Source organism: Agrococcus sp. AC640b (assembly GCF_979255995.1).
The window spans coordinates 1-54,920 of the sequence record NZ_CEEDMM010000044.1; the positions used below are offsets into that span (position 1 = coordinate 1).

The window sequence follows — 54,920 nt, forward strand, 5'->3', positions numbered from 1 at the left end:
CTGCTGCGGTGCGTGCGACGGCACGGTGGGAGGGGCGACGCCGTGCGGGCGTCCGAGCCACCGCGTCGTCAGGGCGATGAGCACCCCGGCGAGCACGAGCAGCACGGCGCGCACGGCGGCGATCGCGATCGTCGCTGGCAGCCCCCACGGCAGCAGCACGGTCTCGAGCAGCACGACCCAGACGGCGGCTGCGATGGCGATGGCCGCTGCCGCCCATCGCGCCCCGACGGCGCGCACGCCTGCGACGCCGACGAGCACGAGCAGGCCGACGACGACGATCGTGTCCGACAGCACCAGGCGCAGCGATCCGAGCGTCTCGCTCGCGACGTACGGCGACGCGACGATCAGGGCGCCTGCGATGCCTGCGAGCACGAGCGCCGCCACCCATCCGGCGCCCTCGCGGCGGTCGCCGGCGCGTGCGGCGGCGGTCGAGACGAGGGCGGCGACGACGGCGACGAGCGCGATGCCCATCGCGAGCGCGTCGCCGAGCGTCGCGAGCACGACGAGGCCGGGCCCGCCGGATGCGCCGACGACGACCGCGACGACGACGAGCGCGAGCCCGTGGATCGCGAGCGCTGGGATCGCGACGACGAGCAGCCAGACGATCCGCGTCGCGACCGCACCGAGGGCGAGCACGATGGAGGCGGGCACGGCGCTGGAGATCGCGAGCTGCACGAAGGTGCCGGCGTCGAGGGAGCCGAGCACGAGCCCGAAGGTCGTGAGGCCTTGCGGCACGAGGAGCCACGTGGATGCGACGACCGCGAGGATCGCGAGCCCGAGCACGCCCGTACGCTGCCGTGGCGGTCGGGTCCAGGTGGAGGCCGGGAACGCGGTCATGGGGTGCTCCTCGCGTCGGGGTGCGGGCTCCCACGCTACGCCGCACCGCTGGACGCGGCCTGCGTCGAGCGACGGGCGGCATGGGCGGTCGCCAGGCGCCCGGTGACGCGGCCGAGCCGCGGACGGTGGGCCCCGTGGGGCTCGAACCCACGACCAGCGGATTAAAAGTCCGACGCTCTACCGACTGAGCTAGAGGCCCGTGCCCTCCGATCCTGCCATCCGCTGCGCCTCCCGCTCCGACGTCGATCGGGCAGCACATGCAGATCCGAGGGCCGCTCGGCTGCATGTGCTGCCCGATCAGGCGTCAGAGGCGACCACGCACTCGGCGGGGGTGCACCTCGAGGGGCGGGGATGGGATGGGGAGTGCGGGGCCGCCGATCAGGTGCCCGGCGCGTACGCGTGCGTCGGTGCGTGCAGCGATGCGAGCGGGCTCGCGACGGGCGCGGACGCCGTCTGGAACGGCACGACGTCCTGCGCGCACGTGGCGCCGTCGGTCGCCGCCAGCGTCGTGAGATACGTCGCGATCGCGGCATTCGCGCAGGTGCTCACGCCGATCGTCGCGTGGCCGTAGCCCTCGACAGTCAGCACGCTCGCGTTCGCGAAGCGGTCGGCGTAGGGCTGCGTCTGGTCGTACGGCGTCGCCGGGTCGTGGCGCGTGCCGATCACGAGCACCGGCGCCTGCGTCGTCTGGTCCCACGGACCCATGTACGCGTCGTCGTCGGCGTACTGCACGAACTCGCACTGGATGCCGACCCACGAGCGGAAGCGCCCGAAGTGCGGCGCCTCGGCGTCGGCCGCATCGGCCTGCGCCGGGTAGTCCCACGGCTGCAGCGGATGCTGACCGTCGACGCACATCGACGCGATCGCGCTGCCTGCGCCGGAGTAGTCCTCGATGAGGCCCAGCCTGCGCAGCAGGTCGCCGATCTCGCCGAGCGATCCGGAGCGCTGCTGCTGCATCGCAGCCTGCTGCGGCTCGGTGAGGGCGTGCAGCTGCACGAAGGCGTCCGCGAGCGGTGCGAAGCCCGCAGGCGAGTACATCGACGAGAACGCGGTCGCGACGGCGGCGCCGTAGTCGAGCGTCACCGTGGTGCCGTCGGGCATCGGGATCTCGACCGGCTGCTGCTGCAGGCGGTCGAGCACGGTCTCGACGATCTCGCCGGGGTCGCCGAGCGCCGCGAGCGAGCACGCCTCGGGGCCAGCCTGCGAGCACAGCGCGAGGAACTCGTCGAAGACCTCGCTCGCCGCGACGCCCTGGCCGGTGCGCACGCCGATCGATCCCTCGCCGCCCGACCAGCCCGACGGCTCGAGCGTGCCGTCGATCGCGAGCGCGCGCACGCGATCGGGGAAGAGCATGCCGTAGGTGGCGCCGAGGATGGAGCCGTACGAGTAGCCCAGGTAGCTCAGCTGCTCGTCGCCGACGGCCTGCCGCAGCAGATCCATGTCGCGGGCGACGTTCGCCGTCGAGGCGCCCTCGATGCGCGTGCCCGAGAGGGTCTCGCAGCTCAGCGACGTCGCGGCGGTCATCGCGATCGTGCGCGCCTCCTCCTCCGCGGTGACGGGGACCGAGGGGGCGTCGGCGAAGAACGCCGCCTCGGAGGCCGCGTCGGGGAAGCACGTCACGGGGTCGGACTCGCCGACGCCGCGCGGGTCGAAGCCGATGACGTCGAAGGCGGCGTGCACCTGCGGGTCGAGGAACGCGCCCAGCTGGTGCAGGGTCGAGACGCCGGGGCCGCCGGGGCCGCCGAAGTTCACGAAGAGGCTGCCGATGCGCTGCTCGGGATCGGTGGCAGGCAGCCGGGTGAGCGCGATGGTCGTCGTCGCGCCTGCCGGCTCGTCGTAGTCGCTCGGCACCTGCGCCGATGCGCACTCGAACGCCTCGAGGCCCGCGCCGTCGCATGCGGCCCAGGCGAGCTCCGGCACGGGAGCGACGACCTGCGGTGCGCTCGCCGCCTCCTGCTGGCTCGCGCTCGCGGCCTGCTGGCCGCCGCTCTCCGCCGTCGGCGACGCGGTGGCGATGGCCGGCGACGCGACGACGAGCATCGCGGCCGCGGCGATCGCCGTCGTGATCCTGATGGGTGGTCCCAGGTGTCTGCTGCTTCGCATGCCCTCCTTCCTATCGACGCTCGCACGGCTGCCGAATCCCCCGAACGGTGGATGCGGGGGACATCCCGTGGGTGGAGGGGCGCCTCCGCTCGATGCGAACACGCGAGGTCCCGGTGGTGGCGATCGGTAGCCTGGATGCCGACATCCGACCATCGCGGCGGCAGGGGAGCGCATGGCAGAGCACGCACGTCCCGCGCGGTACGCGTCGGGCTGGTTCGAGCGGTTCGTGGGCGACGTCGACCCCGTCGCCCGAGTCCAGCTCGCCCACGAGACGGCTGCAGCGCTCGTCGCCCGCGTCCGCTCGGACGCGGACCCCGAGGTCGTGGAGCGGCTGCTCGCGCTCGCGCAGACCGACGGCATCGACTCGGTCGCCGAGCTCTGGGCCGACGCGAGGCCGCACACGCTGCCCGGCGCCCTGTGGCGCCTGCACCTGCTGCGCGCGATGGTCGAGCAGCAGCCCGTCGCCGTCGCCGCGCACTTCGCGTCGGGCGTCGAGCGACTCGACACGGCCGACCCGGTCGTCGCGGGTGCTGCGACGCCGACGGGTCCGGAGGAGATCGCGGCGCTCGCCGACGAGATCCTGCGCGGCGCGTTCGCAGGCGACCTGGCGCTCGCGCTCGACCGGGCGGCGGCCTTCAGCCGCGTCGGCGCCGCCGGGGTGCTCGTCGAGGCCGACACGCGCGATGCGTACGACGCGGATGCCGCGACGCGGCTCACCGCCAGGGCGTCGCGGCTCGCGACCCTCGCGGACGACCTCGCCGCCTCCGCAGCGCTGCAGCGGCGCGACGCGCTGCACTGAGGCCAGGCGCGTCCCAGACGTCATCCAGCGGCACCGGGCTACGCTGCTCGCAACCGAGGAGGTCCCGATGACGTCAGCCGTCACCCGCATGCGCAGGATCGCCATCGCGATCGGCGCCTCGCTCATGCTCGCCGGCTGCGTCATGCAGCCGCCGCAGGGCGGCCCGACGCAGTCCGACCCCGCCACGAACGAGCCTGCGACGTCCGACCCGGCGTCGACCGACTCGCCTGCGGAGGGGTCGTACCGCTACACGACCGACACCACGGGCGCCGATGCCTGGTCGTTCGAGCCGACGGGCGTGCAGGTCATCGAGGCCGACAGCTACGGCAACACCGCGCGCGAGGGCTCGCGACTGGTGATCCTCACCCTCGACGGCGAGATGCTGCAGGGCGACGAGCCCGACTTCTACTTCCAGTTCCGCGTCGCGGCGTACGACGACGAGACGGGCGACTACTGGGGTCTGTCGAGCGGCGGCTCCTTCCTCGCGGAGCGCGACCTGTTCACCCTCGGCAAGGAGCCCTCGTTCGAGGGCGCCGAGGCGATCTTCGAGCTGCCGAACGACTACCCGATCACCGACTGGTACTTCCTGCACCACTCCACCGGCGAGCAGTGGTTCATCGTCGTGCCCGAGGTCTGACACGCCCGACCCTTCGCCGCACGCGAACGGACTCGAACCCGGAACGCGGGTTCGCTACAGTGGTCGACGCCGGGCCGCGAACCCCGGGCTCCAATATTCGCCGCTTCGAGCGGCCTTCCGCCGTGAGGCGTTCCGCGGCCCGGCATCATCGTCTCCGCACCTGAGCGTGCGCTGAGGCGCGGCGGAGGATGCGCGAGACGTTCCGTGCGCGTTCACCTCCCGTTCACCCGCGTCGCCTGAGCGGGCCATGCCGGTTCCCTACCGTGATCGAGGCGCAGGACTGCGCCACCGCATGCGGGAATCCCCCCGCTGCCCCATTCCGAAAGGGATCACAGCGTGAAGATCACGAAGCTCGGCCGCGTGGCGATCGTCGCCGCCGCAGGCAGCATCCTCCTCGCCTCCTGCGCCTCGAACGAGGGCGGCTCCGGCTCGTCCGCAGAGCCCGCCGAGGGCGCCGTCGCAGGCACGATCGAGGCAACGGGCGCATCGTCGCAGACGGCAGCTCAGGAGGCGTGGGTCGCCGCGTTCCTCGACGCCAACCCCGACGCCGACGTCATCTACGAGCCCACCGGCTCGGGCGTCGGCCGCGACAACTTCCTCGCCGGTGCGTCGAACTTCGTCGGCTCCGACCGCGCGTTCGACGCCGACGAGCTCGCCGAGGGCGGCTTCGGCGCGTGCGTCTCGGACGACATCGTCGAGATCCCCGTCTACATCTCGCCCGTCGCCGTCGTGTTCAACATCGACGGCGTCGACGAGCTGAACCTCGACGCAGCGACGATCGCAGGCCTCTTCGCAGGCACGATCACGAACTGGAACGACCCGGCGATCGCCGAGCAGAACCCCGACGCGACCCTGCCCGACCTCGCGGTCTCGCCGGTCCACCGCTCCGACGCCTCCGGCACGCAGGAGACCTTCACCGCGTACCTCGAGGCCACGGCGGCCGACGTGTGGACGTACGAGGCGTCCGACGAGTGGCCCATCCAGGGCGGCGAGGCAGCCCAGGGCACCTCTGGCGTCATCGACCGCGTCGGTGGCGGCCAGGGCACGATCGGCTTCGCCGACGCGTCGCAGGCAGGCGACCTCGGCACGGTCGCGGTCGAGGTCGGCGACGAGTACGTGCCGTTCTCGCCCGAGGCGGCTGCCGAGCTCGTCGCAGGCGCGACGCAGGAGGAGGGCCGCGGCGACGCCGACCTCGTCTTCGACGTCGACCCCGCTGCCGCACCCGCCGGCTCCTACCCGATCGCGCTCGTGTCGTACCTCATCGGCTGCACCGAGTACGAGGACCCCGAGGTCGCCGCGACCGTCCAGGCATACTTCTCGTACGTCGTCTCCGCCGAGGGCCAGGACGCCGCAGCCGAGAACGCCGGCTCGGCACCGATCTCGGACGACCTGCGCACGCAGGTCGAGGCAGCGATCGACCTCATCCAGGTCGAGGGCTGATCCTCTGATCGACTCGGGGCTGGTGACCGGGATGCACGGCATCCTGGTCACCAGCCCCACACGACTGCCACCCCACTCGACTCGAAGGGCCGACGCGGCATGACGACCAGCTCCACGGCGCAGCAGCAGCAGCAGGAGCCTGCGCCGCCGCCGAAGGCGACGACGCAGGCGAAGCCCGCCGTGCGTCGACTCGGCGACACGATCTTCTCGGGTACCGCGCTGGGCGCGGGCATCATCATCCTGCTCGTCCTGGCAGCCGTCGCGATCTTCCTCATCGCGCAGAGCATCCCGGGCATCTCCAACGACGACAACTCGATCCTGCGCGATCGCACGTTCCTCGAGTACGTCGTGCCGCTCGCGTTCGGCACCGTGTGGGCGTCGCTCATCGCGCTCGTCATCGCCGCCCCGATCGCGATCGGCATCGCGCTGTTCATCTCGCACTACGCGCCGCGCCGCTTCGCCGCGGTGCTCGGCTACGTCATCGACCTGCTCGCTGCCGTGCCCTCGGTCGTGTTCGGCCTCTGGGGCGCGCTGACGCTCGCCGGGTTCGTGCAGCCGTTCTACGCGTGGCTCAGCGACAACTTCGGATGGTTCCCGCTGTTCAGCGGCCAGGCCTCGGCGACCGGCAACACGATCATGACCGCCTCGCTCGTGCTGTCGGTCATGATCCTGCCGATCATGACGGCCATCTGCCGCGAGGTCTTCCTGCAGGCGCCGCGCCTGCACGAGGAGGCGGCGCTCGCGCTCGGCGCGACCCGCTGGGAGATGATCCGCATGGCCGTGCTGCCCTTCGCGCGCGGCGGCATGGTCTCCGCCGCGATGCTCGCCCTCGGTCGCGCGCTCGGCGAGACGATGGCGGTGACGATGGTGCTGTCGGCCTCCGGCGTCATCTCGTTCGAGCTGCTGACGTCGACGAACCCCACGCCGATCCCCGCGAACATCGCGCTCGCATTCCCCGAGGCGCACGGCAACGGCGTGAACACGCTCATCGCCACAGGCCTCGTGCTGTTCGTCGTCACGTTCCTCGTGAACGCCATCGCCCGCGCGATCGTCAACCGTCGCGCCGAGTTCTCCGGAGCGAACTGATGAGCGCCGTCGTCGCCCGCGAGCAGGCGAGCTCGCTCTCCGCCGGCCGCCTGCCCACGTGGAGCACGTGGGTCACCCTCGTCGCAGCGATGGTCGTCTCGGCGATCGTGTTCGTGCTCATCAACATGGGCTCGGAGGCGTCGGACTTCAACGTCGCAGGCATGCTCGTCGTCGGCGCGCTGCTCTACATCGTGACGATCTACGTGCTGTCGCGGCTCAGCGAGAGCCCGCGCCACGCGATCGACCGCTTCGTGACCGCGCTCGTCACGAGCGCCTTCATCATCGCGATCATCCCGCTCGTCTCGCTCCTCTACACCGTGGTGTCGTCGGGGATCGAGCGATTCGACCTCGAGTACTTCTCGTCGTCGATGCGCGGCATCGTCGGCACCGGCGGCGGCGCGATCCACGCCATCTGGGGCACGATCCTCATCACGCTCGCCGCGACGATCATCTCGGTGCCCATCGGCCTCATGACGTCGATCTACCTCGTCGAGTACGGCGGGCGCGGCCGCATCGCCCAGGCGATCACGTTCTTCGTCGACGTCATGACCGGCATCCCCTCGATCGTCGCCGGCCTGTTCATCTTCGCCGTGTTCTCGATCTTCCTCGGCCCCGGCGCCTCCATCGGCATCATGGGTGCGCTGTCGCTCGCGGTGCTCATGATCCCCGTCGTCGTGCGCTCGAGCGAGGAGCTGCTGCGCATCGTGCCCAACGAGCTGCGCGAGGCGTCGTACGCGCTCGGCGTGCCCAAGTGGCGCACGATCGTGAAGGTCGTGCTGCCCACGACGATCGCGGGCATCATGACGGGCATCATGCTGTCGATCTCGCGCGTCATCGGCGAGACGGCCCCGCTGCTGCTCACGGCCGGCTTCACGACGAGCCTCAACATGAACCTGTTCGACGGTCGCATGATGACGCTGCCGGTGTTCGTCTACAACCAGTACCAGAACCAGGGCACGAACCCCGACGAGGCCGTGGCACGCGCATGGGCGGGTGCCTTGACGCTCATCCTCATCGTGATGGTGCTGAATCTCGCCGCACGTCTCATCGCCAAGATCTTCGCCCCCAAGCTGCGCGGCTGAGCCCGCGCCGAACCAGGAGAGCACTTCCGTGTCCAAGCGCATCGAGGTCGAGGACCTCAACGTCTACTACGGCGACTTCCTTGCGGTCGAGGGCGTGTCGCTCGAGATCGCACCCCGTTCGGTCACCGCGTTCATCGGTCCCTCCGGCTGCGGCAAGTCGACCTTCCTCCGCACGCTCAACCGCATGCACGAGGTCATCGCGGGCGCCCGCGTCGAGGGCAGCGTGCTGCTCGACGGCGAGGACCTGTACGGCCAGGGTGTCGACCCCGTGCTCGTGCGTCGCCAGATCGGCATGGTCTTCCAGCGTCCGAACCCGTTCCCCACGATGTCGATCCGCGAGAACGTGCTCGCAGGCGTGCTGCTGAACAACACCCGCATGTCGAGGTCCGACCAGGACGGCCTCGTCGAGCAGAGCCTCCGCGGCGCGAACCTGTGGAACGAGGTCAAGGATCGCCTGAACCTGCCCGGCTCCGGCCTCTCGGGTGGTCAGCAGCAGCGCCTGTGCATCGCACGCGCCATCGCGGTGTCGCCCGACGTCGTCCTCATGGACGAGCCCTGCTCGGCGCTCGACCCCATCTCGACGCTCGCGATCGAGGACCTCATCGAGGAGCTCAAGCAGGAGTACACGATCGTCATCGTCACCCACAACATGCAGCAGGCTGCGCGCGTGAGCGACAAGACGGCGTTCTTCAACATCGCGGGGACCGGCAAGCCCGGCAGGCTCATCGAGTACGACGAGACGACGCAGATCTTCTCGAACCCGTCGGTGCAGGCCACGGAGGACTACGTCTCGGGCCGCTTCGGGTAGACCCGTCGCATCGGCGCTGCGAGCCCGGCGTGCAGAGCCTCAGCGCTCGAGCACGGCGGGCTCGCCGCCGTTCGGCACGAGCGCGATCGTCGCGAAGTCGACGTCGGCAGGCACCACGAAGATCGGGCACACCCGTTCGTACGGCTCGCCGAGCGGGTTGCCAGACGCCTCGTAGACGTCGAGCGAGCCGTCGGCCGTCTCGTAGTCGAAGCCCGTGAGGTCGTCGAATCGCGGCCCGCTCGTGCCGTCCCACACCTCGATGCGGACGGCGTCGGACATCCAGGCGCCTGCGTCGCCGTCGACCTGCGTCGCCGACACGCACACCCAGCCCACCTGGCTGCCGTCGGCGGGAGCCTCGGCGACGGACGCGCCGTCGAACATCTCGAGGTCGTCGAGGGCGACGGGGCCGGCCTCGAGCAGCTCGATGCGCCAGGTCGCGTCGGCGGTCGTGACGGTCGCGAGAGCGCCATCGACCTCGACCGTCGGCTCGGTGGCGACCGGCATGCGAGGCGTCTCGGCGACGGGGTCGTCGAGACGGCCGTCGCTCGTCGACGTCGGGGGGACTCCCGTGCACGCGGTGAGCAGCAGCGCGGAGGCAGCGAGGAACGTGGTCGCGCGTGCGAGTCGCATGCGTGCATCACCCCCTGGCCTCATGCCAGACGGTACCGAGTCAACCTTCGCGGAACCCGAGCGGCAGGTGCACGTGGTGCCGCGCGGGGCCGTCGCGATCGTCGCTCAGTGCGGTGCGCCGTGCGTCTCGACGGCGACGATGCGGCCGTCGGGTCCTCCGACGTGCAGCACGGTGAAGTCGGCGGTGTGCAGCATCGAGCCTCTGTGCAGCGCGGGGCTGTCCGGCGAGCCCGTCGCCGTCGCCACGGCGTCGACGATCGCGGGGATCACGGGCAGGTGGCTGCACAGCACCGTCGCGCGGCGATGCCGCACGGCCTTCTCGACGCGGCGCAGCAGTCGGTCGCCGCGGCTCGCGTACGTGTCCTGCGCGAGCGCCCGCGACGTGCGAGGTGCGACGCCGAGGACCTCGGCGAGCGGCTCGACGGTCTGCTGGCAGCGCGTGGCGGTGGAGGCGAGGATGCGCTCCACCCCGTAGGCGGCGAGCGCCGGCGCGATCTCGCGAGCCTGCCGCTGGCCGCGGGAGGTGAGGGTGCGTGCCGCGTCCGGACCGTCCCACGCGTACGGGTCGGCTGCCTTCGCATGCCGCAGCGCGACGATCGCGAACGTGTCGGCCTCGTCGGCTGCGATGCGCGCTGCGAGCGTGCGCACGAGCACGGCGTCGTGCTCGTACGTGCAGCGCTCGATGGCCTCGTCGAGCGGCAGCCAGTGCAGCGCCATGATCTCGTCGTTCGGCGCGAACGGCCGCTCGGGCTCGTCGCCGCGCAGCTCGGACTGCCAGTAGTAGACGACCTTGTCCTGCCCCGTCGGCAGCCGGTACTCGCTCGTGCCCAGCGGCGCCTGCAGCGTCGCGCGGTAGCCGGTCTCCTCCTCGAGCTCGCGCACCGCGCAGCCGGGCAGCGCCTCGCCGGGGTCGAGCTTGCCCTTCGGCAGCGACAGGTCGCGGTGCTTCGTGCGCTCGACGAGCAGCACCTCGACGCCGCCCGCAGCACGTCGCCAGAGGCCGACGCCCGCGGCGAGCTGCGGCGTCACCTGCGACGCCTCCGCTGGATCTCGATCATGCGCTCGCGCTGCAGGTCGAGCAGCGGCTTGCCAGCGTCGTCGAACGCGTGCCTGGTCCACGTGCCGTCGGGCTCGGCCCACCACGACGACGTCGCATCCGACATCGCGCGATCGAAGTGCGCCGAGATGTCGTCCATGTGCTCGGTCGACGTCAGGCGGATGAGCGTCTCGACGCGACGGTCGAGGTTGCGGTGCATCATGTCGGCCGAGCCGATCCAGATCTCCTCGTCGCCGTCGTTCAGGAAGCAGAACACACGCGAGTGCTCGAGGTAGCGGCCCAGCACGGAGCGCACTGTGATGTGCTCGGACAGGCCGGGCACGCCCGCCTTGATCGACGAGATGCCGCGCACCCACACCTGCACCTGCACGCCTGCGCGGCTCGCACGGTACAGCGCGTCGATGATCTGCTCGTCGACGATGGAGTTCGCCTTGATGCGGATGCGCGCCGGGCGACCGGCGAGCGCGTTGCGCGTCTCGCGGCGGATGCGCTTCAGCAGTCCCTTGCGCAGATGCAGCGGCGCGACGAGCAGTCGCTTGAACTTGCGCTCGATCGCGAAGCCGGAGAGCTGGTTGAAGAGCCGCGTGATCTCGAGGCCCACCTGGTCGTTGTCGGTGAACAGGCCGAAGTCCTCGTAGATGCGCGACGTCTTCGGGTTGTAGTTGCCGGTGCCGACGTGGCAGTAGTGGCGCAGCCGGCCGCGCTCGCGACGCACGACGACGAGCAGCTTGCAGTGGGTCTTGAGCCCGACGAGGCCGTAGACCACGTGGACGCCTGCTCGCTCGAGCGTGCGCGCCCACTGGATGTTGTTCGTCTCGTCGAAGCGCGCCTTCACCTCGACGAGCGCGAGCACCTGCTTGCCCTTCGCCGCGGCGCGGATGAGGGCTGCGACGATGGGCGAGTCGCCGCTCGTGCGGTAGAGCGTCTGCTTGATCGCGAGCACGTCGGGGTCGTCGGCGGCCTGCTCGAGCATGGCCTGCACGCTCGTCGCGAACGACTCGTACGGGTGGTGCACGAGCACGTCCTTGCGCGTGATGGCGTCGAAGATCGACTCCTGCTCGTCGGCGTCCGTCGGGCGCAGCGGTGCCGCCGTCACGGGCACGCGCTTCGTGTAGCGCAGCTCGGGCCGCTCGAGGCCCGAGATCTGGAACAGGCCGGTGAGGTCGAGCATCCCAGGCAGGGTGTAGACCTCCTGCTCGGTGATGCCGAGCTCTCGCACGAGCAGGTCGAGCGAGTCGGCGTCGACGTCCTCCGACACCTCGAGGCGGATGGGCGGGCCGAACTTGCGGCGCGACAGCTCCTTCTCGAGCGCCTGGATGAGGTTCTCCGTCTCGTCCTCATCGATCGTGACGTCCTCGTTGCGCGTGACGCGGAAGACGTCGCAGTCGACGACGCGCATGCCGGGGAACAGCTCGTCGAGGTTGTTGGCGATGAGCTCCTCGAGCGGGATGAAGCGAGACCCAGGGCCCTCGACGGCGACGAGGCGCGACAGCACCGGCGGCACCTTGAGGCGCGCGAACTCCTCGGAGTCGGTGAGCGGGTTGAACACGCGCACCGCGAGGTTGAGCGAGAGGCCGGAGATGTACGGGAACGGGTGCGCCGGGTCGACCGCGAGCGGCATGAGCACGGGGAACACGTCGTCGTGGAATCGCGTGCGCAGCACCTGCTGCTCGTCGGCGTCGAGCTCGCCCCAGCGCACGACGCGGATGCCGGCGGTCTCGAGCGCGGGTCGCACGGAGTGGATCCAGCAGTCCGCGTGCCGCAGCTGCAGCGCGTGGGCGCGCTCGACGATCTGGTTGAAGATGTCGACGGGGGAGACGCCCGCGTTCGTCGGCACCGCGAGCCCCGTGACGATGCGGCGCTTGAGCCCTGCGACGCGCACCATGAAGAACTCGTCCATGTTCGACGCGAAGATCGCGAGGAAGTTGGCGCGCTCGAGCAGCGGCACCGTCTCGTCCTCCGCGAGCTCGAGCACGCGCTGGTTGAACGCGAGCCACGACAGCTCGCGGTCGAGGAAGCGATGCGCGGGGAGGCCGTCCTCGGTCTCGCCGCCGTGCAGCTCGAGGTCGTACTCCTCGTCGTCGTCGAAGTCGTCGAGGTCGGCCTCGGTCGCCTGCACGAAGCTCGCACCCTCCGCGAGCTCGGGCGCCATCGTCACGGTCGGCATCGACGTCGTGGGCGTGGGCTCGGACTGCTCTTCCATGCCGTCCATCCTGGCACCGGCAGGTGAACGGAGGGTGCTGTGCGACGTGGACGCGCCGTGCGGTCAGCCCGCGTGGCGCCAGCGCACGTCGCGCGCGTGGTCGACGAAGCCGCGCGAGCGGTAGAGGCCGAGCGCGGGCTCGTTGTCGCCCTCGACGTAGAGGTGCGCCGTGCCGTGTCCGAGCGCGCGCATGCGGGCGAAGGTCGCCCGCAGCAGCACGCCGCCGAGGCCCGTGCCCTGCGCGTGCGGCGCGACGCCGAGCGCGTAGAGCTCGGCGACGTCGTCCTCCGGCTTCACCCACGCGTAGCCGTCGAGCCCGTCGGCGCCGGGCGCGACGAGCAGGTTCGCGTCGTCGTGCCACGGCTCGGCGCGGCGGTCGGCGAGGTCGCGAGCGGTGAGCCTGCCCTGCTCGGGGTGCCCTGCGAAGGCCGCGGCGTTGACGGCGACCCACGCGTCGGCGTCAGCGTCGACGAACGGTCGCAGGCGCGCGTCGACGGCGGCGTCGTCCGGCACCGGCGCACGCAGCTGCAGCAGCGTGCGGATGCGCTGCATGCCCAGTCGGGCGGCGAGCGCACGGGATGCGGGCAGGTCGCCGTGCGCCCACGCCTCGAAGCCGGGGTGCTCGGCGGCGATCCGGGCGCCCAGGCGCGCGCCGAGCCCGCGCCCGCGGTGCTCGGGGTCGACGGCGAGCTCGACCTCGGCGGCGGCGTCGCCCGCCTGCGCCCCGGTCGCGACGACGGCGACCGCCGTGCCTGCGCCGTCGAGGTCGACGATCGTCCGCTCGCCCCGGCGCGCCTCGAGCATGGCCTGGTCGTTCACGGGGCTCACGCCGTCGGCGGCGATGCAGCGCTCGACGAGCGCTGCGAGCGCTGCGACGTCAGTCATGCGCGATCTCGAACCGGTAGCCCACGTTGCGCACGGTGCCGATCGCCGACTCGAGGTCGCCGAGCTTGGCGCGCAGTCGCCGCACGTGCACGTCGACGGTGCGGGTGCCGCCGAAGTAGTCGTAGCCCCACACCTCGCTCAGCAGCTGCTCGCGCGTGAACACGCGCACGGGATGCGAGGCCAGGAACCGCAGCAGCTCGAACTCCTTGTAGGTGAGGTCGAGCGGCTTGCCGTTGATGGATGCCTGGTAGTTGGCCTCGTCGATGCGCAGGCCAGCCGCGACGATCGGCTGATCGCGCGGCGCGGTGCGTGCGAGCGACAGGCGGATGCGCGCGTCGACCTCCGCAGGGCCTGCGCCGTCGAGCACGACGTCGGCGATGCCCCAGTCGAGCTGCACGGCCGCGAGACCCCCCTCGCCGAGCACGAGCAGCACGGGCGCCTTCAGCGTCTGGTCGACGATGCGGCACAGGGTCTTCGCGGCGGCGAGCTCGACGACGCCGTCGACGACGACGAGCTCTGCCTCGTGGGCCTGCGTCAGCGATCCCGTCTCGGCAGGCAGGCGCACCACCCGGTGATCGAGCAGGTCGAGGCTCGGAAGCACGTCGCCGCTGCGCCGGGTGAGGATCAGCACTTGTGCCACGCGGCTCCCTCCCGCCGGACAGTCTAGGGTGGCCTGAGAGCGGCCACGGACGGGGGAGCGATGCGCTGGCACAGCATCTGGCCCATCTGGGCGCTCGCCGCTGCCGGCGCCGTCGTCGTCGCAGCGCTCGTGCCCGTCGACCGCACCGTGTGGCTGCCGATCGTGCTCGGCACGTGCGTCATCGCCGCCTTCGCGGTGCAGCTCGGCTTCCCGAACCAGAAGGGCCTCGTCGATCGGCTCTTCGCCTCCGTCGGGGGTGCCGTGCTCGTGCTCGCCGCAGCGACGGTCGTGTTCAAGGCGCTCGCGATCGCCGCATGACGAGCGTCGATCGGGCGTCCTCGCAGGCTCGCTGCGCGTAGACTGCCGCCATGGACATCCCCGTCGTCGCGCTCGAGATCTTCTTCCTCGGCCTGCTGGGCCTCGCGTCCCTCGCGATCGCCGGCCTGTCGTTCGTCGTCCTGCGCAACCTGTTCCGCGGGCAGCGCTAGCGACGTGCTCGACATCGACCCGACGCTCCCGGCGGAGCTCGGCCCCCTCCAGTGGCTCGTCGGCGACTGGGAGGGCACGGGTCACGTGCAGTTCTCCGTCGGCGACGACGACGTGCGCGAGCACGCGTTCGGCCAGCGCGTGACGTTCGCGCATCACGGCCTGCCGTTCCTGGCCTACTCGGCGTACGCGTGGCTGCTCGACGACGAGCTCGCCCCCCTCGCCGCCGAGTCGGGCTACTGGTCGCTCGCTCGCGTCGCCGACGAGCGCGACAACGGGCCAGGCATGCTGCCGCCGACGGCGCCGCCGCGGACGGTCGACGACGTCGAGGCGCTGCGCTCGGCAGACGGCGGCTTCGAGATCGAGGCGCTCATCGCGCATCCCACGGGCGTCGCGGAGCTCTACCTCGGCCGCATCGACGGCCCCCGCGTCGACCTCGCGACCGATGCCGTCATGCGGTCGCCGAGCGCGAAGGCGCATACGGCATCCACGCGCATGCTGGGGCTCGTCGAGGGTGACCTGCTGTGGGCGTGGGATCTCGCCGCGCTCGGCCAGCCGCTCGCGACGCACGCGTCGGCACGGCTCTCGCGCGTGCGAGGCATCGAGGCTCCCGAGGGCGACGCGTGACGACCGCCGCCTTCTTCGACGCACCCGGTGCCGTCCTCGGCGACGCCGGCGTGCCCATGCACCTCGGCAATCCGATCGCGGAGGGGCGAGCGCTCGACGCAGGCGCCTGGGTGCTGCTGCCGCGCGACGTGCTGCGTCTCACGGGCGCCGACCGGCTCACGTGGCTCGACTCCATCACGACGCAGGCGATCGCGCAGCTGCCGCCCGGCGTCTCGACCGAGACGCTCGTGCTCTCGCCGGAGGGCCGCGTCGAGCACGCCATGCGCCTCGTCGACGACGGCGAGTCGCTGTGGGCGATCGTCGACGCCGGCCGCGCGGAGGCGCTCGAGGCGTGGCTCACGCGCATGCGGTTCTGGGCGAAGGTCGAGATCGATCGCCTCGACGCGCCCGTGATCGGCTGGACCGGTGCCACCGCGCCCGACGGCGTGACGTGGGACGACCCGTGGCCCGCCGTGGCGGAGGGCGGCGTGCGCTACGGCGACGCCGAGGGCCTCGGGCCGTGGGCGTGGCACGAGACGATCGCGACCGGAGCCGTCGCCGCGCCGCCTGCGATCGCGGGCACCCTCGCACTCGACGCGCGACGCATCGCGGCAGGCAGGCCGACGATCGCCGACGTCGACGACCGCACGATCCCCCACGAGCTCGACTGGCTCGCCACGGCCGTGCACCTCGCGAAGGGCTGCTATCGCGGGCAGGAGACGGTCGCGAAGGTGCACAACCTCGGAGCGCCTCCGCGCAGGCTCACGCTGCTGCACCTCGACGGCAGCGACGCCGTGCTGCCGCAGCCGGGCGACGAGGTCGTGCACGGCGAGCAGCAGGCGGGGCACGTGACGCTCGCAGCGCACCACCACGAGCTGGGGCCCGTCGCGCTCGCGATCCTCAAGCGCTCCGTGCCGACCGACGTCGACCTCGTCGTGCGCGCGGGCGACGACGACGTGGCGGTGGCGGCCGCGCAGCAGGTGCTCGTGCCGCCCACCGCGGGGCACGCGAACCGCCCGCCGCGGCTGCCGCGCATCGGCGCCGTGCGCCGCCCGACCGCCTGACGGCTCCGGCCCGTCAGGCTCGGCGAGGCGCCGCCCGGGCGCGCACGGCGACGGCGGCGCACGCGATCACCACGGTGCCGCCGACGATCGTCTGCACCGTGATGGTCTCGCCGAGCACGAGGGCCGCCCACGCGATCGACAACGACGGCTGCACGAGCTGCAGCTGGCTCACGCGCGCCATCGGCCCGATGGCGAGCCCGCGGTACCAGGCGACGAATCCCAGCAGCATGCTCACGACCGACAGGTAGGCGAAGGCGAGCCACGCGGGCGGGCCTGCGACGGCGGGCGCGACGAGCACCGAGGAGGCTGCGAGCACCGCCATGACGGGGCTCGCGAGCACGAGCGCCCACGCGATCGTCTGCCACGCGCCCAGCTCGCGCGCGAGCACGCCGCCCTCCGCGTACCCGATCGCCGCGGCGACGACCGCGAGCAGCAGCAGCACGTCGGCACCGTGCAGCGCCGTCGAGCCGCCATCGGCGACGAGCGCGGTCGCGACGGCGGCGACGCAGCCGGCGGCGGAGGCGATCCAGAAGCGCGTGCTCGGCCGCTCGTGCGCTCGCACCGCGGCGACGACGGCCGTCGCGGCGGGGAGCAGCGCGATGACGACGGCGCCGTGGCTCGCTGGCGTCGTCGTGAGCGCGTACGACGTGAGCAGCGGGAAGCCGGCGACGACGCCGGCGGCGACGACGCCGAGCCGCAGCCACTGCCGGCGTGCGGGGAACGGCTGGCGCCTCCACGCGAGCGCGGCGCCTGCGAGCACCGCGGCCACCACGGCGCGGCCCGTGCCGACGAGCAGCGGATCGAGGTCGACGACGGCGACGCGCGTGGCGATGACGGTGAACGAGAAGGCGAGCACGCCTGCGAGTCCCCACGCGACGCCGGCGAGCGGCGTGCCCGTGGTCGGTCGCGTCTCCATGCGCTCGAGGCTCGCGCACGCGCGGTGCACGTGGCACGGGCCAGGGGCGCGCTCGTGGATCGCGCGGGCCAGCGAGCCGCGCGTGGCTCGGTGCGCTCAGCGGGGCGCGACGGCCGGCCAGGGCAGCGTGAGCTCGCCGAGCCGCGCCCTGCGGAGCGCGGCGCGGTCGATCGGCCACCCCTCGCCCGCCAGCGCGCCCACCGCGGCGACCCACCGCTGCTCGGCTCCGAACGCTCCCACGTGCGCGGCGCGCTCCCATGCGCGGTCGAGCGCGACGAGCAGCTCGTGGATCCGCTCCCCGGGCACGTTGCGATGGATGAGCGCCTTCGGCAGGCGCTCGGCGAGCACGCTCGGCGCGGGCATGGCATCCGTGCCGAGCGATCCCAGCCGCAGCGCGAGCGTCAGCGTGCGCGGACCGGAGGCGTCGAGCGTCACCCAGGTCGCGACGCGCCCCACCTCGTTCGACGTGCCCTCCACGAGCGCCCCGCCGGGTGCGAGCCGCCCCAGCAGCCGTGCCCAGATGCCTGCGACCTCATGCTCGTCGTACTGCCGCAGCACGTTCATGGCCCGGATGACGTGGGGTGCGCGTGCCGTTGGCACTTCGAACCCGCCGAGCGCGAACGACACCAGCACCTCGTCGGCGAGCGCGCGCCCGTGCCGCTGGGGGCCCGCGGCGAGCGCGGCGGCGAGCTCGCGCGTCGCGATGGCGACGCGCTCGGGATCGATCTCGAGGCCGACGACCTCGACGCCGGGCGTGCGGCGCGCGAGGCGCTCGTGCAGCTCGAGCGACGTCGTCGCGCTCGCCCCGTATCCGAGATCGACCACGAGCGCGCCCGGCACGCGCGCAGCAGGCAGCTCGGCGATCCATCGGTCGACGCGGCGGAGGCGGTTCACGCCCGTCGTGCCGCGCGTGATGCGACCGATCGGAGCCATGCGTCCATCGTGGCAGCAGCGGACGCCGCTAGCCTCGCGCCATGGACCGCTGGGCCGCCGCCGCGATCGCGCACGTGCGCGCGACGTCCCGAGGTGGTCCGGCGCCGCGGCACCTCGAGGTCGACGTGCACCTGCATCCCGACCGCATGCTCCACGGTCGCACCGTCCTCGCGGCGCTCGCGGCCGACGGCGTCTACCGGTCGCAGTGGGAGACGGGCACGTCGAACGGGGGCCTCACGGCCGTGCCGGGCGGCGACCGCGAACGGTGGGAGCGGCGCATGTTCGGCGGCGCGTACGACGACGCGCCAGCCAGCGCGCGGCCTCGGTACGGGGCGCTGAACTGGCGCCGGCGTCCGATCGGCGGCGCCGTCCGCTTCGGCTCCTCGCGGCTCGTGCTCGCGGCGTCTGCTCGGGCCCGCGTCACGTACTGCTTCCCCGACAGCGTGCTCGAGCCCGACACGTTCGCGACCGACGACCGCTTCGCGCTGCTGCCGCTCGCAGCGGCCGCGGCGTTCGACCCGCTCGACGACTACGTCGAGGCGCACGTGCACGGCGGGCTCGACGTGCGCCGCGACGTCGACCGCGTCGTGCTCGACCCGTCGTTCCGGGGCACCGAGGTCGAGGACGCGGCGCGCGCGCTGCCCGTGCCGCTCGCATGGCATCCCGGGCTCGTGCTGCGCGTCGAGCGGCTTCGACAGGTGAGCGACTACCGGGGCGAGGAGGTCGTCGACCTCGGCGAACGGGTCGCGGAGGGCGGGGTGCTGGACGCCCGCATCGTCGGCCTCGCCGCGGCGTCCGGCGCGCACGACCCGCAGCGCGTGAAGCAGCTCTGGCACTGCGTGGCACGGCATGGCGCGCCGGTAGGCTGGAAGGCATGAGCGAGCACACGCTGATCCTGCTGCGCCACGGGCAGTCGGACTGGAACGAGAAGAACCTGTTCACCGGCTGGGTCGACGTGGCCCTCACCGACCAGGGCAGGCAGGAGGCCGCTCGCGGCGGCGAGCTGCTCAAGGAGGAGGGCATCCTGCCCGACGTCGTCCACACCTCCCTGCTGAACCGCGCGATCCAGACCGCGAACCTCGCGCTCGACGCCGCGGAGCGCTCCTGGATCCCCGTGCACCGCTCCTGGCGCCTCAACGAGCGCCACTACGGCGACCTGCAGGGCAAGGACAAGGCGCAGACGCTCGAGGAGTACGGCGAGGAGCAGTTCATGCTGTGGCGTCGCTCGTTCGACGTGCCGCCGCCGGCGATCTCCGACGACAACGCCTACTCGCAGGTCGGCGACCCCCGCTACGACGACATCGACGGCGACGTGCCCGCCACCGAGTGCCTCAAGGACGTCATCGACCGATTCCTGCCCTACTGGGAGGGGCCGATCAGCGACGACATCCGCGCGGGTCGCACCGTGCTCATCGCCGCGCACGGCAACTCGCTGCGGGCGCTCGTGAAGCATCTCGAGGGCATCTCCGACGACGACATCGCGAGCCTCAACATCCCCACCGGCATCCCGCTCGTCTACCGCCTCGACGCCGACCTGCAGGCGACGGGCCCCGGCGAGTACCTCGACCCCGAGGCCGCCGCAGCGGGCGCCGCCGCCGTCGCGAGCCAGGGCAAGGGCTGAGCGAGCCCACGCACCGCGGAGACGACGAGACCCCCGGCCGATCGGCCGGGGGTCTCGTCGTGCGCACGGTGCCGCGTCAGTCGCTGATGACCTCGTGCAGCTCGGCCTGCCAGTCGCCCGTGGCGAGGTAGGCCATCTTCTTGCCGATGCCGACCGCGTGGTCGGCGAAGCGCTCGTGGTAGCGGCTCGCGAGCGTCGCGTCGACGGTCGCGTGCGCGGCGCCCTCCCACTCGGAGCCGAGCACCTGCTCGAACACCGACTTGTGCAGCGCGTCGACCTTCACGTCCGAGCCTGCGATCTGCCCGGCGATCGACACGTCCTGCGTGCGCAGCAGCTCGACGAGCTGGTTCGCGATGTCGACGTCGGCGGCGCCCATCTGCGCGAACGTCGGTGCGAGCGACTCCGGTACCACGTTCGCAGGGAAGCGGTACCGCGTCAGCATCGCGATGTGCCTGGCGAGGTCGCCCATGCGCTCGAGCGATGCCGAGATCCGCAGCGCCGAGATGACGATGCGCAGGTCGCGCGCCACCGGCCCCTGCCGCGCGATGATGTCGATCACGAGCTCGTCGAGCGCGTTCGCCTTGTCGTCGATCTCGAGGTCGGAGGCGATCACCTGCTCCGCGAGCTGCACGTTCGAGTCTCCGAACGCCTCCGTCGCACGCGTGATCGACGTCGCCACGTCCTGGGCGATCTCGACCAGACGATCCTGGACCTCGGCCATCTCCTGCTTGAAGACCTCGCGCATGACACTCCTCACGTTCGCCCGCCTGGGCATACCGGTCGAGCATCGCAGACGGAGGTGAACACCGCGTGCCCCCTTGCTGAACGGCAGGCGAACCGGCAGGGGTGCTCGACGCTGCGACGGTATCGTGAGCGGCGTGGATGCGACCTGGATCGTGCTGCTCGCGCTCGCGTTCGGGTTCGGGCTCGGTGCGTTCGTCGTGCACCTCGGTGGGATCGCCGCGAGCCGCGGTCGGCGAGCGATGGCGCTCGCGAACGAGAGCATCCCCGACGGCATCGCCGACGTCGTCGGTGCCCTCGAGTCCGCCGGCGTCGTGCTCGACGCGTCGAACACGGTGCTGCGCGCGTCTCCCGCGGCCATCGCACTCGGGCTCGTCGCCGATCGCGACCTCGCGAACCCGGAGCTGCTCGAGCTCGTGCAGGACGCACGCGCATCCGGGCTGGGGGAGGAGCGCCTCGTCGAGCTGCGCAGGAGCCGCTTCGAGAACAGCCAGGTGCGCACCCTCTCCGCCCGCGCGGCTCCCATCGGTGCCCGCTTCATCCTGCTGCTCGCCGAGGACCGCACCGAGGAGCTGCGCCTCGAGGGCGTTCGCCGCGACTTCGTGGCGAACGTCAGCCACGAGCTGAAGACGCCCATCGGCGCCGTCACGCTGCTCGCCGACGCCATCGACGCCGCCGCGGACGAGCCCGAGCGCGTGCACGCGTTCGCGCAACGTCTCGCGGTCGAGGCCGCGAGGCTCGGCGCGTTGACGCAGGAGCTCATCGACCTCTCGCGCGTGCAGGACGACGACCCGCTCGACGACCCCGAGCGCATCCAGATCGAGCGCGTCGTCGACCGCGCCGTCGATGCCGTGCGCGTCGCCGCCGAGGCCAGGCGCATCCGCATCTCGAGCCGCGTCGTCGACGACGCCGTCGTGCTCGGCGACGAGTCGATGCTCGTCATGGCGCTGCAGAACCTCGTCGCGAACGCCGTGCAGTACTCGCCGGAGGGCTCGCACGTGGGCGTCGGCGCCCGCGTGGCGGGCGACCTCGTCGAGCTGAGCGTCACCGACAAGGGCGTCGGCATCGGTGCGGAGGATGCCACGCGCGTCTTCGAGCGCTTCTACCGCGTCGACCCCGCCCGCTCCCGCGTCACGGGCGGCACGGGGCTCGGACTGTCCATCACGAAGCACATCGCCGTCAGCCACGGCGGCGAGGTGCAGCTCTGGTCGAGGCTCGGCCAGGGATCCACGTTCACGCTGCGCCTCCCCGTCGCGCAGCCCGAGGCTCGAGGAGCCGCATGACCCGCATCCTGCTCGTCGAGGACGAGATCGCCCTCGCGGAGCCGCTCGCGTACCTGCTCGGTCGCGAGGGCTACGAGGTGCATCACGAGCTCGACGGCCTCGCCGCCGTCGACGCGTTCGACGCCGATGGCGCCGACCTCGTGCTGCTCGACCTCATGCTGCCCGGCATGGCGGGCACCGAGGTCTGCCGCACGATCCGCAGCCGCTCGAGCGTGCCGATCATCATGCTCACGGCGAAGGACTCCGAGGTCGACGTGGTCGTCGGGCTCGAGCTGGGCGCCGACGACTACGTGACGAAGCCGTACTCGTCGCGCGAGCTGCTCGCGCGCATCCGCGCCGTGCTGCGTCGCCGCGTCGAGGCGGAGGGCTCCGACGACGACGCGATCGTCGAGGCGGGTCGTGTGCGACTCGACAGCGACCGCCACACCGTGAGCGTCGCCGGGCAGTCGGTGTCGATGCCGCTGAAGGAGTTCGAGCTGCTCGAGTACCTCATGCGCAACGCCGGCCGCGTGCTCACGCGCGGCCAGCTCATCGACCGCGTGTGGGGCAGCGACTACTTCGGCGACACGAAGACGCTCGACGTGCACGTGAAGCGGCTGCGCTCGAAGATCGAGGCCGACCCGTCCGACCCGCAGCAGCTGCTGACGGTGCGCGGGCTCGGCTACCGCTTCGAGGGGTAGGTCGAGTCGGCATGTCGTCCGCGCACCCGTCGCGCGCACGACTCGCTGGGCTCGAGCGTCTCGATGACGGTCGGCTGCGGGTCGGCCTCGTCCTCGGTGGGCTCCGGCGCGACAGGGCCGTAGCTCGCCCAGTTGACGTTGCTCGTGGAGAACACGGGCACGGGGACCGAGGCGCGGTCGGCGGCGTCGGCTGCGAAGACGACGTCCTCGAGCCCGCCGACGACGATGGGGCTCGCGAAGACGAGCTGCTGCTCGGGGAAGCCGTAGGCGGTGACGCCCTCGTCGAGCTCGATCGACTGCGTCTCCTCGCCGACCGTCACGTCGATCGTCGTCGCAGGCCCGTCGTTGACGAACGTGACGGCGAGGCTCGACAGGTCGTCGTCGGCCTCGTCGTCGACGACGAGCACCGCGTTGCGGATCTCGACGGCGCCCGATGCGCCGGACACCCCGTCGGCAGGGTCGTACTGGAACTGGGTCGCCTGCGGCGTGATGAAGTTGCAGCCGGCGAGCGTCGCCGTCGCGACGACGGCCACCGCTGCGGCGGCGAGACGGGACTTCACGGGTGCTGCTCCTTCGGGTCCGCGCACGGTGAGACTGCTGACGAGTCTAGCGGCGCGCAGCCGCATGTCGGGTCCGTCCTCGCCGAGGAGGCGGCGATGATGCCAGTGGCGGCTGCTAGAATCAAGAGTCTGTGCAATCGAGGAGCCCAATCCTATGAACTTCGAGGTCGGCGAGACCGTCGTCTACCCGCACCATGGTGCGGCCACCATCACCGAGGTGAAGAAGCGGAAGGTGAAGGGTGAGGAGAAGGTCTACCTCAAGCTCAACGTGACGCAGGGAGACCTCACCATCGAGGTCCCTGCGGACAACGTCGGGCTCGTCGGAGTCCGTGACGTCATCGGCAAGGAGGGCCTCGACAAGGTCTTCGAGGTCCTGAAGGCGCCCTTCACCGAGGAGCCGACGAACTGGAGCCGCCGCTACAAGGCGAACCTCGAGAAGCTCGCCTCCGGCGACGTCATCAAGGTCAGCGAGGTCGTGCGCGACCTGTGGCGCCGCGACCAGGACCGCGGCCTGTCCGCCGGCGAGAAGCGCATGCTCGCGAAGGCGCGCCAGATCCTCGTCTCCGAGCTCGCGCTCGCGGAGAAGACCGACGAGGAGGCTGCGAGCAACGTCCTCGACGAGGTGCTCGCGAGCTGAGCCGGCCACCGCCGGGGGTGCCCGCGCCCGATGGACGCGCGCATCCAACCATGCGACACCGCGCCCGCACGCATCCGCGTGCGGGCGCGTGCTGCACCGTAGGGTCGATCTCGTGACCGACCCGTCGACCGAGCCCGCCCCGACCGTCGCGGTCATCCTGCTCGCGGCCGGCGAGGGGCTGCGCCTCGGCAAGGGCGAGCCGAAGGCGTTCGTGCATCTCGCCGGGCGTCCGATCCTCGCGCACGCGCTCGAGTCGCTCGCCGGCATGCGCCTGCACCCGCAGATCGTGCTCGCCGTGCCGCCGACGCATCAGGCGATCGCACGCGAGCTCATGCGCGGCGTGCCCGGCCTCGACGCGGACCGCGCGACGATCGTCGTCGGGGGCGAGTCGCGGCAGGCGTCGGTGCGCATCGCCCTCGAGCACCTGCTGCCGTCGATCGCGACCGTGCTCGTGCACGATGCCGCGCGTCCGATGACGCCAGCGGTGATCTTCGACTCGGTGGCCGCAGAGGTGGAGCGCACCGGCGAGGGCGTCATCACGGGGCTCCCCGTCTCGGACACCGTGAAGCGCCTCGATGCCGACGATCGCGTCGTCGAGACCCTCGATCGCACGCAGCTCACCGCGGTGCAGACGCCGCAGGGCTTCCCGAGGGCGTGGCTCGAGGAGGGGCACGCGCGTGCGACGGGCGACCGCACCGACGACGCAGCGCTCGTGAGCGATGCCGGGCATCCCGTGCGCGTCATCGCAGGCGACCAGCTCGCGTCGAAGATCACGACCGCGTGGGAGCTGCGGCGCACCGAGGAGATGCTGCAGCGCGACCCCGCCTCGAGCATCCGCGTGGGCACGGGCACCGACGTGCACGCCTTCTCGGCCGCCGTGCCGCTGTGGCTCGCGGGCCTGCACTGGCCCGGGGAGCCCGGACTCGCAGGGCACTCGGACGGCGACGTCGTCGCGCACGCGATCTGCGACGCGATGCTGTCGGCCGTTCGCCTCGGCGACGTCGGCGAGGTGTTCGGCACTGCGGATGCGCGCTTCGAGGGCGCGCACGGCGACGTGTTCCTCGAGGAGACGCTGCGGCTCGTGCGCGAGCTCGGCTACGAGCTCGTGAACGTGTCGGTGCAGGTCGTCGGCGAGCGTCCCCGCATCGCGTCTCGCCGCCGGGAGGCGGAGGCGCACCTGTCGGCGGTGCTGGGCGCGTCGGTGAGCGTGGCGGGCACGACCTCGGATGCGCTGGGCTTCACGGGTCGCGGCGAGGGGGTCGCGGCGATCGCGACGGCGCTCGTGCGTGCGGCGTCGTCGGAGCACGTCGGCCCGCACGGCGACTGACCGTCGCCCATCGCGCTCCATGGCGGGGCGGTCACCGCGGCTGCGTCGGCGTGTCGGTCGGATCCGTGTTGTCGTGGGGCGTGTGGCGTGGTAGACATGCGCAGCACGTTCGTGAAGACGCATCATCACGAATGTGCATACACACACAACGACGTGTCGTCGACTCGCTCGACGACCTGGTCGCCGTCGCGATGATCGCGTCGGCGGGAAGGTGGGCCGATGCTCGAAGCAGCGTCCCTCGGTCACCTCGCGGCAGCAGATGCTCCGCCGGTGCCGGCTAGCGACAACCCCGTGATGCAGGTGCTCACCTGGATCGCCACCCACTTCATCGGGCTCTTCCAGGCATCCGGCGATGCCTTCGTGGGGCTGGTGACCGGCATCCTGCCGACCCTGATCGTGCTCCTCACGCTCATGTACGCCATCACGACCTGGGTCGGCGAGGCGCGCATGACGCGAGCGGTGCAGTTCTCCGCGCGATACGCGATCACCCGCTACACGCTCATGCCGATCCTCGCGGTCATCCTGCTGACGAACCCGATGTGCTACTCGTTCGGCGTCTACCTGCCCGAGCGGCAGAAGCCCGCCTTCTACGACTCGGCCGTCTCGTTCGTGCACCCCGTCACCACGTTCTTCCCGCACGCCAACGGCGGCGAGCTCTTCGTGTGGGCGGGCATCTCGGCGGGCGTCCTGCAGGCCGACCCCGAGAAGTACCCCGTGCTCGCGATCCTCTACTTCCTCACGGGCATCGTCGTGATCTTCTTCCGCGGCTTCATCACCGAGGCGATCACCCGCTTCCTCATCCGCAGGCAGGGCCTCACCGAGGTCTTCGACGGCTACGACCAGGAGTTCGCAGACGCACGTGCGGCTCGCCTGGCCAAGAAGGAGGCCTGATCATGGGCGAGTACCAGCGCGCACGCATCAGCGCGGGTGGCGGCGGATGGGGCCCCGGCTTCGTCGTCGCACCCGATGAGCAGAAGAACGTCATCCTGTCGGTCACCGGCGGTGGCATCCACCCCGTGGCGGCCCGCATCGCCGAGCTCACGGGCGCCGAGGCGGTCGACGGGTTCACCAACAGCGTCGCCGACGACCGCGTCGCGGCCGTCGTCATCAACTGCGGCGGCACCGCGCGCATCGGGGTCTACCCGAAGAAGCGCATGCTCACCGTCGACGTCTACCCGGGCGAGCCCTCCGGCCCGCTCGCGCAGTTCATCACGCCCGACGTGTTCGTCTCGGCCGTCGGCGTCGAGCAGGTCGTGCTCGCAGGGGAGGGCGCGGAGGTCTCGGCCTCGGCAGCGCCCGCACCCGTTGCCAACGCGCTCGACATGTCGGCCGACCCGAAGGCGAGCCGCGTCGGCGCCGACCGCATCGCGGCGGCGAAGGCGACGGCGAACGCGAACCAGCAGGGCGGCTTCATCGGCGTCTTCTCGCGCATCGCGACGTCGTTCGGCGGCGTGATCGGCGGCATCATCAACACGCTGCTGTCGTCGGGCCGCCAGGCGCTGACGCTCGTGCTGCAGACGATCATCCCGTTCATGGCGTACGTGAGCCTGCTCATCGGCTTCGTGACCTACACAGGACTGTCGGATCTCATCGCGCAGGGCGTGACGCCGCTCGCCTCCAACCCGCTCGGCCTCATCCTGCTCGGCGTCATCACCGGCCTGCCGTTCCTGTCGCCGATCCTCGGCCCGGGTGCGGCGATCGCGCAGGTCGTCGGCGTGCTCATGGGCACGCAGATCGGCGTCGGTGCGCTGCCCGTCGCGTACGCGCTCCCCGCGCTGTTCGCGATCAACGGCCAGGTCGGCTGCGACTTCGTGCCGGTCGGCCTCGCGCTCGGCGAGGCGAAGCCCGAGACGGTGTCGATCGGCGTGCCGGCCGTGCTGTTCTCCAGACTGGTGACATCGCCGCTGGCGGTGGTGCTGGCGTACTTCGTCAGCTTCCTGCTGGTCTAGGCGCACACGGGACGAAGGAGACGAAGGGATGTCGAGCACGATGACGACGCTGTACGAGGCGACCGTGACGAGGATCGGGGCGGATGCCCAGGACATGATCGAGGCGGGGGTGGTCATCCTGTTCGGGGAGCCGTGCCCCGATGCCCTCGCGGAGGTGAGCATCGTCCACGAGGGCGGTGCCGCCGACGATGGCCTCGCGCCGCAGCCTGGCGACGTCGTCGTGCTCGGCTCCACGGAGCTCGTGGTGCGGGCGGCCGGGGAGCTCGCGGGGGAGAACCTGCGCGAGCTCGGCCACATCGTCCTCTACTGCGACCCCGCCGACGACCAGTCGCTGCTGCCGGGGGCGGTCTTCGTCGACGGGCAGCTGGGCGCGGTCGCCGCAGGCGACCGGATCGCGCTCGAGCGCAGGGGCTGACGGTGGAGCTCGACGGTCGCTTCGGCATCGTCCTGCTGGTCGTGCTGCTGCTCGGCATCGCGCTGAGCCTCACGCAGCACTTCGCGTACCAGCGGGCCACGAGGCGCATGGTCGCGGAGCATCAGGGCTCGAGGGAGTCGTTCCTCGTCTCCGGCCGCGGCAAGGGCTGGTTCCGCGGCGCGGTCGTGCTGCTCGTCGTCGATGCGTCGTCGTCGCGCATCGAGGCTGCCGAGGCGATGGTGGGTGCGAGCGTGTTCGCTCGCTTCCGCCCTCGCCCCGAGCTGCTCGGCTCGCTGACGGCAGCGCCTGGCCGCGCGAGCGACAAGCGACTGGGCGAGGCGATCGAGTCGGCCATCGCCCAGTACCGATCGCTCAGGAAGAAGCGCTGAGCGCGGTCGGCCTCGTCGCGATGCGGCGGGGCCGGCCGTCGTCGGGACGTCGTCGCCGAGGCGGCGCCCATCCATCGGCGGGTCAGGACGGATCCGCTATGCTGAAAGCAACAATGTGCGCGTCGAAATGCACGTATGTGCACGACGTGAGAATCCGGACCGGGAGAGGTCGAGACCCATGGGATACACCAGCAGGCTCGTGGAGCGGGAGCAGCGCCTCGGGCGCCCCGTCCGCGTCGGACTCGTCGGCGCAGGCCAGATGGGCACGGGCTTCATCGCCCAGATCGCCCGGCAGAAGGGCGTCGACGTCGTCGCCGTCGCCGACGTCGCCATCGAGCGCGCCGAGTCGGCGCTGCACAAGGCCGGCATCGACGACGTGACGCGCGGCGACGAGGCCGCGCTCACCGCAGCGATCGAGGCCGGCGGCCACGTCGTGCTCGACGACGGCCTCGCGCTCACGCGCCTCCCCGTCGACATGGTCATCGAGGTCTCGGGCGTGCCGGAGGTCGCCACGAAGGTGGCCCTCGCGTCGCTGCTCGCAGGCAAGCACGTCGCCCTCATGACCGTCGAGGCCGACGTCACCGTCGGCCTGCTGCTGCAGGCCATCGCCAAGCAGACCGGCGCGATCTACACCGTCTGCCGCGGCGACGAGCCCGTCGAATGCCTCAAGCTCGTCGAGTTCGTCGAGGACATCGGCCTCGAGGTCGTCATGGCGGGCAAGGGCAAGAACAACCCGCTGCACCAGGACGCCACCCCCGCGAGCCTCGCGGAGGAGGCCGAGCGCAAGGGCATGAATCCCCGCATGCTGTGCTCGTTCGTCGACGGCACGAAGACGATGATCGAGATGGCAGACCTCGCCAACGCCACGGGCCTCGAGCTCACGCGCCGATCCATGCACGGCCCCGAGGCGTCGGTGAAGACGCTCCAGGACGTCTTCAAGCCCATCGCAGACGGCGGCATCCTCGAGGCCTCCGGCGTCGTCGACTACGCCACCGGCGACGTCGCACCCGGCGTGTTCGTCATCGGCAAGGCCACGCACCCCGTCGTGCACGAGGAGCTGTCGTACCTGAAGATGGGCGACGGCCCGTACTTCTCCTTCTACCGCCCGTACCACCTCGCCTCCGTCGAGGCCGTGCTGTCGATCGGCGAGGTCATCGTCGACGGGCAGCCCTCGCTCGCGCCGCGCGCGTGGAAGGCCGACGTCTCGGCGATGGCGAAGCGCGACCTCGTGGCGGGCGAGCGCATCGACGGCATCGGCGGCGAGCACGTCTACGGCGACGCCGTGCCCGCTGCGGAGGCGCGCGAGGGCCGCGAGCTGCCCATCGGGCTCGCGAGCGCCGCGACGCTCGTGCGCGACGTGCCGAAGGGCACCGCGATCACCTACGACGACGTCACGCTCGACGAGACGCGCACGATCGTGCTGCTGCGCAGGCTGCAGGACGCGCTCCTCGCCGCAGGCGTGCTCGACGGCGGATCCGCGCCGATCGACCTCGGCTCGCTCGTGACGGCGGGGGCGCGCTGATGCAGATCATCACCGACCGCGCCGCTGCCATCGAGGCGCTCGGCACGCTCTGGCGCATCCGCCGCTTCGAGGAGGCCGTCGAGGACCTCTACGGCCGGGGCATGATGCACGGCACCATGCACCTCTCGATCGGCCAGGAGGCCGTGCCCACCGGCGCCTGCATGGCGCTGCGCCGAGACGACTACATCACCTCGACGCACCGCGGCCACGGCCACTGCATCGCCAAGGGTGCCGACCTCGAGCGCATGATGGCCGAGCTGCTGGCGAAGGAGACCGGCTACTGCCGCGGTCGCGGCGGCTCGATGCACATCGCCGACGCCGCGACCAACAACCTCGGTGCCAACGGCATCGTGGCAGGCGGCGTCCCCATCGCGGCAGGCGCCGGCCTCAGCGCGCAGATGCGCGGCACCGATCAGGTCGCCCTCTGCTTCCACGGCGACGGCGCGATGGGCGAGGGCGCATGGCACGAGGGCGTCGTGCTCGCGGCGATGTGGAAGCTGCCGGTCGTGTTCCTCTGCGAGAACAACCTCTACGGCATGTCGATGTCGTCGGCGAAGGCGTTCCCGCTCGAGCGCCTCTCGGACCGCGCGAACGGCTACGGCATCCCCGGCGTCACCGTCGACGGCAACGACGTGCAGGCCGTGCACGACGCCGTCGAGACCGCCGTCGCCCGTGCCCGCGCAGGCGAGGGCCCCACGTTCATCGTCGCCGAGACGTACCGCTGGCGCGGCCACTCCAAGAGCGACAAGAACCTGTACCGCACACGCGACGAGATCGACTCGTGGCGCGAGTCGAACGACCCGATCGCGCGGTTCGAGAAGGCCGTGCTCGACGCGGGCACGCTCACCGAGCACGACGTGCAGACCGTGCGCGACGAGGTGCGCGACGACCTGCGCGCCGCGGTGCAGCGCGCAGCCGCTGCACCGGATGCGACGCCGGAGGGCCTCCTCGAGGCCGTGTACGCCACGACCCAGGGAGCCATGCGATGACCCTGCAGGACCAGCAGCGCCCCGCGGTGCATGACGGCGCCGCGCACCCCGTGGGTCTCGGCGCCCGCCCCGGCGCCGAGACGGCCGAGATGACGTACGCCGAGGCCATCCGCGACGCGCTGCGCATCGCGATCGAGGCCGACCCGGCCGTGTTCCTCATGGGCGAGGACGTCGGACGCTACGGTGGCGCGTTCGGCGTCACCGGCACGCTCGTCGACGACGTCGGCACCGAGCGCATCCGCGACACGACCATCTCCGAGCTCGGCATCGTCGGCCTCGGCGTCGGCGCCGCGATGACGGGCATGAAGCCGATCGTCGAGATCCAGTTCTCCGACTTCACGGCGCAGGCGATGGACCAGATCGCCAACCAGGCGGCGAAGATCCACTTCATGCTCGGCGGCGAGGCGAGCGTGCCGCTCGTCATCCGCGCCCCCGGCGGCTCCGGCACGGGCGCTGCGGCGCAGCACTCGCAGTCGCTCGAGTCGTGGTTCGCGCACATCCCAGGCCTCAAGGTCGTCATGCCCGCATCGGGCGACGACGCGAAGGGCCTGCTGCTGGCGGCGCTCGACGACCCGAACCCCGTGATGATCATCGAGCACAAGCTGCTCTACAAGCAGTCGTTCGAGGTGCGCACCGGCGACGTGCGCACGCCCATCGGCGTGGCCGCCGTGCGTCGCACCGGCGGCGACGTCACGATCGTCGCGACGGGCGTCGAGGTGCAGCGATCGCTCGAGGCCGCCGAGATCCTCGCGCAGCAAGGCATCGAGGCGACGGTCGTCGACCCCGTCACGCTCACGCCGCTCGACTCGGAGACGATCCTCGCCGAGGTCGTCAAGACCGGTCGCGTGCTGCTCGTGCAGGAGGCGGTGCGGACGCTCGGGTTCATGAGCGAGGTGTCGGCGATCATCGCCGAGTCGGAGGCGTTCGTGCACCTGCGCGCACCCATCCGACGCCTCTCGGGCCTCGACGTGCCCATCCCGTACGCGCCCAAGCTCGAGCGGGCCGTCGTGCCGCAGGTCGACGACATCGTCGCGGCCGCCACGGCGCTCGTGCAGGAGTGGTGACATGCCAGAGCTCGCGCTGACGATGCCGAAGATGTCGATGACCATGGAGGAGGGCACCATGGTCGTCTGGCTCAAGCAGCCAGGCGACGCCGTGAAGAGCGGCGAGGCCGTCGCCGAGGTGACGACCGACAAGGTCGACATGGAGGTCGAGAGCCCCTACGACGGCGTGCTCGCGCGCATCGTCGCCGAGCCCGACGACGTCATCGCCGTCGGCGACCCCATCGCGTACATCACCTCCGACAGCGACGACCTGCTCGGCGGCCTCTTCGACGCCCCTGCAGGCGACGCGGCCGAGGCGACGCCCGTCGCCGACGCCGTCGCGGAGCCCGCGGCGCCCACCGAGGCCGAGGCTGCCTCCGGCGCCGCCGACTGGCCGGCAGCCGTGCCCGCTGCGCGCACGCTCGCCACCTCGACGGGCGTCGACCTCGGCACCGTGCAGGGCACGGGCCGCTGGGGTGCGATCACCGTCGGCGACGTCGAGGCGTCGTCGACCCACGAGCCTGCGGCGGCGTTCGCGACAGCGTCGCCGCAGCCCCCCGTCGCGCCGGCGCCGGCAGCCCCACCTGCCGGCGGATCCGCGCCGGCGCCGGCCGCGACCCCATCCGCGGCGCCTGCTGCGGCACCTGCCGCCGCTGCGCGGCCGAAGGCGCAGAGCGACCCGGCGGCCTCGCGTCGCCGCCGCACCCGCATGGCGGTCGCGAGGGTCATGGACCAGTCGGCGCTCGTGCCGCAGTTCACCGCCTACGTCGACCTCGACCTGTCGAGGCTCGACGCCGTGCGCAAGACCGACCTGGGCGGCGCGAGCTGGACGGCGATCCTCATGCGCATGCAGGCGCAGGCGCTCGCCGAGTCGGCTCCCGTGAACCAGACGTGGACCGACGAGGGGCCTGTGGCGAACGTGCACGTGGGCATCGCGCTCGCGGTCGACAGCCCCACGGGCCTCATCGCGCCGGTGTTCGTCGACCCGCACCGTCAGCCGCTCGCGGCGCTCAAGGCGTCGATCGCCGAGACGGTGGAGCAGACGCGGTCTGGCACGTTGCCGGGCGATCGGCTGCAGGGTGGCACGAGCGTGCTGTCGAACCTCGGCGGCTTCGGCATCGAGCGCTTCAACGCGCTGCTCACGCCGCCGCAGTCGTCGGCGCTGTCGACGGGGTCGATCGCGCAGCGCATCCTCGTGCATCCGGACGGCTCGTTCGGGCCGCGCCTGCAGTGCACCGTCGGCCTGACGCTCGATCACCGCGTGGCAGACGGCGCGGATGCCGCGCGCGTGCTGCAGCGCATGCGCGAGCTCGCGGCGAACCCGGCGCTCATCGCGTAGCGCGCCGCCCGCCGCCGGCCGACGGATTCCGTCTCGCAGGCGATCCGGGGGTCGCGAGGGAAGATACCCCTCCGACCCCCGTGATCGCCTGCGAAACGCGTCTCGGAGTGGCAGGCGAGGCCTACGCCTCCGCAGGCTGCGGGGGCTCCGTCGCACGCTCGGCGCTCGCCGCCTCCGCCTCGGCCTCCGCACGGCGGGCGACGTCGCGGCGCCGCTCCACGCGGGAGACGGCGAACGCGAACGCGAGCGCGAGCGCACCCAGCACCGCGATCGTCCAGCCGCCCAGCTGCGAGGCGCCGAAGAACAGCCCCGTGAGCGGGTTGGCGCCGTCGACGAGCGACGAGATGCGCGTCGCCCCGTCCGGCAGCTCGAAGCCGGCCGAGAGCGCGATCTGCGTGAACGAGCCCGCGGTGGCCGTCGCGATGAACAGGCCGATGCCGATGACGATCGCGCCGCCGATGACGGAGCGCACGATGTTGCCACGGAACAGCGGCACCATGATCGCCACGATGAACGGGATGGTGGCGAGGTCGACCAACGGCAGCACCGTGTTGCCCAGCGGCGCGAGCGCCACGGCGACCACGACCGTCACGGGCACGAGCACGAGCGACGTCGCGAGCACCGCAGGCTGCCCCACCGCGATCGCGGCGTCGAGGCCGATGTAGAACTTGCGGCCAGGGAATCGGCGCTCGACGAAGGTCTTCGCCGACTCCGAGATGGGGATGAGCCCCTCCATGAGCAGCGACACCATGCGCGGCAGCAGCACCATCACGGCTGCGAGGCTCACGGCGAGCGTGAGGATCGCGATCGAGTCGGCGCGAGGGTCGTCGAAGCCGAAGCCGAGGATGCCGAGCAGCAGGCCGAGCACGAAGCCGAGGATCATCGCCTCGCCGAAGACGCCGAAGCGCTTCTGGATCGTCGCGGGGTCGGCCTTGAGGTTGCGGAAGCCGGGGATGCGGTCGAAGAGCCAGTTGAGCGGCACGGCGAACGCGATGTACGGGGCGGCGGTGCCGTGCGGGAACGAGATGTCGGGGAACCCGAAGTACTTCTGAATCCACGGCGCGGAGAGGTCGGCGAGCGCGAGCACGACGGTCATGTGCACGGCCGCGGCGGCCATGCCGAGCCAGAAGCTCTCGGTGACGGCGGCGACGAGCGCGCCGACGAGCGCGGTGTGCCAGAAGTTCCACAGGTCGATGTTGAACGTGCGGGTGAGCCCGGTCGCGAGCAGCACGACGTTGACGAGCAGCCCGAGCGGGATGATGATCGCGCCGATCGTCGACCCGAACGCGATCGCGGCCGACGACGGCCAGCCGACGTCGATCGTCGTCAGGTTCACGCCGAGGCTCTCGGCGATGCCGGTCGCGGCGGGCCCGACCTGCGTGCTCATGAGGCCGATGACGAGGTTGATGCCGATGAACCCGACGCCGATGAGCAGGCCGGCGCGGATCGCCTGCGGCACCTTCTGGCCCAGGATGAGGCCGAAGACGGCGATGAGGAACGGCAGGGTGATCGAGGCGCCGAGGGCGCTGAGATAGCCGCTGACGGCCGAGAGGGTGTCGGTGAGGGCGTCCATGAGAAGCTCCTTTGCTCCTGCGATGACCGGTGGTGGCTGCGGCGGGCGCCGCGGGGTGCCCCGCTAGGCGAGGTGGGTGCGCAGCTGCGCGTGCACGGCGTCGACGCCGATGCCGGTGAGGAACGGCAGGCCGTGCACGACGGGGATCTGCACGGTGCCTGGCACCTGGGTGGTGGCGACGATGAGGTCGGCGTTCGTGGCGCCGGAGGCGAGCTCGGCGACGGCGGCCTGCGAGATCGTCGCATCGATGCCCTCCGCCTCGCAGAATGCGCGGACCTTCTGCACGACCACGGTGGAGGTGGCGACGCCGGTGCCGCAGACGACGAGGATGCGCTTGGTGCTCATGGGATGCTCCTTCGCATCGAGTTGGCATGATCCTGCCACCGATCCGCACGATTCGGGTGCGACGCGCACATCCGTGCCCCAAGATGGAGTCATCCGTGAGCGAGGAGGCTGCGATGGCGATGAGCGATGCGATGGCGGGAGCGATGCGATCGCTGCCAGCGGCGTGCGCGGCCCGGCTCGACGCGTCGGATGCCGACGACGTGCTGCGGCAGCTCGCCCACCTCGCGATCCGCGCAGGGCACGCCGAGCCGTCGTTCGCCGATGCGCTCGTGCAGCGCGAGCACGCGTACCCGACGGGGCTGCCCACCGTGGTGCCGGTCGCGATCCCGCATGCCGACCCGTCGCATGTGCGCGAGGCGGGCTTCGCGGTCGCGACGCTCGCGCGCCCGGTGCCGTTCGGCGTCATGGGCACCGCAGACGACCGCGTGGAGCTCGACGTCGTGATCGTGCTGCTCGTCACCGAGGCGCACGCCCACCTCGAGGTGCTCGGGCGGCTCGTCGACCTCGTGCAGCGCGACGGCTGGGATGCGTCGCTGCGCGCCGCGACGACGCCCCAGGCGCTCGCGGCGGCGTTCGACGCGCTGCTGACGCTGACGTCGTAGCGGCACCGATCCGCGTCGAGCGGCTCTGGCGCGAGGCGGCTACGCCTCGGCGAGCAGCGCCGTCGCGAGCGGCTCGTCGATGACGAGCACGTCGACGAACGACGCGGTGATCGCCGCGCGCACCGCGGGCGCCTTCTGCGCGCCGACGGCGACGGCGACGACCGTCTCGACGTCCTGCAGCGCATCGAGCTCGATCGCGACGACGCGGCGGTCGACGGGGGAGTCCACGGGATGCCCGGATGCGTCGAAGAAGCGCGTGCAGCAGTCGCCGACGGCGCCGGAGGCCTCGAACGCCGTCTGCTCGTCGGCGGTGAGGTTCGTGGACTCGACGATCGCGGCGGAGGCACCCGAGCCGACGACGCCGATGCCGACGATCGCGATCTGCGCGTGCGCCGCCGACTCGAGCACGGATCCGATGGTCGACTCGCGCAGCAGCCCGTCGCGCAGCGACGCCGACTCGACGACGGCGGGCGCGTAGAGGCGGCGGTGGTTCGCGCCGAGCCGCGTCGCGAGGGAGCGCACGAGCACGTTGCCGTCCTGCGCGGAGTCGACGATCGACAGGCCGCCCACGAGCGGCAGCACCTCCAGCCGCGGACGTGAACGGCCGGGTTCGACGGCGTCGACCACGGCCTGCACGCTCGCACCCCACGACAGCGCGATCGCCCCCTCGTGCGGCAGCTCGCGCTCGAGCCACTCCGCACCCAGCAGGCCGACGCGGCCCAGGTCGTCGTCAGGGCCGCGGGCGACGCGCACCTCGCGCAGGCCGAAGCGCTGCTGCAGCAGCTGCTCGAGGTCGGATGCGCGGCCGAAGGGATCCGTGATCGTGATCGTCACGATGCCCGCCTTGCGCGCCTCCGCGAGCACGCGCGACACGTTGGAGCGCGACACCCCGATCGCCGCGGCCACCTCGGCCTGCGACAGCCCGTCGAGGTAGTACAGGGTCGCTGCTCGCACGAGCATCTCCTGCGAACGGGCGGACGGCATCGGGCTCCCTCGCGTGACGGTGTGCGCCGATCCTACGGCCCGAGGCGCAGGCCGGGCGCCAGCGACGCAGCGCGCACCGTAGGCTCTTCGGGTGACCATCCGCATCCACGACTCGCGCGCGCAGCGCACCGTCGACCTCGCGCCCGTGCGCGCGGGCGAGGTGTCGTTCTACGTGTGCGGGCCGACGGTGCAGTCGAGCCCCCACGTCGGGCACCTGCGCAGCGCGCTCGCGTACGACGTGTGGCGTCGATGGCTCGAGCATCGCGGGCTGCGTACGACGCTCGTGCGCAACGTCACCGACATCGACGACAAGGTGCTCGCGAACGCCGCAGGCGACGAGGCGTGGTTCGCGCTCGCGTACCGCGTCGAGCTGGAGTTCTCCGCTGCGTACCGCGCGATCGGCATCCTGCCGCCCACGTACGAGCCGCGCGCGACGGCGTCGATCCCGCAGATGCAGGAGCTCATCGAGACGCTCATCGCCCGCGGCCACGCGTATGCCGCGCTCGACGGCTCGGCCGACGTCTACTTCGACGTGCGCTCCTGGCCCGAGTACGGCGCCCTCACGAGGCAGCGCCTCGAGGACCTCGCGCCTGCGGAGGATGCCGACCCGCGCGGCAAGCGCGACAGCCGCGACTTCGCGCTGTGGAAGGCGACGAAGGACGACGAGCCCGCATCGGCGTCCTGGGCGTCGCCGTGGGGCGTGGGCAGGCCGGGCTGGCACATCGAGTGCTCCGCCATGGCACGCCGGTACCTCGGCGACGCGTTCGACGTGCACGGTGGCGGCCTCGACCTGCGCTTCCCGCACCACGAGAACGAGCTCGCGCAGTCGACGGCGGCGGGTCTGCCGTTCGCGAGCGTGTGGAGCCACAACGGCACGGTGAACGTCGACGGCGAGAAGATGTCGAAGTCGCTCGGCAACTCGATCTTCGCCCACGAGCTGCTCGCCTCCGCCCGGCCCATCGTCGTGCGCTACTTCCTGAGCGTTCCCCACTACCGCTCGGCCATCGACATCCGCACGGTCGAGGGCGTGCTCGCCGACGGGTCGCTCGCGGAGGCCGAGGCGGCCTTCGCACGTGTCGAGGGATTCCTCGAGCGAGCCGGCCGGCTCGGCGAGGTGCCTGTGGGCGCCGTGCCCGAGGCGTTCGGTGCCGCGATGGACGACGACCTCTCGACGCCGCAGGCCGTCGCCGTGCTGCACGACGCCGTGCGTGCTGGCAACGCCGCCATCGACGCGGGCGAGGAGCGGGCCGCGCTGGATGCCGCCGCCGCCGTGCGCGGCATGCTGGGCGTCCTCGGCCTCGACCCCGCCGATCCCGCGTGGGGCGACGGGGGAGGCGGTGCGGCCGAGGCCGCGTTGGCACGGCTCGTCGAGACCCTCATCGCCGATCGTCGCGCCGCGCGCGACGCACGAGACTTCGCGTCGGCCGACCGCATCCGAGACGCGTTGTCGTCGTCGGGCATCGCGGTCGCCGACGGCAAGGACGACACCACCTGGAGCATCGCATGAGCAGCAGCAACAAGCCGCAGCGCCCCCGAGGCAAGAAGGGCGCCCCGAAGGGCACCGGCGGCAAGAACCGGCGCTCGCTCGAGGGCAAGGGCCCCACGCCGAAGGCGGAGGACCGCTCCTGGCACCCCGCCGGTCAGCGCAAGGCTGCGAAGGACCGCCTCGCCGCCGCGCAGGCGCGCAGCGGTCGGCCGACCCAGTCGCAGCCGCCGCGCCACCGCAAGCCGACGAGCGCGAGCGACGACTCCGAGCTCGTGACGGGCCGCAACGCCGTGCTCGAGGCGCTGCGCACCCGCATCCCCGCGACCGCGCTGTACGTCGCCGCCCGCATCGAGGTCGACGAGCGCGTGCGCGAGATCCTGAAGATCGCGACGTCGCGGCAGATCCCCGTGCTCGAGGTCATGCGTCCCGAGCTCGACCGGCTCTCGGGCCCCGACACCGTGCACCAGGGCATCGCCATCAAGGTGCCGCCGTATCAGTACGCGCATCCCAGCGACCTGCTCGAGGCTGCGCGCAAGGCGAAGCAGCCCGCGCTGCTCGTCGCGCTCGACGGCGTCACCGACCCGCGCAACCTGGGCGCCATCATCCGCTCGGCCGCCGCGTTCGGCGCGCACGGCGTCATCGTGCCGCAGCGTCGCTCGGTGGGCGTCACCGCAGCCGCGTGGCGCACGAGCGCGGGAGCCGCCGCCCGCACGCCCGTGGCGATCGCCGCGAACCTCACGCGCGCGCTCGAGGACCTCAAGGCGGAGGGCGTGTTCGTCGTGGGGCTCGACGGTGACGGCGACGTGAACCTGCACGAGCTCGACCTCGCGGACGGCCCGATCGCGATCGTCGTCGGCAGCGAGGGCAAGGGGCTGTCGCGGCTCGTCGCCGAGACGTGCGACGCGATCGTCTCCATCCCGATCACGTCGGCGACCGAGTCGCTGAACGCGGGCATCGCCGCGTCGGTGACGCTCTACGAGGTCGCGCGCCGCCGCAGCGCCTGACGCGCCCGGCTCACGCACCCGGCAGGCGTCAGACCAGGTCGCGCCAGTCGACCTCGAGGTCCTCGTCGCCGATCGGCTGGCCGTTCGGGCCGATGATCGGGATCGGCACCGTCTGCGTCGTCACCTCGAGCACCGCCGCCTCGTCGCGGCGGTGCTCGAGCACGTCGACGACGTACGACTGCACGGCCTCGGCCAGCGGCACGCTGCGCTCCTGCCGCTCCGCGATGTACCACCGGTGCTCGAGCACCTGATGGAACACCTCCGCGGGCTCGAGGCGGCCGCGCAGGTGCCGCGGCACGGCCTGCACGACCGGCTCGAAGCGCGTGACGAGCCAGTCGTGCGCGAGCTGCTCGTCGTCGGCGTCGGGGTCGCGGCGCCGCTGCGACGCCGCGAACTGGTCGAGGTCGTTGAGCATGCGCCGCGCCTGGTTCTCCTCCGCGTCGAGGCCCGTCAGGCCCAGCAGTCGGCGGTGGTGGTGCCCGGCGTCGACGACCTTCGGCTGGATGCGCACGCTCGTGCCCGACTGGTCGGTGCGGATCTGCAGCTCCTCGATGTCGAAGCCCAGCACGTTGAGCCGCTCGACGCGCTCGTTGATGCGCCACCGCTCCGCCTGGTCGAACTGCTCGACGTCGGTGAGCTGCGACCACAGCTCGCGGTACTGGGCGACGATCGAGCCTGCGACGTCGACGGGATCCTGCCCGTCGTCGAGGCGTCCGCCCGCCTGCAGGTCGAGCAGCTCGCCCGCGATGTTCACGCGGGCGATCTCGAGGTCGTTCTCGCGCTGCCCGCGCGACAGGCCGCCCGGGTAGAGCTTGCCGGTCTCGGCATCGACGAGGTAGGCCGCGAAGGCGCCCGCGTCGCGGCGGAACAGGGTGTTCGACAGCGACACGTCGCCCCAGAAGAAGCCCACGAGGTGCAGGCGCACGAGCAGCAGCGCCAGCGCATCCACGAGGCGCTGCGCCGTCGCGACCTTCAGCGAGCCGGAGTACAGGGCGCGGTACGGCATCGAGAACTTCAGGTGGCGGGTGGCGAGGATCGTCGCGAGCGGCTCGCCGTCGGCGTCGACGCGTCCGGCGACGACGGCGAGCGGCTCGACGCACGGCACCTGCAGGCGCTGCAGCGTGCGCAGCATGTCGTACTCGCCGCGCGCCATCTCGTCGGTGGTCTCCTTGAGGGCGACGACGCGGCCCGCGAGGTGGGCGAAGCGCACCAGGTGGCGCGAGATGCCCTTCGGCAGCGTCACGACGACGTCGTCCGTCCACTCCTCGAGCGGCACGTCCCACGGCATCTCGAGCAGGGCGCCGTCCATCAGTGCGGACGTGATGCGCAGGTTGCCGCTCATGCTGCGAGCCTAGGACAGGGTGCGCAGCCGGTCATGCCCTATCGTCGCGGGCATGCGTCGCATCGCCTCCCTCGCCTCCGCCGCCCTCGTCCTCGCCGCCGCCGGCTGCGTCGCCGTGCCCGCTGCGCCCGCCATCACCGACGGCGCCGCGACGGCCACGGGCTTCCCCGCGAACATGGCGAGCCACGGCTTCGTGCAGACCGACGAGGGCTTCGTGGCCACGCCGATGGCGACCGCGACGCCCGTGCCCACCGATGACGTCGGCGACCGCGTGCCGGTCGTCGTCTACGTCGACCTGCTGTGCCCGTTCTGCGCGCAGTTCGAGGATGCGAACGGCGCGATGCTCGCGCAGGCCGTGGCAGACGGCGACGTGGCGCTCGAGACGCATCCGATCTCGTTCCTCGACCGGCTGTCGCAGGGCACCGAGTACTCGACGCGTGCGGCGAACCTCGTCGCCGCCGTCGCCGATCTGCACCCGGATGCCGTGCCCGGGGTGCTCGAGGCGCTGTGGGCGCAGCAGCCTCCGGAGGACTCGGAGGGCCTCGACGACGCCGAGCTGCTGCGCATCGCCGAGGAGGCCGGGGCGTCGTCGCCGGCGCTCACGGACGCGGTGGAGCAGGTCGCGTACCGGCCGTTCGTCGAGGCCGCGACGCGGGCTGCCACGACGACGCCCCTGCCCGGGCAGCCGGACGCGCTCGCCGGCACGCCGACCGTGCTCGTCGACGGCGAGCGATACGAGGGCGATCCCGGCGACGCCGCGGCGTTCCAGCAGTTCGTCGAGGACGCGATCGGGTCCTGACATGCCAGGGGGGGCGGGGCCGATGCCCCCGCCCCTCCTGTCGTGCGTCGATCGCTACAGGCGCTCGCCGGACTCCGCGTCGAACAGGTGCAGGTGGTCGGGGTCGGGCGTGACGAAGATCTGGTCGCCGATCTGCGGGTGGCTGCGGCCGTCGACGCGGGCGACGAGGCTCACGCCCTCCGTCGCCTCCGCCTCGGTGTCCACGGCCTCCGACGCGTCGACGACCTTCGACGTCTGCGCCGTGCCGTACAGGTAGCCGTCGGCGCCGAGCTCCTCGACGAGGTCGACCGAGATCGGCAGGCCGGGGCCCGACGTCGTGATGGTCAGGTCCTCCGGGCGGATGCCGACCGTGATCTGCTTCGCCTTCGCGAGCGTCTCGCGGGGGATCGGCACGACGTGGTCGCCGAACAGGATGCCCTGGTCGTTCGTGGGCAGCTGCAGCAGGTTCATGGCGGGGCTGCCGATGAAGCCGGCCACGAAGACGTTCGCGGGGCTCGCGTACAGGTCGCGCGGGGTGCCGACCTGCTGCAGGATGCCGTCCTTCAGCACCGCGATGCGGTCGCCCATCGTGAGCGCCTCGGTCTGGTCGTGCGTGACGTAGACGGTCGTGACGCCGAGGCGGCGCTGCAGCGATGCGATCTGCGTGCGCGTCTGCACGCGCAGCTTCGCGTCGAGGTTCGACAGCGGCTCGTCCATGAGGAACACCTGTGGCTGGCGCACGATCGCACGTCCCATGGCGACGCGCTGCCGCTGACCGCCGGAGAGCGCCTTCGGCTTGCGTGCGAGGTACGGCTCGAGGTCGAGCAGCTTCGCGGCCTCGAGCACGCGCTCGGCGCGCTCGTCCTTGCCGACGCCTGCGATCTTCAGCGCGAAGCCCATGTTCTCCGCCACCGTCATGTGCGGGTACAGGGCGTAGTTCTGGAACACCATCGCGATGTCGCGGTCCTTCGGGGGCACGTCGGTGACGTCGCGGTCGCCGATGAGGATGCGACCGTCGTTCACCTCCTCGAGCCCCGCGAGCATGCGCAGGGTCGTGGACTTGCCGCAGCCGGAGGGGCCGACGAGGACGAGGAACTCGCCATCGGCGACCTCGAGGTCGATCGCATCGACTGCCGGCCGGGTGCCACCCGGGTAGAGACGGGTTGCCTTGTCGAACGTGACGGACGCCATCGTCATCCTCCTTCACCGGCAGGTACGTGCCGGACGATCCTTCGTGAATGGAAGCGGGACCTCGTAGTCCCGTACGCCTGCCACTCTGGCACACGCGTGGCGCATCCTCATAGCAATGGCACGTATCCTGTCCCTCGGCCCCACGACACCGACGAGGACCGATGACGAACGATCGACGACTGACGAAGAACGAGCGCCGCGCGCAGGCTCGTGAGACCGCCAAGCAGCAGCAGCAGCAGCGGCAGCGCCGTGAGCGCCTCACGAAGGGCCTCACGATCGGCGGCATCCTGCTCGGCGCGGTCGCCCTCGTGGCGATCGTGACGCTCGTGATCGTCAATGCGATCCGCCCTCCGGGGCCGGGTCCGGAGAACATGGCATCCGACGGCATCGTCATCGGCGCGGGCTACGCCGCCGAGACGACGCCCGCGCTCGCCGCCGACGACGCCCCGGTGCCCACCGAGGAGCGCGACGACGTGCTGCAGATCGTCGTCTACCAGGACTACCTCTGCCCGTTCTGCGGCGCCTTCGAGACGACGAACGGCCCGTACATCGACCAGCTGCTCACCGACGGCGTCGCCACGATCGAGTACCACCCCGTGTCGTTCCTCGACAGGCTCTCGCTCGGCGAGCAGTACTCGACGCGTGCCGCGAACGCCGCGGCGTGCGTCGCGGAGGCGGCTCCCGACTCGTTCTACGAGTGGAACACGATCATGTACGAGAACCAGCCGGCGGAGGGCACCGAGGGGCTCACCGACGACGAGCTCGTCGACCTCGCCGCGCAGGCGGGCATCGACACCGATGCGGCGTTCACGGAGTGCATCGAGTCGGTGCAGTTCGAGGGATGGGTCGAGCGGGCGACGCAGGACGCCCAGCTCGAGCCCGGCCCGTCCGGCGAGGACGGCGTGGAGATCACCGGCACGCCGACGGTGCTCGTGAACGGCGAGCAGTACCGCGGCCAGCCCGGCGACGGCGCCTCGTTCACGGCCTTCGTGCAGGCGCAGCTCGGCCAGATCGGCGGCGACTCGGGCGAGACCGAGGAGTCCCCGGCTCCGAGCGAGTCGACGCCCGAGCCGAGCGAGGGCTGATGCGCGCGCGCACCTGGCTCGCCGGGTGCGCGGCGGTGCTCCTGCTCGCCGGGTGCGCGCAGGATCAGCAGCCGGCCGCGCCGCAGACGCTCGGCGAGCTGTCGGCTGCCTACATCGACGCGGGCGGCGCGTGCGACGACCTCGTCGAGCAGTACCGCGACGACGAGGCGGAGCCCGCGGTCGCGACGTGCGGCACCGACACGGTGCTGACGATCGCGGTCGACGACGGGCAGGCCGCGCAGCTGCGCACGGGTGCGCTGCTGCGCGACATCCCCGTGCTCTCCGCAGGCAGGTGGATCGTGCAGGATCCGGACGTCGAGGCGTTGCAGGAGACGCTGGGCGGCGAGATCTGGGCGCTGCAGCCCGCCGACGGCCCCGCGAACCTCGCGGACGCGCTCGTCGTCGACGACTCGGGCGTCGTCGAGCAGGATCCGGTCGCCGCCGACGCGGAGCCCTCGCCCCCTGCGCTCGAGGGCACGGTCATCACCGTCGTCGTCGATCCCACGTGCGAGTACTGCGCACGATTCGAGGCCGCGAACCGGGAGCAGCTCGCCGCATGGGCGGCGGACGGCACCGCGACGGTCGTGTACCAGCCGGTCGCGCTGTACGACACGCTCGAGAGCGGCTACGCGGCCTCGTTCGGGGTCAACGCCGTCGCGTGCGTCGCCGACGCCGACCCCGATGCGGCGCTGCCGCTGCTGCAGACGCTGCTGGAGGCGAACGTCGACCTCGACGCGGCGAGCGTCGTCGAGCTCGCCGAGGAGGCGTCGGAGGGCGCGGGAGCGTGCGTCGAGGACGGCACGTTCGCGTGGTGGACGCGGCAGGCGACCGAGCGGGCGCTGCAGGATCCGCTGCCGGACGGCACGCCGCTGCAGGGTGTGCCGAGCGTCTTCGTCGGCGACCGCCTGTTCTCGGGCGACGTCGGCGACGCGGGCGCGTTCGCCGTGTTCGTCGCCGAGGGCTGATCGCCGCTCGAGCCTCCTGCCGGACTCGAACCGGCTACCTTCGCATTACAAGTGCGGTGCTCTACCCGGTGAGCTAAGGAGGCGCTGCCAGCATCCTGCCACGCTCGCGGGACGCGTCGGTCGAGGTGCCGCCCCACGCGTAGGCTGAGCCGGTGCGTCTCGTGTGGATCCTCGCTGCGTTCGTCGGCGGCATGGCGATGGCGGCCCAGAGCCGAGTGAATGGCGAGCTGGCCGTGCGGATCGGCGACGGCGTCACCGCGGCGCTCATCTCGTTCGGGGTGGGCCTGATCCTGGTCGGGGCGCTGTCGGTCGCGCTGCCTGCCGGCCGCTCCGGTGCGCGCCGCATGGTCGCGGCGCTGCGCGAGGGCAGGCTGCGCTGGTGGTACGCGATGACGGGTCTCTTCGGCGCCGTGGTCGTCGCGACGCAGGGACTCGCCGTGCCGACGCTCGGCGTCGCGTTGTTCACCGTGGGCATCGTGGCCGGCCAGACCCTCTCGGGCATCGCCGTCGACCGCGTCGGCGTCGGCGTGCTCGCCGCGAAGCGCGTCACGACGCAGCGCGTGCTGGGGGCGCTCGTGACGATCGCCGCCGTCGCGACGGGTGCCGCCGCCGGCGGATTCCAGGCATCGTCGATGCTGCTCGTGCTGCTGCCGGTCGCCGCAGGCATGCTCATCGCGGTGCAGCAGGCCTTCGCCGGCCAGGTGCAGCACCACACGCAGTCGGCGCTGACGCAGACGACCTCCAACTTCCTCGTCGGCACCGTCGCGCTCGCGGTCGTCGTGCTCGTGCGCGTCGCAGGCGGCCTCGAGCTGCAGCCGCTGCCGACCGAGTGGGTGCTCTACGTCGGTGGCCCGCTCGGCTGCGCCTTCATCGCGATCGCCGCCGTCGCCGTGCACCGCATCGGCGTGCTGGCGCTCGGGCTCGCGTCGATCGCAGGCCAGGTGGTGATGGCGCTGCTGCTCGACCTCGTCGCGCCCACCTCGGGGCATCCCGTGTCGGCGCTGTCCTTCATCGGCGCGGCGCTCGCCATCGCAGGCGTCGCCGTGTCGACGGTGCGCAGGCGTCGGCCGCCCGCGGCAGCCTGACGCGGGGGCGCCGCTCGGCGCGCTAGGCCTTCGGCGTGAAGTCGAGCGCGACCGAGTTCATGCAGAAGCGGTCGCCCGTCGGCGTCTGCGGCGCGTCGTCGAAGAGGTGGCCGAGGTGGCTGTTGCACCGCGAGCAGCGCACCTCGGTGCGCACCATGCCGAGCGAGCGGTCCTCGATGAGGGTCACGGCGCCAGGGTCGGCCTCGTAGAAGCTCGGCCAGCCGCACCCGGAGTCGAACTTGACCTCGTCGCTGAAGAGCTCCTGGCCGCACGCGCCGCACGAGTACACGCCGTGGCGGTTCTCGTCGAGCAGCGCACCCGTCCAGGGGCGCTCGGTGCCCGCCTCGCGCAGCACCTGGTACGCCTCCGGCGAGAGGCGCTCGCGCCACTGCTGGTCGGACGGGGCCTGGAAGTCGCTCATGCCTCGATGCTACGCGCCGAGCCTCGGTCGAGGCGCGCAGCGCCGTACGCCCTCGGCGAAGGTATGATCGGGGGTCATGTCCGAGCCGGTCGACGCCGTCGCCCTCACGGCGCTGCAGCGGTCGATCCTCGACTTCGAAGGATCGTCGCGCACGCATGCGGGTGCGAAGGCGAGCGCGATCCGCGAGCGGTTCGGCTGGACGACCACCCGCTACTACCAGCAGCTCAACGCGCTCATCGACACGGAGGCCGCACTGCGATACGACGCCTTGCTCGTGCGCAGGCTCCAGCGCATCCGCGACCGAGGGGAGCCGTCGTGACCGACCGCTTCGATCGGCCACCCAGGCTCGGTCGCGTCGGCGTGCACCGCGCCCCCGAGCGAGGCTGGTGGCGCTGGTGGATGACGGCCGTCGTCGCGGCGGCCGCGTGCGTGCTGCTCGTCGTCGGTGGGCTCGCGCTGCTGCAGCTGCAGCGGGTCGGTGGCGTCGACACGAGCATCGTCGAGGGACCGCAGGCCGTCACCGACCCCGCGGCGCTGCCGGAGGGCACGACGGTCACGGTGCTCGACGCGTCGGGCACGGGTGCCGCCGACGCCGTCGCGCAGACGCTGCAGGAGGCGGGCTGGCCCGTCGCCGCCGTCGCCGACGCGAGCGAGGTGCGCGACGCGACGACCGTCTACTTCGAAGGCGACCTCGAGCCGTACGCGCTCGGTCTCGCGCAGGCGGTCGGCACCGAGGCGACGGAGGCGACCCCGACGCCGCTGTCCGGCTCCGTGCTCACCGTCATCGTCGGCTCGGGCGCGGCGCCCGAGCCGGGGTCGACCGACGCGCCCTGAGGCCCTCGAGCGACGGGGAGGCCGTGCGCTCGGCGAGCCTCGTCGTCGAGCCTGCGCGCGGGCACCTATCGTTGCCCGCATGCGAGCTCTCACGCGTTCCACCAGGGCGACCCGCGTCGCCGCGATCGTCCTCGTCGGGGCCGCGTTCCTGACGGCCTGCGCAGGCGATCCCGAGCCGTCGCCCTCGCCGAGCGCCTCCGAGGCGCCCTCGCCGACCCCGACGCCCGCGCCCGAGCCGGAGCCGATCCTCGCGCCGCTCACCGGCGCCGAGGTCGACGCGGCCATCGCGCTGCCCGCGATCGTCGCGAAGATCGACGACCATCCCGAGGCGCGGCCGCAGTACGGCCTCGAGGCGACCGACCTCGTGTACGAGGAGCTCGTCGAGGGCGGCCTGACGCGCTACGTCGCCGTGTGGCACTCGAACGTGCCGCAGCAGATCGGCCCCGTGCGCTCGATCCGACCGATGGATCCCGGCATCGTCGGCCCGTTCGGCGGCATGGTGGCCTACTCGGGCGGCCAGCCGCACTTCGTCGCGGCGATGCAGGCCGTGACGGGCACCGCGAACGTCGTGCACGGCGGCGGCACCTACGACGCCTACTTCTCCCGGGGCGGGGCGCACGCCGCACCGCACGACGTGCTGCTGCAGGCCGCGCAGCTGCAGCAGGACAACGCGGCGCTCGCGCCGCCGCAGCCGCAGTTCGCCTACGCGAGCGATGCGGCCGCCCCGACGTCGCAGTCGAGCGGAGGGCCTGCGTCGCAGCTCGCGATGAGCTTCTCGCCGAGCCAGTCGCGGCAGTGGGGCTGCGACGCGACGACGGGACGATGGCTGCGCAGCCAGCAGGGCGTCGCCGACCTCGACGCCGGCGGGCAGCAGCTCGGCGCCGCGAACGTCGTGGTGCTGCGGGTGCAGATCGAGAACAACGGCAACATCCCGCAGACGATGCTCGAGGGGCGCGGCGGCGATGGATTCGTCGCGAGCGGATGCTCCTGGGTGCCCGTGACGTGGTCGAAGCCCGACATCACGACGCCCATCCAGGTCGTCGACGCCGCCGGTCAGCCCGTGGTGCTCGCTCAGGGCAACTCGTGGGTGGAGCTCGTGCCGACGACCGGCTCCGCGACCGCATCCTGAGCCCTCCGCGAACCAGGTCGCGACGCGTCGGGCTCGCTTGCACTCGCGTGCCCTGAGTGCCAGACTCGACCCTGGCACTCGCGACGGTCGAGTGCCAGCTGACGTGTCGACGTGTCCAGGAGGGACGAGACTGCAATGGCAAAGATGATCGCATTCGACGAGGAGGCCCGACGCGGCCTCGAGCGTGGTCTCAACACGCTCGCCGACGCCGTGCGCGTCACCCTCGGTCCTCGTGGCCGCAACGTCGTGCTCGAGAAGAAGTGGGGCGCACCCACCATCACGAACGACGGTGTGTCGATCGCGAAGGAGATCGAGCTCGACGACCCGTTCGAGAAGATCGGCGCGGAGCTCGTCAAGGAGGTCGCGAAGAAGACCGACGACGTCGCAGGCGACGGCACGACGACCGCCACGGTGCTGGCGCAGGCGCTCGTCCGCGAGGGCCTCCGCAACGTCGCGGCGGGCGCAGACCCCATCAGCCTCAAGCGCGGCATCGAGAAGGCGACCGCTGCGGTCTCCGAGGAGCTCGTCGCGCAGGCCAAGGAGATCGAGACGACCGAGGAGATCGCGGCGACCGCGTCCATCTCGGCCGCCGACCCCGAGATCGGCCGTCTGATCGCCGAGGCGATCGACAAGGTCGGCAAGGAGGGTGTCGTCACCGTCGAGGAGTCGAACACCTACGGCACCGAGCTCGAGCTCACCGAGGGCATGCGCTTCGACAAGGGCTTCCTGTCGCAGTACTTCGTCACCGACCCCGACCGCCAGGAGACGGTGTTCGAGGACGCGTACGTCCTCATCGCCAACCAGAAGATCTCGGCGATCAAGGACCTGCTCCCGATCGTCGACCAGGTGATCCAGGCGGGCAAGCAGCTCGTCATCATCGCCGAGGACGTCGACGGCGAGGCGCTCGCGACGCTCGTCGTGAACAAGATCCGCGGCATCTTCAAGTCGGTCGCCGTCAAGGCTCCCGGCTTCGGCGACCGCCGCAAGGCGCAGCTCGCCGACATCGCGATCCTCACCGGTGGCGAGGTCATCTCCGAGGAGCTCGGCCTCAAGCTCGAGGGCGTGCAGCTCTCGCAGCTCGGTCGTGCGCGCAAGGTCGTCATCACGAAGGACGAGACGACGATCGTCGAGGGTGCCGGCGACGCCGAGGCCATCGCTGGTCGCGTGCGCCAGATCCGCTCGGAGATCGACGCGACCGACTCGGACTACGACCGCGAGAAGCTGCAGGAGCGCCTCGCGAAGCTCGCCGGTGGCGTCGCCGTCATCCGTGCGGGTGCCGCGACCGAGGTCGAGCTCAAGGAGCGCAAGCACCGCATCGAGGACGCCGTTCGCAACGCGAAGGCGGCCGTCGAGGAGGGCATCGTCGCCGGTGGTGGCGTCGCGCTCATCCAGGCGGGCAAGGCTGCGTTCGCGAAGCTCGAGCTCACGGGCGACGAGGCGACGGGCGCGAACATCGTGCGTGTCGCGATCGACGCACCGCTCAAGCAGATCGCCCTCAACGCCGGCCTCGAGCCGGGCGTCGTGGTCGAGAAGGTGCGCGCGCTCGAGCCCGGTCACGGTCTGAACGCCGCGACCGGCGAGTACGTCGACATGCTCGCTGCCGGCATCGCCGACCCGGTGAAGGTCACGCGCTCGGCGCTGCAGAACGCAGCATCGATCGCCGGCCTGTTCCTCACGACCGAGGCCGTCGTCGCCGAGAAGCCCGAGCGCAACCCGGCCCCGGCCGGCGACCCCACGGGTGGCATGGACTTCTGAGTCCCTGACCGACAGGAAGGCCCCGAGCATCGCGCTCGGGGCCTTCCTGCATGTCCGTCGGCCCGCGACCGCAGCCGCGCGGCGGCATCACACGGCGAACAGCCGGGTGTTCGCCGACTCCACGTCGGCGTACTGCTGGCTGGCGGTCTGCAGGGCGATGGTGATCTGCCGCAGCGACTCCTCGACCCGCTGCTGCGTCGATCGCCAGTCGGTGGCGACGCCCTGGAACGCGGCGGACGCACCGCCGCTCCACGAGTCCTGCAGCGCCTGCAGCTGGCCGTGCAGCGCGGCGCAGTCGGTCTGGATGCGGCCCACGGTCGCGTGCGCTGCTGCGCGTGCGACGTCGATGGCGTCGCTGTCGACGACGTACCTGGTCATCGGTCCTCCTCGGTGTCCCGTTCGAGGCCGGGGTGGGCCGAGGCTAGGAGTCGATGGAGAGGTCGTCGCGGGCCCGGCGCATGCGCTGTGGAGAGCCGCTCGTCGTCGTCGCTTGGTCGGGATGGATGCGCGAGGTGAGCTCGAGCAGCGCCGCCTCCCCTGCGAGCGGGATCGCGATGCGGAACGTCGCACCGCCGCCGGCGGTCTCGACGACGTCGATGCGCCCGCCGTGCGCGGCCACGATGCCCTGCACGATCGCGAGCCCGAGCCCGGAGCCCCCCGTGTCGCGCGCGCGGGACTTGTCGGCGCGGTAGAAGCGCTGGAAGATCTTCTTGCGCAGCGCGGGCGCGACGCCCTCGCCGTGGTCGATCACGTGGACGACGGCCTCGCGGCGGCGCCACGAGACCCCGACCCCGAGCTCGATGGGCGTGCCCTCAGCCGTGTACCGCAAGGCATTGCCCACGAGGTTCGCGATGACCTGCCGCATGGAGTTCTCGTCGGCGAGGACGACGGCGGGCGGGGCGACCGGCGGGGGCGCGAAGAGCTCGGCGGGCGCTGCGGCCTGGTCGACGACGGTCTGCGCGTCCGGATCGATCGGGACCGTCTGGAACGTCCTGTCCTGCGCGGAGACCCTGGCGTCGAGCACGGCGTCGTTCAGCAGCGGCACGAGGTCGAGCGGGCGCAGCTGCAGCGGTCGCCGCTCGTCGAGGCGCGCGAGGGTCAGGAGGTCCTCCACGAGCGTCCCCATGCGCTTCGCCTCGCGCTCGATGCGGTCCATGGCGCTCGCGACGTCCTCCGGGCGTTGGATGGCGCCCATGCGGTAGAGCTCGGCGTAGCCGCGCACCGACACGAGCGGCGTGCGCAGCTCGTGGCTCGCGTCGCCGACGAACTGCCGCATCTGGGTCACGGACTCGTCGCGCTCCTCGAGGGCGGTCTCGACGCGCGCGAGCATGCCGTTCAGGGACTGGCGGAGGCTGCCGACCTCCGTGCGCGGATCGCCGCCGGCGAGGCGCGTCTCGTAGTCGCCGTCCGCGAAGCGCTCCGCGACCTGCGCGACGGTGCGCAGCTGCCGCAGCGCCGTGTCGACGAGCACGCGCGTGAACGCGGCACCCAGCAGGATCGCCAGCAGCGCGAAGGCTGCGAACACGATGACGAAGCTGCGCCACGTGTTCTCGACGCGGTCGAGGCCGCCGGCGACGACGAGCGTGTGGCTCGTGCCGTCGGCGCCGGCGACGAGCGGCACGACGTCGATGCGCCAGCTGTTCTCGCGGCTGTGGCTGGGCACGCTGAACGGGTGGTCGTCGCTCGCGACGAACGCGAGCGAGACGCCGTCGAGGTCGGGCAGCGCGTCGAGCTGCGCTCCGCCCGGGCTGTTGCGGCACACCACGGCTCCTCGGGCGTCGAGGATCGCGATGTAGTAGGTGTTGGGGATCTCCTGCTCGAGCTCGCACTGCCGCGTCCCGACGTCGTCGAGGTTGTCGAGGTCGATGTCGTCGTACGTCGCGAGGGCGTACTGCAGGTCGCGGTCGGTGCCGTCGAGGAGCGACTGTCGCACGACCGTCATGGTGCCGATGCCTGCGATGAGCAGGCCGATCGTCATGACGACGACGATGAGGATGGTGATCCTGGCTGCGAGCGAGACGCTGCCCAGCCGCGTCCGCAGCGAACGCACGCGGCTACGCGGTCTTCGGAGCCTTGAGCATGTACCCGAAGCCGCGCTTGGTGATGATCATCGGCTCGCTCGTGTGGCCGTCGACCTTGCGGCGCAGGTACGAGATGTACGACTCGACGATGCCGACGTCGCCGTTGAAGTCGTACTCCCAGACGTGGTCGAGGATCTGCGTCTTCGACAGCACGCGGTTGGGGTTGAGCATGAGGTAGCGCAGCAGCTTGAACTCGGTGGGGGAGAGCTCGATCTCCTCGTCGGCGACCGTGACCTCGTGCGTGTCCTGGTTCATGACGACCTCGCCGATGCGCAGGGTCGCGTCGTCGTCCTCTGCGCGCGTGCGGCGGAGGATGGCCTTGATGCGCGCGATGATCTCGTCGAGCGAGAAGGGCTTCGTGACGTAGTCGTCGCCGCCGACGGTGAGGCCGGTGACCTTGTCGTCGGTGTCGTCCTTCGCCGTGAGGAACAGGATGGGCGAGGTGAAGCCCGATGCGCGCAGCCGCTTGGTGACGCCGAAGCCGTTGATGTCGGGCAGCATGACGTCGAGCAGGATGAGGTCGGGCTCGTCTTCGAGCACGGCCGAGATCGCGGCGGCGCCAGCGCCGACCGACCGCACGTCGAAGCCGCTGAAGCGCAGGCTCGTGGTGAGCAGGTCGCGGATGTGGGGCTCGTCGTCGACGACGAGGATCTTGGGCGAGGCGTCAGTCATGGACACAGTCTCTGACCGTAGCCTGATCGAACGCTGGATGCCCAGTCCCCGGGGGACAGGATCCCGGGCAGCGCCCGGGTCTACAGCTCGGCGGCGTCGAGGATCTCGTACGAGTAGCCCTGCTCGGCGAGGAAGCGCTGCCGACCCAGTGCGAAGTCCTGGTCGATGGTGTCGCGGGCGACGAGCGTGTAGAACGACGCACCGCGGCCGCCGGACTTCGGTCGCAGCAGCCTGCCCAGGCGCTGCGCCTCCTCCTGGCGCGACCCGAACGATCCCGAGACCTGGATCGCGACCGAGGCATCCGGGAGGTCGACCGAGAAGTTCGCGACCTTCGACACGACGAGCGTCGAGATCGTGCCCTCGCGGAACTCCTGGAACAGCGACTCCCGTTCGTCGACGGGCGTCTGCCCCGTCACGAGCGGGGCGCCCAGCGCCTCGGCGAGGTCGTCGAGCTGGTCGAGGTACTGCCCGATGACGAGGGTCTGCTCGCCCTCGTGCCTGCGCAGGATGCGCTGCGCGACCGTGACCTTCATGGGGCTCGACGCGGCGATGCGGTAGCGCTCCCGGTCGGCGCTCGCCGCGTACTCGAGCCGTTCGGCCTCCGTGAGGTCGATGCGCACCTCGTAGCAGGCGGCCGGGGCGATGAAGCCCTGCGCCTCGATCTCCCTCCACGGTGCATCGAACCGCTTCGGACCGATGAGGCTGAAGACGTCGGACTCGCGCCCGTCCTCGCGCACGAGCGTCGCGGTGAGGCCCAGGCGGCGCCTGGCCTGCAGATCCGCCGTGAGCTTGAACACCGGCGCGGGCAGCAGGTGCACCTCGTCGTACACGACGAGGCCCCAGTCGAGGGCATCGAGCACGCGCAGGTGGGCGAACTCGCCTGCGCGCTTCGCGGTGAGGATCTGGTAGGTCGCGATCGTGACCGACCGGATCTCCTTCGACTGCCCCGAGTACTCGCCGATGTCGTCCTCGGTGAGCGAGGTGCGTGCGAGCAGCTCGGCGCGCCACTGACGGGCCGAGACCGTGTTCGTCACGAGGATGAGCGTCGTCGTGTCGGTCGCCGCCATCGCCGCGGCGCCCACGAGCGTCTTGCCAGCACCGCACGGCAGCACGACGACGCCGGAGCCCGACTCGACGAAGTGCCGCACCGCATCCTGCTGATACGGGCGCATGACCCAGCCGTCCTCGACGAGGTCGATGTCGAAGGGCGTGCCGGGCGTGAAGCCCGCGAGGTCCTCCGCAGGCCAGCCGATGCGCACGAGCTCCTGCTTCAGCTGCCCACGCGCCCAGTCGACGACGCGGATGCCGCCTGGCACGTCCTCGGCGAGCAGCGGCGCGATGCGCCGCGACCGCCGCACCTCGGCGAGCACCGCACGGTCGTCGCCGACGAGCCGCAGCCCGTCGTCGTCGCGGTCGATCGTGAGCCTGCCGTAGCGGCCGACCGTCTCGCGCATGTCGACGGCGACCGCGGAGGGAACGGGGAAGCGCGCGTGGCGCTCGAGCGTGCCGAGCATCTCGTCGGCCGTGTGGCCGGCTGCGCGAGCGTTCCACAGCCCCAGCTGCGTGATGCGGTACGTGTGGATGTGCTCTGGCGCGCGCTCGAGCTCTGCGAACACCGCGAGCTCATGGCGCGCGTCCGCAGCCGCAGGATGCGCCACCTCGAGCAGCACGGTGCGGTCGCTCTGCACGATCAGCGGGCCGTCGGTCACGACCGACGATCCTATCGTCGCGATCTGTGGATCACGGCACGCCGGTGAGATGCGTGATCGCCGTGACCGGCAGCGTGCGCTCGACGTCGCTCGCGAGGTCGCGGGCGCGGAGCCTGCCGTTGGCGACGCCGAGCGGCAGCAGCGCCAGCTCGCGCTCCTCGCCACCGACCTCGATGCGCACCTGCACGCTCACGCGCTCGCGGGCTGCGACCTGCAGGCGACGCTCGAGCCAGGCGCGCTCCTCGCTGCCGACGTCGAAGCCGGAGCCTCGCAGCCGCTGCACGAGGGGCGTCGGCGGCGGCGCGAGCACCTCGGCGACGTGCCGCACCGGGGCCAGGAGCGTGCCGTCGGGATCCTCGAGGGCGGCGGGATAGCGTCGGCCGCGCAGCGCGGCGAGCACCGTCGCGGGCTCGGCACGCGAGACGAGCCTGCGCGAGGACTCCTCGCGCAGACGCAGCGCAGCGAGCCCGTGATCGACGGCGAGCTCGGCGATGACCGTCGGCTCGCCGCGCACCGCCGTGCGCTCGGGCCCCTCCGTGAGCGCGAGCACCCGCACGGAGCCGAACCGCGCCGCCGCGTCGCGCACGAGGTACGCGACCGGCTGCGGCAGGCCCGTGAGCGACATCGTCTCGAGCAGCGCCAGGATCGACGCCTGGTCCTCGCCGGCGGCGAGGCCGCGCGACAGCGAGGCGAGCGACATGCGGTACGTGGAGGCGGTGCCTCGTTGCTCGAGGTCGGCCACGAGCCGCAGCCGCGTCTCGAGCGCAGGCTCGAGCGGGCCGGGCACGACGATCGACAGGTCCGGCTGCACGTAGGCGCGATCGATCTCGGCGGGCACGAGCGACGCGAGCGTCGCGGCGCCGCCGTCGCGCGCGAGCGACGTCGGTGCGCCGTCGCGGATGCCGAGCTCGGTGGCGCGCCTGGTCGCGACGGCGAGCCGGTCGAGGGTCGCCGTCGTCGCGAGCGGGAAGCGCTCGGCCGCCGACGCTGGTCCGTCGTCGGCTGCGACGACGCGCTCCGGCCAGTCGAGCGCGGCGAGCCATGCGTCGCGCAGTCGCTCCCAGCGCTCGGCGAGGGGTGCCTGCAGCCAGTCGTCGGCCGTCGTCGATGCGACGAGGGTGGCGTCGCGCACGGCGAGCAGCGCGGCCGAGCGTGCGATGGCGACGACGTCG

General features: G+C 72.0%; 55 protein-coding genes, 2 tRNA genes and 1 pseudogene (1 of these 58 running past the window's edge). 34 read left to right on the plus strand and 24 right to left on the minus strand.

Going from position 1 to position 54,920, the window contains the following annotated elements; genetic code table 11:
• The 3 genes and pseudogenes from ACZ6H8_RS15135 to ACZ6H8_RS15145 all read right to left on the minus strand — a co-directional run.
• A pseudogene (locus ACZ6H8_RS15135) lies at positions 1 to 837 on the minus strand (hypothetical protein); the annotation flags it as partial.
• 126 nt (positions 838 to 963) lie between these two features.
• Positions 964 to 1,036, minus strand: a tRNA-Lys gene (locus ACZ6H8_RS15140).
• A 179-nt stretch (positions 1,037 to 1,215) separates the two neighbouring features.
• A complete protein-coding gene (locus ACZ6H8_RS15145) occupies positions 1,216 to 2,940 on the minus strand; it encodes an alpha/beta fold hydrolase (RefSeq protein ID WP_464147755.1) in 1,725 nt (574 codons plus the stop codon).
• Between the two features lie 172 nt (positions 2,941 to 3,112).
• On the opposite strand from ACZ6H8_RS15145, the gene ACZ6H8_RS15150 reads away from it, so the two are divergent.
• From ACZ6H8_RS15150 to pstB, 6 genes are all read left to right on the plus strand, one after another.
• Positions 3,113 to 3,739 (plus strand): DNA-directed RNA polymerase subunit beta, encoded by a 627-nt coding sequence (locus tag ACZ6H8_RS15150; RefSeq protein ID WP_464147756.1) that lies wholly within the window; start codon positions 3,113 to 3,115, stop codon positions 3,737 to 3,739.
• A 67-nt stretch (positions 3,740 to 3,806) separates the two neighbouring features.
• Complete coding sequence (locus ACZ6H8_RS15155; protein WP_464147757.1) at positions 3,807 to 4,376, plus strand: hypothetical protein; 570 nt, start codon at positions 3,807 to 3,809, stop codon at positions 4,374 to 4,376.
• 336 nt (positions 4,377 to 4,712) lie between these two features.
• Positions 4,713 to 5,816: a phosphate ABC transporter substrate-binding protein PstS gene (locus ACZ6H8_RS15160; RefSeq protein ID WP_464147758.1), complete on the plus strand. Its 1,104-nt coding sequence runs from the start codon at positions 4,713 to 4,715 to the stop codon at positions 5,814 to 5,816.
• 99 nt (positions 5,817 to 5,915) lie between these two features.
• Complete coding sequence (pstC, locus tag ACZ6H8_RS15165) at positions 5,916 to 6,902, plus strand: phosphate ABC transporter permease subunit PstC (protein ID WP_464147759.1); 987 nt, start codon at positions 5,916 to 5,918, stop codon at positions 6,900 to 6,902.
• Complete coding sequence (pstA, locus tag ACZ6H8_RS15170; RefSeq protein WP_464147760.1) at positions 6,902 to 7,984, plus strand: phosphate ABC transporter permease PstA; 1,083 nt, start codon at positions 6,902 to 6,904, stop codon at positions 7,982 to 7,984. Before pstC ends, pstA begins: the two co-directional genes overlap by 1 nt.
• Before the next feature lie 28 nt (positions 7,985 to 8,012).
• Entirely contained in the window at positions 8,013 to 8,792 is a 780-nt protein-coding gene (gene pstB / locus ACZ6H8_RS15175) for a phosphate ABC transporter ATP-binding protein PstB (RefSeq protein ID WP_464147761.1), read from the plus strand.
• A gap of 39 nt (positions 8,793 to 8,831) precedes the next feature.
• On the opposite strand, the gene ACZ6H8_RS15180 is transcribed toward pstB, so the two are convergent.
• From ACZ6H8_RS15180 to ACZ6H8_RS15200, 5 genes are all read right to left on the minus strand, one after another.
• Complete coding sequence (locus ACZ6H8_RS15180; RefSeq protein ID WP_464147762.1) at positions 8,832 to 9,422, minus strand: hypothetical protein; 591 nt, start codon at positions 9,420 to 9,422, stop codon at positions 8,832 to 8,834.
• Between the two features lie 105 nt (positions 9,423 to 9,527).
• On the minus strand, positions 9,528 to 10,451 hold the full coding sequence (locus ACZ6H8_RS15185) for an NUDIX hydrolase (RefSeq protein WP_464147763.1): 924 nt from the start codon (positions 10,449 to 10,451) through the stop codon (positions 9,528 to 9,530).
• On the minus strand, positions 10,448 to 12,631 hold the full coding sequence (locus ACZ6H8_RS15190) for an RNA degradosome polyphosphate kinase (protein ID WP_464147975.1): 2,184 nt from the start codon (positions 12,629 to 12,631) through the stop codon (positions 10,448 to 10,450). The genes ACZ6H8_RS15185 and ACZ6H8_RS15190 overlap by 4 nt, the downstream gene beginning before the upstream one ends.
• A gap of 114 nt (positions 12,632 to 12,745) precedes the next feature.
• Positions 12,746 to 13,567 (minus strand): mycothiol synthase, encoded by an 822-nt coding sequence (gene mshD / locus ACZ6H8_RS15195; protein WP_464147764.1) that lies wholly within the window; start codon positions 13,565 to 13,567, stop codon positions 12,746 to 12,748.
• Positions 13,560 to 14,207, minus strand: a complete 648-nt coding sequence (locus ACZ6H8_RS15200) for a winged helix-turn-helix domain-containing protein (RefSeq protein ID WP_464147765.1) — start codon at positions 14,205 to 14,207, stop codon at positions 13,560 to 13,562. The genes mshD and ACZ6H8_RS15200 overlap by 8 nt, the downstream gene beginning before the upstream one ends.
• Before the next feature lie 60 nt (positions 14,208 to 14,267).
• Between ACZ6H8_RS15200 and ACZ6H8_RS15205 the strand changes: the two genes are divergently transcribed.
• The 3 genes from ACZ6H8_RS15205 to ygfZ all read left to right on the plus strand — a co-directional run bounded on the left by ACZ6H8_RS15205 (position 14,268) and on the right by ygfZ (position 16,363).
• Positions 14,268 to 14,525, plus strand: coding sequence for a hypothetical protein (locus ACZ6H8_RS15205; protein WP_464147766.1), 258 nt, complete (start codon positions 14,268 to 14,270; stop codon positions 14,523 to 14,525).
• Between the two features lie 174 nt (positions 14,526 to 14,699).
• Positions 14,700 to 15,320 carry a heme-binding beta-barrel domain-containing protein gene (locus tag ACZ6H8_RS15210; protein ID WP_464147768.1) on the plus strand — a complete coding sequence of 207 codons (621 nt, stop codon included), beginning with the start codon at positions 14,700 to 14,702 and terminating at the stop codon, positions 15,318 to 15,320.
• Positions 15,317 to 16,363, plus strand: coding sequence for a CAF17-like 4Fe-4S cluster assembly/insertion protein YgfZ (gene ygfZ, locus ACZ6H8_RS15215; protein WP_464147769.1), 1,047 nt, complete (start codon positions 15,317 to 15,319; stop codon positions 16,361 to 16,363). The genes ACZ6H8_RS15210 and ygfZ overlap by 4 nt, the downstream gene beginning before the upstream one ends.
• A gap of 13 nt (positions 16,364 to 16,376) precedes the next feature.
• Here the strand turns inward: ygfZ and ACZ6H8_RS15220 are convergent, their stop codons facing one another.
• A complete protein-coding gene (locus ACZ6H8_RS15220) occupies positions 16,377 to 17,279 on the minus strand; it encodes a DMT family transporter (protein WP_464147770.1) in 903 nt (300 codons plus the stop codon).
• 96 nt (positions 17,280 to 17,375) lie between these two features.
• Positions 17,376 to 18,212, minus strand: coding sequence for a class I SAM-dependent methyltransferase (locus ACZ6H8_RS15225; RefSeq protein ID WP_464147771.1), 837 nt, complete (start codon positions 18,210 to 18,212; stop codon positions 17,376 to 17,378).
• Between the two features lie 41 nt (positions 18,213 to 18,253).
• Here ACZ6H8_RS15225 and ACZ6H8_RS15230 point away from each other — a divergent pair, with 41 nt between their 5' ends.
• Complete coding sequence (locus tag ACZ6H8_RS15230; protein WP_464147772.1) at positions 18,254 to 19,090, plus strand: DUF3626 domain-containing protein; 837 nt, start codon at positions 18,254 to 18,256, stop codon at positions 19,088 to 19,090.
• Complete coding sequence (locus ACZ6H8_RS15235) at positions 19,087 to 19,833, plus strand: phosphoglyceromutase (protein ID WP_464147773.1); 747 nt, start codon at positions 19,087 to 19,089, stop codon at positions 19,831 to 19,833. Before ACZ6H8_RS15230 ends, ACZ6H8_RS15235 begins: the two co-directional genes overlap by 4 nt.
• A gap of 76 nt (positions 19,834 to 19,909) precedes the next feature.
• On the opposite strand, the gene phoU is transcribed toward ACZ6H8_RS15235, so the two are convergent.
• Positions 19,910 to 20,578: a phosphate signaling complex protein PhoU gene (phoU, locus tag ACZ6H8_RS15240; protein WP_464147774.1), complete on the minus strand. Its 669-nt coding sequence runs from the start codon at positions 20,576 to 20,578 to the stop codon at positions 19,910 to 19,912.
• 133 nt (positions 20,579 to 20,711) lie between these two features.
• Here phoU and ACZ6H8_RS15245 point away from each other — a divergent pair, with 133 nt between their 5' ends.
• Complete coding sequence (locus tag ACZ6H8_RS15245; protein WP_464147775.1) at positions 20,712 to 21,857, plus strand: sensor histidine kinase; 1,146 nt, start codon at positions 20,712 to 20,714, stop codon at positions 21,855 to 21,857.
• On the plus strand, positions 21,854 to 22,537 hold the full coding sequence (locus ACZ6H8_RS15250; RefSeq protein WP_464147776.1) for a winged helix-turn-helix domain-containing protein: 684 nt from the start codon (positions 21,854 to 21,856) through the stop codon (positions 22,535 to 22,537). The genes ACZ6H8_RS15245 and ACZ6H8_RS15250 overlap by 4 nt, the downstream gene beginning before the upstream one ends.
• Here ACZ6H8_RS15250 and ACZ6H8_RS15255 read toward each other — a convergent pair.
• Complete coding sequence (locus ACZ6H8_RS15255) at positions 22,519 to 23,097, minus strand: hypothetical protein (protein WP_464147777.1); 579 nt, start codon at positions 23,095 to 23,097, stop codon at positions 22,519 to 22,521. The genes ACZ6H8_RS15250 and ACZ6H8_RS15255 overlap by 19 nt on opposite strands.
• A 154-nt stretch (positions 23,098 to 23,251) precedes the next feature.
• Between ACZ6H8_RS15255 and ACZ6H8_RS15260 the strand changes: the two genes are divergently transcribed.
• The 10 genes from ACZ6H8_RS15260 to ACZ6H8_RS15305 all read left to right on the plus strand — a co-directional run bounded on the left by ACZ6H8_RS15260 (position 23,252) and on the right by ACZ6H8_RS15305 (position 32,707).
• Entirely contained in the window at positions 23,252 to 23,734 is a 483-nt protein-coding gene (locus ACZ6H8_RS15260) for a CarD family transcriptional regulator (protein ID WP_092502670.1), read from the plus strand.
• Positions 23,735 to 23,846: 112 nt separating this feature from the next.
• Entirely contained in the window at positions 23,847 to 25,061 is a 1,215-nt protein-coding gene (gene ispD, locus ACZ6H8_RS15265; protein ID WP_464147778.1) for a 2-C-methyl-D-erythritol 4-phosphate cytidylyltransferase, read from the plus strand.
• 294 nt (positions 25,062 to 25,355) lie between these two features.
• On the plus strand, positions 25,356 to 25,952 hold the full coding sequence (gene srlA / locus ACZ6H8_RS15270) for a PTS glucitol/sorbitol transporter subunit IIC (RefSeq protein WP_464147977.1): 597 nt from the start codon (positions 25,356 to 25,358) through the stop codon (positions 25,950 to 25,952).
• Positions 25,953 to 25,954: 2 nt separating this feature from the next.
• The gene (gene srlE, locus ACZ6H8_RS15275; RefSeq protein WP_464147779.1) at positions 25,955 to 27,010 is read left to right on the plus strand and encodes a PTS glucitol/sorbitol transporter subunit IIB; all 1,056 of its coding nucleotides are present in this window, start codon (positions 25,955 to 25,957) and stop codon (positions 27,008 to 27,010) included.
• Between the two features lie 28 nt (positions 27,011 to 27,038).
• The gene (locus ACZ6H8_RS15280; RefSeq protein ID WP_464147780.1) at positions 27,039 to 27,425 is read left to right on the plus strand and encodes a PTS glucitol/sorbitol transporter subunit IIA; all 387 of its coding nucleotides are present in this window, start codon (positions 27,039 to 27,041) and stop codon (positions 27,423 to 27,425) included.
• Between the two features lie 2 nt (positions 27,426 to 27,427).
• Positions 27,428 to 27,814, plus strand: coding sequence for a transcriptional regulator GutM (locus ACZ6H8_RS15285; RefSeq protein ID WP_464147781.1), 387 nt, complete (start codon positions 27,428 to 27,430; stop codon positions 27,812 to 27,814).
• A 178-nt stretch (positions 27,815 to 27,992) separates the two neighbouring features.
• Positions 27,993 to 29,336 carry an NAD(P)H-dependent oxidoreductase gene (locus tag ACZ6H8_RS15290; protein ID WP_464147782.1) on the plus strand — a complete coding sequence of 448 codons (1,344 nt, stop codon included), beginning with the start codon at positions 27,993 to 27,995 and terminating at the stop codon, positions 29,334 to 29,336.
• Positions 29,336 to 30,325 carry a thiamine pyrophosphate-dependent dehydrogenase E1 component subunit alpha gene (locus ACZ6H8_RS15295; protein WP_464147783.1) on the plus strand — a complete coding sequence of 330 codons (990 nt, stop codon included), beginning with the start codon at positions 29,336 to 29,338 and terminating at the stop codon, positions 30,323 to 30,325. Before ACZ6H8_RS15290 ends, ACZ6H8_RS15295 begins: the two co-directional genes overlap by 1 nt.
• Positions 30,322 to 31,389, plus strand: a complete 1,068-nt coding sequence (locus tag ACZ6H8_RS15300; protein WP_464147784.1) for an alpha-ketoacid dehydrogenase subunit beta — start codon at positions 30,322 to 30,324, stop codon at positions 31,387 to 31,389. Before ACZ6H8_RS15295 ends, ACZ6H8_RS15300 begins: the two co-directional genes overlap by 4 nt.
• A 1-nt stretch (position 31,390) precedes the next feature.
• Positions 31,391 to 32,707: a dihydrolipoamide acetyltransferase family protein gene (locus ACZ6H8_RS15305; protein WP_464147785.1), complete on the plus strand. Its 1,317-nt coding sequence runs from the start codon at positions 31,391 to 31,393 to the stop codon at positions 32,705 to 32,707.
• Between the two features lie 121 nt (positions 32,708 to 32,828).
• Here the strand turns inward: ACZ6H8_RS15305 and ACZ6H8_RS15310 are convergent, their stop codons facing one another.
• Together ACZ6H8_RS15310 and ACZ6H8_RS15315 are read right to left on the minus strand one after the other, a co-directional pair.
• A complete protein-coding gene (locus ACZ6H8_RS15310) occupies positions 32,829 to 34,280 on the minus strand; it encodes a PTS galactitol transporter subunit IIC (RefSeq protein ID WP_464147786.1) in 1,452 nt (483 codons plus the stop codon).
• 63 nt (positions 34,281 to 34,343) lie between these two features.
• Positions 34,344 to 34,625, minus strand: a complete 282-nt coding sequence (locus ACZ6H8_RS15315) for a PTS sugar transporter subunit IIB (protein WP_464147787.1) — start codon at positions 34,623 to 34,625, stop codon at positions 34,344 to 34,346.
• A 95-nt stretch (positions 34,626 to 34,720) separates the two neighbouring features.
• Here ACZ6H8_RS15315 and ACZ6H8_RS15320 point away from each other — a divergent pair, with 95 nt between their 5' ends.
• The gene (locus ACZ6H8_RS15320; RefSeq protein ID WP_464147788.1) at positions 34,721 to 35,227 is read left to right on the plus strand and encodes a PTS sugar transporter subunit IIA; all 507 of its coding nucleotides are present in this window, start codon (positions 34,721 to 34,723) and stop codon (positions 35,225 to 35,227) included.
• Between the two features lie 39 nt (positions 35,228 to 35,266).
• On the opposite strand, the gene ACZ6H8_RS15325 is transcribed toward ACZ6H8_RS15320, so the two are convergent.
• Positions 35,267 to 36,181, minus strand: coding sequence for a sugar-binding transcriptional regulator (locus ACZ6H8_RS15325; protein WP_464147789.1), 915 nt, complete (start codon positions 36,179 to 36,181; stop codon positions 35,267 to 35,269).
• 121 nt (positions 36,182 to 36,302) lie between these two features.
• On the opposite strand from ACZ6H8_RS15325, the gene cysS reads away from it, so the two are divergent.
• Together cysS and rlmB are read left to right on the plus strand one after the other, a co-directional pair.
• The gene (gene cysS / locus ACZ6H8_RS15330; protein ID WP_464147790.1) at positions 36,303 to 37,718 is read left to right on the plus strand and encodes a cysteine--tRNA ligase; all 1,416 of its coding nucleotides are present in this window, start codon (positions 36,303 to 36,305) and stop codon (positions 37,716 to 37,718) included.
• The gene (rlmB, locus tag ACZ6H8_RS15335) at positions 37,715 to 38,701 is read left to right on the plus strand and encodes a 23S rRNA (guanosine(2251)-2'-O)-methyltransferase RlmB (RefSeq protein WP_464147791.1); all 987 of its coding nucleotides are present in this window, start codon (positions 37,715 to 37,717) and stop codon (positions 38,699 to 38,701) included. Before cysS ends, rlmB begins: the two co-directional genes overlap by 4 nt.
• A gap of 28 nt (positions 38,702 to 38,729) precedes the next feature.
• On the opposite strand, the gene ACZ6H8_RS15340 is transcribed toward rlmB, so the two are convergent.
• Positions 38,730 to 40,043, minus strand: a complete 1,314-nt coding sequence (locus ACZ6H8_RS15340) for a DUF4032 domain-containing protein (protein WP_464147792.1) — start codon at positions 40,041 to 40,043, stop codon at positions 38,730 to 38,732.
• 52 nt (positions 40,044 to 40,095) lie between these two features.
• On the opposite strand from ACZ6H8_RS15340, the gene ACZ6H8_RS15345 reads away from it, so the two are divergent.
• Positions 40,096 to 40,842 carry a DsbA family protein gene (locus tag ACZ6H8_RS15345; RefSeq protein WP_464147793.1) on the plus strand — a complete coding sequence of 249 codons (747 nt, stop codon included), beginning with the start codon at positions 40,096 to 40,098 and terminating at the stop codon, positions 40,840 to 40,842.
• A gap of 54 nt (positions 40,843 to 40,896) precedes the next feature.
• Here ACZ6H8_RS15345 and ACZ6H8_RS15350 read toward each other — a convergent pair whose 3' ends face one another.
• Complete coding sequence (locus ACZ6H8_RS15350) at positions 40,897 to 42,012, minus strand: ABC transporter ATP-binding protein (RefSeq protein ID WP_464147795.1); 1,116 nt, start codon at positions 42,010 to 42,012, stop codon at positions 40,897 to 40,899.
• 161 nt (positions 42,013 to 42,173) lie between these two features.
• On the opposite strand from ACZ6H8_RS15350, the gene ACZ6H8_RS15355 reads away from it, so the two are divergent.
• Positions 42,174 to 43,097: a DsbA family protein gene (locus tag ACZ6H8_RS15355; RefSeq protein ID WP_464147796.1), complete on the plus strand. Its 924-nt coding sequence runs from the start codon at positions 42,174 to 42,176 to the stop codon at positions 43,095 to 43,097.
• Entirely contained in the window at positions 43,097 to 44,062 is a 966-nt protein-coding gene (locus ACZ6H8_RS15360) for a DsbA family protein (RefSeq protein WP_464147797.1), read from the plus strand. Before ACZ6H8_RS15355 ends, ACZ6H8_RS15360 begins: the two co-directional genes overlap by 1 nt.
• 10 nt (positions 44,063 to 44,072) lie before the next feature.
• On the opposite strand, the gene ACZ6H8_RS15365 is transcribed toward ACZ6H8_RS15360, so the two are convergent.
• Positions 44,073 to 44,145 (minus strand) — tRNA-Thr (locus ACZ6H8_RS15365).
• Between the two features lie 69 nt (positions 44,146 to 44,214).
• Between ACZ6H8_RS15365 and ACZ6H8_RS15370 the strand changes: the two genes are divergently transcribed.
• Positions 44,215 to 45,147, plus strand: coding sequence for a DMT family transporter (locus ACZ6H8_RS15370; RefSeq protein ID WP_464147798.1), 933 nt, complete (start codon positions 44,215 to 44,217; stop codon positions 45,145 to 45,147).
• A gap of 22 nt (positions 45,148 to 45,169) precedes the next feature.
• Here ACZ6H8_RS15370 and msrB read toward each other — a convergent pair whose 3' ends face one another.
• Positions 45,170 to 45,568 carry a peptide-methionine (R)-S-oxide reductase MsrB gene (msrB, locus tag ACZ6H8_RS15375; protein ID WP_464147799.1) on the minus strand — a complete coding sequence of 133 codons (399 nt, stop codon included), beginning with the start codon at positions 45,566 to 45,568 and terminating at the stop codon, positions 45,170 to 45,172.
• 76 nt (positions 45,569 to 45,644) lie between these two features.
• Between msrB and ACZ6H8_RS15380 the strand changes: the two genes are divergently transcribed.
• The 4 genes from ACZ6H8_RS15380 to groL all read left to right on the plus strand — a co-directional run bounded on the left by ACZ6H8_RS15380 (position 45,645) and on the right by groL (position 49,286).
• Positions 45,645 to 45,887, plus strand: coding sequence for a DUF3263 domain-containing protein (locus ACZ6H8_RS15380; RefSeq protein ID WP_464147800.1), 243 nt, complete (start codon positions 45,645 to 45,647; stop codon positions 45,885 to 45,887).
• Positions 45,884 to 46,402: a LytR C-terminal domain-containing protein gene (locus tag ACZ6H8_RS15385; protein WP_464147801.1), complete on the plus strand. Its 519-nt coding sequence runs from the start codon at positions 45,884 to 45,886 to the stop codon at positions 46,400 to 46,402. Before ACZ6H8_RS15380 ends, ACZ6H8_RS15385 begins: the two co-directional genes overlap by 4 nt.
• Before the next feature lie 79 nt (positions 46,403 to 46,481).
• Complete coding sequence (locus ACZ6H8_RS15390) at positions 46,482 to 47,531, plus strand: DUF3048 domain-containing protein (protein ID WP_464147802.1); 1,050 nt, start codon at positions 46,482 to 46,484, stop codon at positions 47,529 to 47,531.
• A gap of 135 nt (positions 47,532 to 47,666) precedes the next feature.
• A complete protein-coding gene (gene groL, locus ACZ6H8_RS15395) occupies positions 47,667 to 49,286 on the plus strand; it encodes a chaperonin GroEL (RefSeq protein WP_464147803.1) in 1,620 nt (539 codons plus the stop codon).
• A gap of 87 nt (positions 49,287 to 49,373) precedes the next feature.
• On the opposite strand, the gene ACZ6H8_RS15400 is transcribed toward groL, so the two are convergent.
• The 5 genes from ACZ6H8_RS15400 to ACZ6H8_RS15420 all read right to left on the minus strand — a co-directional run.
• Positions 49,374 to 49,664 (minus strand): WXG100 family type VII secretion target, encoded by a 291-nt coding sequence (locus ACZ6H8_RS15400; RefSeq protein ID WP_464147804.1) that lies wholly within the window; start codon positions 49,662 to 49,664, stop codon positions 49,374 to 49,376.
• A gap of 43 nt (positions 49,665 to 49,707) precedes the next feature.
• The gene (locus tag ACZ6H8_RS15405; protein WP_464147805.1) at positions 49,708 to 51,336 is read right to left on the minus strand and encodes a sensor histidine kinase; all 1,629 of its coding nucleotides are present in this window, start codon (positions 51,334 to 51,336) and stop codon (positions 49,708 to 49,710) included.
• Between the two features lie 4 nt (positions 51,337 to 51,340).
• Complete coding sequence (locus ACZ6H8_RS15410) at positions 51,341 to 52,039, minus strand: response regulator transcription factor (RefSeq protein ID WP_464147807.1); 699 nt, start codon at positions 52,037 to 52,039, stop codon at positions 51,341 to 51,343.
• A gap of 80 nt (positions 52,040 to 52,119) precedes the next feature.
• Positions 52,120 to 53,748, minus strand: coding sequence for a DNA repair helicase XPB (locus ACZ6H8_RS15415; RefSeq protein ID WP_464147808.1), 1,629 nt, complete (start codon positions 53,746 to 53,748; stop codon positions 52,120 to 52,122).
• Between the two features lie 31 nt (positions 53,749 to 53,779).
• Positions 53,780 to 54,920 carry the 3' portion of a helicase-associated domain-containing protein gene (locus tag ACZ6H8_RS15420; RefSeq protein WP_464147809.1) on the minus strand. Its footprint extends 497 nt past the window's final position, so the window shows 1,141 of its 1,638 coding nt (coding positions 498–1,638); its start codon lies beyond the right edge, outside the window; it ends in the stop codon at positions 53,780 to 53,782.

What these genes read in the sequence shown, in the direction of transcription:
- pstC (WP_464147759.1), top strand. Translation starts at nt 5,916, where the DNA reads ATGACGACCAGCTCCACGGCGCAGCAGCAGCAGCAGGAGCCTGCGCCG.
- ACZ6H8_RS15290 (WP_464147782.1), top strand. Translation starts at nt 27,993, where the DNA reads ATGGGATACACCAGCAGGCTCGTGGAGCGGGAGCAGCGCCTCGGGCGC.
- ACZ6H8_RS15310 (WP_464147786.1), bottom strand. Translation starts at nt 34,280, where the DNA reads ATGGACGCCCTCACCGACACCCTCTCGGCCGTCAGCGGCTATCTCAGC.
- pstA (WP_464147760.1), top strand. Translation starts at nt 6,902, where the DNA reads ATGAGCGCCGTCGTCGCCCGCGAGCAGGCGAGCTCGCTCTCCGCCGGC.
- ACZ6H8_RS15360 (WP_464147797.1), top strand. Translation starts at nt 43,097, where the DNA reads ATGCGCGCGCGCACCTGGCTCGCCGGGTGCGCGGCGGTGCTCCTGCTC.
- ACZ6H8_RS15300 (WP_464147784.1), top strand. Translation starts at nt 30,322, where the DNA reads ATGACCCTGCAGGACCAGCAGCGCCCCGCGGTGCATGACGGCGCCGCG.
- ACZ6H8_RS15400 (WP_464147804.1), bottom strand. Translation starts at nt 49,664, where the DNA reads ATGACCAGGTACGTCGTCGACAGCGACGCCATCGACGTCGCACGCGCA.
- ACZ6H8_RS15355 (WP_464147796.1), top strand. Translation starts at nt 42,174, where the DNA reads ATGACGAACGATCGACGACTGACGAAGAACGAGCGCCGCGCGCAGGCT.
- ACZ6H8_RS15180 (WP_464147762.1), bottom strand. Translation starts at nt 9,422, where the DNA reads ATGCGACTCGCACGCGCGACCACGTTCCTCGCTGCCTCCGCGCTGCTG.
- srlE (WP_464147779.1), top strand. Translation starts at nt 25,955, where the DNA reads ATGGGCGAGTACCAGCGCGCACGCATCAGCGCGGGTGGCGGCGGATGG.
- ACZ6H8_RS15250 (WP_464147776.1), top strand. Translation starts at nt 21,854, where the DNA reads ATGACCCGCATCCTGCTCGTCGAGGACGAGATCGCCCTCGCGGAGCCG.
- ACZ6H8_RS15305 (WP_464147785.1), top strand. Translation starts at nt 31,391, where the DNA reads ATGCCAGAGCTCGCGCTGACGATGCCGAAGATGTCGATGACCATGGAG.
- ACZ6H8_RS15315 (WP_464147787.1), bottom strand. Translation starts at nt 34,625, where the DNA reads ATGAGCACCAAGCGCATCCTCGTCGTCTGCGGCACCGGCGTCGCCACC.
- ACZ6H8_RS15205 (WP_464147766.1), top strand. Translation starts at nt 14,268, where the DNA reads ATGCGCTGGCACAGCATCTGGCCCATCTGGGCGCTCGCCGCTGCCGGC.
- mshD (WP_464147764.1), bottom strand. Translation starts at nt 13,567, where the DNA reads ATGACTGACGTCGCAGCGCTCGCAGCGCTCGTCGAGCGCTGCATCGCC.
- rlmB (WP_464147791.1), top strand. Translation starts at nt 37,715, where the DNA reads ATGAGCAGCAGCAACAAGCCGCAGCGCCCCCGAGGCAAGAAGGGCGCC.
- ACZ6H8_RS15230 (WP_464147772.1), top strand. Translation starts at nt 18,254, where the DNA reads ATGGACCGCTGGGCCGCCGCCGCGATCGCGCACGTGCGCGCGACGTCC.
- ACZ6H8_RS15410 (WP_464147807.1), bottom strand. Translation starts at nt 52,039, where the DNA reads ATGACTGACGCCTCGCCCAAGATCCTCGTCGTCGACGACGAGCCCCAC.
- ACZ6H8_RS15150 (WP_464147756.1), top strand. Translation starts at nt 3,113, where the DNA reads ATGGCAGAGCACGCACGTCCCGCGCGGTACGCGTCGGGCTGGTTCGAG.
- ACZ6H8_RS15390 (WP_464147802.1), top strand. Translation starts at nt 46,482, where the DNA reads ATGCGAGCTCTCACGCGTTCCACCAGGGCGACCCGCGTCGCCGCGATC.
- srlA (WP_464147977.1), top strand. Translation starts at nt 25,356, where the DNA reads ATGCAGGTGCTCACCTGGATCGCCACCCACTTCATCGGGCTCTTCCAG.
- ACZ6H8_RS15350 (WP_464147795.1), bottom strand. Translation starts at nt 42,012, where the DNA reads ATGGCGTCCGTCACGTTCGACAAGGCAACCCGTCTCTACCCGGGTGGC.
- ACZ6H8_RS15260 (WP_092502670.1), top strand. Translation starts at nt 23,252, where the DNA reads ATGAACTTCGAGGTCGGCGAGACCGTCGTCTACCCGCACCATGGTGCG.
- msrB (WP_464147799.1), bottom strand. Translation starts at nt 45,568, where the DNA reads ATGAGCGACTTCCAGGCCCCGTCCGACCAGCAGTGGCGCGAGCGCCTC.
- ACZ6H8_RS15155 (WP_464147757.1), top strand. Translation starts at nt 3,807, where the DNA reads ATGACGTCAGCCGTCACCCGCATGCGCAGGATCGCCATCGCGATCGGC.
- ACZ6H8_RS15345 (WP_464147793.1), top strand. Translation starts at nt 40,096, where the DNA reads ATGCGTCGCATCGCCTCCCTCGCCTCCGCCGCCCTCGTCCTCGCCGCC.
- ACZ6H8_RS15235 (WP_464147773.1), top strand. Translation starts at nt 19,087, where the DNA reads ATGAGCGAGCACACGCTGATCCTGCTGCGCCACGGGCAGTCGGACTGG.
- ACZ6H8_RS15190 (WP_464147975.1), bottom strand. Translation starts at nt 12,631, where the DNA reads ATGGCGCCCGAGCTCGCGGAGGGTGCGAGCTTCGTGCAGGCGACCGAG.
- groL (WP_464147803.1), top strand. Translation starts at nt 47,667, where the DNA reads ATGGCAAAGATGATCGCATTCGACGAGGAGGCCCGACGCGGCCTCGAG.
- ACZ6H8_RS15340 (WP_464147792.1), bottom strand. Translation starts at nt 40,043, where the DNA reads ATGAGCGGCAACCTGCGCATCACGTCCGCACTGATGGACGGCGCCCTG.
- phoU (WP_464147774.1), bottom strand. Translation starts at nt 20,578, where the DNA reads ATGCGCGAGGTCTTCAAGCAGGAGATGGCCGAGGTCCAGGATCGTCTG.
- ACZ6H8_RS15145 (WP_464147755.1), bottom strand. Translation starts at nt 2,940, where the DNA reads ATGCGAAGCAGCAGACACCTGGGACCACCCATCAGGATCACGACGGCG.
- ACZ6H8_RS15225 (WP_464147771.1), bottom strand. Translation starts at nt 18,212, where the DNA reads ATGGCTCCGATCGGTCGCATCACGCGCGGCACGACGGGCGTGAACCGC.
- ACZ6H8_RS15295 (WP_464147783.1), top strand. Translation starts at nt 29,336, where the DNA reads ATGCAGATCATCACCGACCGCGCCGCTGCCATCGAGGCGCTCGGCACG.
- ACZ6H8_RS15220 (WP_464147770.1), bottom strand. Translation starts at nt 17,279, where the DNA reads ATGGAGACGCGACCGACCACGGGCACGCCGCTCGCCGGCGTCGCGTGG.
- ACZ6H8_RS15280 (WP_464147780.1), top strand. Translation starts at nt 27,039, where the DNA reads ATGTCGAGCACGATGACGACGCTGTACGAGGCGACCGTGACGAGGATC.
- ACZ6H8_RS15380 (WP_464147800.1), top strand. Translation starts at nt 45,645, where the DNA reads ATGTCCGAGCCGGTCGACGCCGTCGCCCTCACGGCGCTGCAGCGGTCG.